This is a genomic window from Rothia endophytica (assembly GCF_039543885.1).
GTDB classification, from domain to species: domain Bacteria; phylum Actinomycetota; class Actinomycetes; order Actinomycetales; family Micrococcaceae; genus Rothia; species Rothia endophytica.
In genome coordinates this window covers 57672-104405 of record NZ_BAABKP010000006.1, presented here as the reverse complement: position 1 = coordinate 104405, position 46734 = coordinate 57672, and the positions used below count along the sequence as shown (strand labels likewise).

The 46734-nt window shown below is 55.4% G+C and carries 36 protein-coding genes (1 of these 36 cut by a window edge); 5 read left to right on the top strand and 31 right to left on the bottom strand.

All coding sequences use genetic code 11. The features are described from left to right. The first annotated feature begins 251 nt into the window (after nucleotides 1-251). Nucleotides 252-1058 (top strand): DUF4839 domain-containing protein, encoded by an 807-nt coding sequence (locus ABD982_RS10415; protein WP_345447290.1) that lies wholly within the window; start codon nucleotides 252-254, stop codon nucleotides 1056-1058. Between the two features lie 106 nt (nucleotides 1059-1164). On the opposite strand, the gene dnaE is transcribed toward ABD982_RS10415, so the two are convergent. The 23 genes from dnaE to dinB all read right to left on the bottom strand — a co-directional run bounded on the left by dnaE (nucleotide 1165) and on the right by dinB (nucleotide 29355). After that, the gene (gene dnaE, locus ABD982_RS10410; protein WP_345447287.1) at nucleotides 1165-4701 is read right to left on the bottom strand and encodes a DNA polymerase III subunit alpha; all 3537 of its coding nucleotides are present in this window, start codon (nucleotides 4699-4701) and stop codon (nucleotides 1165-1167) included. 41 nt (nucleotides 4702-4742) lie between these two features. Next, the gene (locus tag ABD982_RS10405) at nucleotides 4743-5645 is read right to left on the bottom strand and encodes an RluA family pseudouridine synthase (protein ID WP_345447301.1); all 903 of its coding nucleotides are present in this window, start codon (nucleotides 5643-5645) and stop codon (nucleotides 4743-4745) included. Between the two features lie 54 nt (nucleotides 5646-5699). Continuing rightward, nucleotides 5700-6269, bottom strand: coding sequence for a signal peptidase II (lspA, locus tag ABD982_RS10400; RefSeq protein WP_345447284.1), 570 nt, complete (start codon nucleotides 6267-6269; stop codon nucleotides 5700-5702). A gap of 184 nt (nucleotides 6270-6453) precedes the next feature. Then, nucleotides 6454-7059, bottom strand: coding sequence for a DivIVA domain-containing protein (locus ABD982_RS10395; protein ID WP_345447281.1), 606 nt, complete (start codon nucleotides 7057-7059; stop codon nucleotides 6454-6456). Between the two features lie 323 nt (nucleotides 7060-7382). Then, nucleotides 7383-7682 carry a YggT family protein gene (locus ABD982_RS10390; RefSeq protein WP_345447278.1) on the bottom strand — a complete coding sequence of 100 codons (300 nt, stop codon included), beginning with the start codon at nucleotides 7680-7682 and terminating at the stop codon, nucleotides 7383-7385. Nucleotides 7683-7697: 15 nt separating this feature from the next. Next, the gene (locus ABD982_RS10385; RefSeq protein WP_345447275.1) at nucleotides 7698-8390 is read right to left on the bottom strand and encodes a cell division protein SepF; all 693 of its coding nucleotides are present in this window, start codon (nucleotides 8388-8390) and stop codon (nucleotides 7698-7700) included. Between the two features lie 137 nt (nucleotides 8391-8527). Further along, complete coding sequence (locus ABD982_RS10380; RefSeq protein ID WP_345447272.1) at nucleotides 8528-9337, bottom strand: YggS family pyridoxal phosphate-dependent enzyme; 810 nt, start codon at nucleotides 9335-9337, stop codon at nucleotides 8528-8530. 12 nt (nucleotides 9338-9349) lie between these two features. Next, a complete protein-coding gene (locus ABD982_RS10375; protein ID WP_345447269.1) occupies nucleotides 9350-10150 on the bottom strand; it encodes a purine nucleoside phosphorylase YfiH/LACC1 family protein in 801 nt (266 codons plus the stop codon). Nucleotides 10151-10263: 113 nt separating this feature from the next. Further along, a complete protein-coding gene (gene ftsZ / locus ABD982_RS10370) occupies nucleotides 10264-11466 on the bottom strand; it encodes a cell division protein FtsZ (protein ID WP_251379790.1) in 1203 nt (400 codons plus the stop codon). Nucleotides 11467-11657: 191 nt separating this feature from the next. Next, on the bottom strand, nucleotides 11658-12611 hold the full coding sequence (locus tag ABD982_RS10365) for a cell division protein FtsQ/DivIB (RefSeq protein ID WP_345447265.1): 954 nt from the start codon (nucleotides 12609-12611) through the stop codon (nucleotides 11658-11660). Further along, a complete protein-coding gene (gene murC, locus ABD982_RS10360; RefSeq protein ID WP_345447262.1) occupies nucleotides 12608-14101 on the bottom strand; it encodes a UDP-N-acetylmuramate--L-alanine ligase in 1494 nt (497 codons plus the stop codon). Before murC ends, ABD982_RS10365 begins: the two co-directional genes overlap by 4 nt. Next, nucleotides 14101-15195, bottom strand: a complete 1095-nt coding sequence (murG, locus tag ABD982_RS10355) for an undecaprenyldiphospho-muramoylpentapeptide beta-N-acetylglucosaminyltransferase (protein WP_345447259.1) — start codon at nucleotides 15193-15195, stop codon at nucleotides 14101-14103. Before murG ends, murC begins: the two co-directional genes overlap by 1 nt. Before the next feature lie 62 nt (nucleotides 15196-15257). Further along, nucleotides 15258-17084, bottom strand: coding sequence for an FtsW/RodA/SpoVE family cell cycle protein (locus ABD982_RS10350; protein ID WP_345447256.1), 1827 nt, complete (start codon nucleotides 17082-17084; stop codon nucleotides 15258-15260). 96 nt (nucleotides 17085-17180) lie between these two features. Next, the gene (murD, locus tag ABD982_RS10345) at nucleotides 17181-18716 is read right to left on the bottom strand and encodes a UDP-N-acetylmuramoyl-L-alanine--D-glutamate ligase (protein ID WP_345447253.1); all 1536 of its coding nucleotides are present in this window, start codon (nucleotides 18714-18716) and stop codon (nucleotides 17181-17183) included. Then, nucleotides 18716-19834 (bottom strand): phospho-N-acetylmuramoyl-pentapeptide-transferase, encoded by a 1119-nt coding sequence (mraY, locus tag ABD982_RS10340; protein ID WP_345447251.1) that lies wholly within the window; start codon nucleotides 19832-19834, stop codon nucleotides 18716-18718. The genes murD and mraY overlap by 1 nt, the downstream gene beginning before the upstream one ends. Before the next feature lie 21 nt (nucleotides 19835-19855). Further along, a complete protein-coding gene (locus tag ABD982_RS10335) occupies nucleotides 19856-21445 on the bottom strand; it encodes a UDP-N-acetylmuramoyl-tripeptide--D-alanyl-D-alanine ligase (protein WP_345447249.1) in 1590 nt (529 codons plus the stop codon). A gap of 16 nt (nucleotides 21446-21461) precedes the next feature. Then, nucleotides 21462-23147 carry a Mur ligase family protein gene (locus tag ABD982_RS10330; protein WP_345447248.1) on the bottom strand — a complete coding sequence of 562 codons (1686 nt, stop codon included), beginning with the start codon at nucleotides 23145-23147 and terminating at the stop codon, nucleotides 21462-21464. Nucleotides 23148-23222: 75 nt separating this feature from the next. Beyond that, entirely contained in the window at nucleotides 23223-25073 is a 1851-nt protein-coding gene (locus ABD982_RS10325) for a peptidoglycan D,D-transpeptidase FtsI family protein (protein ID WP_251379781.1), read from the bottom strand. Between the two features lie 86 nt (nucleotides 25074-25159). Next, entirely contained in the window at nucleotides 25160-25840 is a 681-nt protein-coding gene (gene ftsL / locus ABD982_RS10320; RefSeq protein WP_345447247.1) for a cell division protein FtsL, read from the bottom strand. Beyond that, nucleotides 25837-26832 (bottom strand): 16S rRNA (cytosine(1402)-N(4))-methyltransferase RsmH, encoded by a 996-nt coding sequence (gene rsmH, locus ABD982_RS10315; RefSeq protein WP_345447245.1) that lies wholly within the window; start codon nucleotides 26830-26832, stop codon nucleotides 25837-25839. The genes ftsL and rsmH overlap by 4 nt, the downstream gene beginning before the upstream one ends. 41 nt (nucleotides 26833-26873) lie before the next feature. Next, entirely contained in the window at nucleotides 26874-27308 is a 435-nt protein-coding gene (gene mraZ, locus ABD982_RS10310) for a division/cell wall cluster transcriptional repressor MraZ (protein WP_345447299.1), read from the bottom strand. A 250-nt stretch (nucleotides 27309-27558) separates the two neighbouring features. Next, entirely contained in the window at nucleotides 27559-27954 is a 396-nt protein-coding gene (locus ABD982_RS10305; protein WP_345447242.1) for a DUF3040 domain-containing protein, read from the bottom strand. A gap of 147 nt (nucleotides 27955-28101) precedes the next feature. Further along, nucleotides 28102-29355, bottom strand: a complete 1254-nt coding sequence (gene dinB, locus ABD982_RS10300; protein WP_345447239.1) for a DNA polymerase IV — start codon at nucleotides 29353-29355, stop codon at nucleotides 28102-28104. Nucleotides 29356-29525: 170 nt separating this feature from the next. On the opposite strand from dinB, the gene ABD982_RS10295 reads away from it, so the two are divergent. Further along, on the top strand, nucleotides 29526-30638 hold the full coding sequence (locus tag ABD982_RS10295; RefSeq protein WP_345447237.1) for a polyprenyl synthetase family protein: 1113 nt from the start codon (nucleotides 29526-29528) through the stop codon (nucleotides 30636-30638). 58 nt (nucleotides 30639-30696) lie between these two features. On the opposite strand, the gene ABD982_RS10290 is transcribed toward ABD982_RS10295, so the two are convergent. Then, the gene (locus tag ABD982_RS10290) at nucleotides 30697-31038 is read right to left on the bottom strand and encodes an Rv2175c family DNA-binding protein (RefSeq protein ID WP_345447296.1); all 342 of its coding nucleotides are present in this window, start codon (nucleotides 31036-31038) and stop codon (nucleotides 30697-30699) included. Nucleotides 31039-31160: 122 nt separating this feature from the next. Between ABD982_RS10290 and ABD982_RS10285 the strand changes: the two genes are divergently transcribed. Then, a complete protein-coding gene (locus ABD982_RS10285; protein ID WP_345447235.1) occupies nucleotides 31161-32705 on the top strand; it encodes a serine/threonine protein kinase in 1545 nt (514 codons plus the stop codon). Nucleotides 32706-32715: 10 nt separating this feature from the next. On the opposite strand, the gene ABD982_RS10280 is transcribed toward ABD982_RS10285, so the two are convergent. Both ABD982_RS10280 and ABD982_RS10275 read right to left on the bottom strand, forming a co-directional pair. Beyond that, entirely contained in the window at nucleotides 32716-34077 is a 1362-nt protein-coding gene (locus ABD982_RS10280; RefSeq protein ID WP_251379774.1) for a class II 3-deoxy-7-phosphoheptulonate synthase, read from the bottom strand. A 128-nt stretch (nucleotides 34078-34205) separates the two neighbouring features. Continuing rightward, complete coding sequence (locus ABD982_RS10275; RefSeq protein WP_345447233.1) at nucleotides 34206-34961, bottom strand: lysophospholipid acyltransferase family protein; 756 nt, start codon at nucleotides 34959-34961, stop codon at nucleotides 34206-34208. Between the two features lie 227 nt (nucleotides 34962-35188). Between ABD982_RS10275 and ABD982_RS10270 the strand changes: the two genes are divergently transcribed. Continuing rightward, entirely contained in the window at nucleotides 35189-37285 is a 2097-nt protein-coding gene (locus ABD982_RS10270) for an AMP-dependent synthetase/ligase (RefSeq protein ID WP_345447230.1), read from the top strand. Nucleotides 37286-37432: 147 nt separating this feature from the next. Here the strand turns inward: ABD982_RS10270 and ABD982_RS10265 are convergent, their stop codons facing one another. The 4 genes from ABD982_RS10265 to ABD982_RS10250 all read right to left on the bottom strand — a co-directional run bounded on the left by ABD982_RS10265 (nucleotide 37433) and on the right by ABD982_RS10250 (nucleotide 45055). After that, the gene (locus ABD982_RS10265) at nucleotides 37433-39538 is read right to left on the bottom strand and encodes a PhoX family protein (RefSeq protein ID WP_345447227.1); all 2106 of its coding nucleotides are present in this window, start codon (nucleotides 39536-39538) and stop codon (nucleotides 37433-37435) included. A 180-nt stretch (nucleotides 39539-39718) separates the two neighbouring features. Then, nucleotides 39719-41125, bottom strand: coding sequence for a mycothione reductase (locus tag ABD982_RS10260; protein ID WP_345447224.1), 1407 nt, complete (start codon nucleotides 41123-41125; stop codon nucleotides 39719-39721). A 110-nt stretch (nucleotides 41126-41235) separates the two neighbouring features. Then, nucleotides 41236-41454, bottom strand: a complete 219-nt coding sequence (locus ABD982_RS10255) for a hypothetical protein (protein WP_251379769.1) — start codon at nucleotides 41452-41454, stop codon at nucleotides 41236-41238. Nucleotides 41455-41605: 151 nt separating this feature from the next. Further along, on the bottom strand, nucleotides 41606-45055 hold the full coding sequence (locus ABD982_RS10250; RefSeq protein ID WP_345447222.1) for a pyruvate carboxylase: 3450 nt from the start codon (nucleotides 45053-45055) through the stop codon (nucleotides 41606-41608). 288 nt (nucleotides 45056-45343) lie between these two features. Between ABD982_RS10250 and ABD982_RS10245 the strand changes: the two genes are divergently transcribed. Next, nucleotides 45344-46156, top strand: a complete 813-nt coding sequence (locus ABD982_RS10245) for a ParA family protein (RefSeq protein ID WP_251379767.1) — start codon at nucleotides 45344-45346, stop codon at nucleotides 46154-46156. A 92-nt stretch (nucleotides 46157-46248) separates the two neighbouring features. On the opposite strand, the gene ABD982_RS10240 is transcribed toward ABD982_RS10245, so the two are convergent. Then, a protein-coding gene (locus ABD982_RS10240; RefSeq protein WP_345447219.1) for a MerR family transcriptional regulator crosses the window boundary here: on the bottom strand, nucleotides 46249-46734 show its 3' portion. The gene runs 105 nt beyond the window's last position; the window shows 486 of its 591 coding nt (coding positions 106-591); its start codon lies beyond the right edge, outside the window; the stop codon is at nucleotides 46249-46251.

The window sequence follows — 46734 nt, the reverse complement described above, 5'->3', positions numbered from 1 at the left end:
TCACATCAAGACTTGGCGGATTCTTCATACGGGGTTTAGGCGGCCGTTGGGGTTGTATGGGCGGGTGTTTGCGGTGGTGCGGGGGTTGGTGTTTTTGGCTGGGGGTGGGACTTTTGAATAAGCCTCAGTAAATGCCAACGTATTATTATGAAGAATCATGTAGTTGCAGAGTGTTAGCCTGAACCGAGAAGTCGATACTAGGCAATGCTCCTAATTTGTTGAAGTCTGGTTTCCTTAATAAAGGCACAAATATGAAAAATAACGCTACAACTAAATACCGTAGTCAGAAGCTAACAACCCTAAAACTCAAAAAAGAGTCTACTATCAGAAAAATGGAGGCAGACGGTTGGGAGCTAACAGAGGTCGTTGACGGGAAACTTCAAACAACGTTGCACTTCCGTAAACCTGTAAAACCCATCAACATGAAGATTGCCATTCCAGCGGCAATAGCCACAGTAGCTTTACTCGCTACGGCCGGAATCCAATCAGTACTAGAAGAACGACCCGACGAAGAAGAATCCGTTGCGGCGCCACACTCCCAAAGCAGCACACCTTCACCTTCCAATACACGCGCTTTCACCGCTCCAGATTCAATGGCTCCAGCCAGTACAATTCCTTCAGAGCGTTCAGAAGCTAGTGCCTTTCCCACTCCATCGCCAAGCAGTCTGGGAATCATCACCGCGGAAAATAATCCTGAATTCGCAGAAATTTTAAATGAAAAATCTGAGTGCAGTCCACTTATCAAGGATTTTGCATCAACATATGATGGGGGAACAGTTAGCTTTGATGGATTTATCGTGAACATCTTAAAACTTGAGGGATACAGGACGGTTGTGGACGTGCTTATCTCACCTGGCAACTTTAGTGAAACATCACAAAAAGGACCATATTTTAAGTTCGAAGAAGTTCAACCCGCTGTCTCTATGCATTTTCCAGCGGATGACCCTGCAGAGAGTATTTATGTGGGGCAAAATTTACATTTTGAAGCAGAAATTGAATCCTTTGATCAAAATTCCTGCCTGTTTTATCTTGACCCCATCAAGACAACATCACGCTGAATCATCGTTTGACCTATATAATCCAGCTGATTTTTAGTCTCCGGTTGTAAAGCCCTTTATGGCTTTACAACCGAAGCTCTACCCTACTTTGCTCCTACGACTATGGCTAGCTATCGAGGCAGGCTGGGCCCAGTAGCACCTTGAGGTCGCCAAAAAGTGCGGGGTTGGGGGTGACGCGCAGGTCAGGTGCCAGGCGCAGCAGCAATTTCTTGGTGCGAGTGGTCATGGCAATGCGTACCTCTGATTCACCGCGGTGATTCTTCAGAATATCGCGTAGCTGCCCCAAGGTTTCCTCGGTCGCCTTGTACTCGGGAATAACAATGGTGACCGGCCCACCCGTGCCATCTGCCGAAATTTCGGGGATGTGTAGCTCCTGAGCGCTGAGGGTCACCGAACCGTCATCGCGGCGCTGCAGACGGCCCTTGATGGTACAGATAAGATCCTCAGAGAGGACGCCGGCAATCGGCTCATAGGCGCGGCCAAAGAACATGACCTCAATGGAGCCGGTGCGATCTTCTAGCTCCAGTCGGGCATAGGGGTTACCGGACTGCTTGGCGATGCGGCGAGAGACCGAAGTAATCATGCCGGCAACGGTCACGATAGCCCCATCGGGCTTGACCGAATCCTCTGAGAGTAGTCCTTGGATTGTCGAGTCTGAGAGAGCATCGAGCGCCTCTTCTAGCCCGCGCAGGGGGTGATCTGAAACGTAGAGGCCCAGCATTTCGCGTTCAAAGTTGAGTTTGTCGCGCTTTTCCCATTCGGGTACGTCCGGGATGGCGACGGTGAAGTCGCCTACCGGGTTATCGTCTTCACCGCCCAGACCCCCGAAGAGGTCAAACTGGCCGGCTGCCTCCTGACGCTTGACCGAAACGGTGGCGTCAATGGCTTCTTCGTGAATCATGGACAGCGGGCGGCGGTCATGCCCCAGCGAGTCGAAGGCACCAGCTTTAATGAGGGAGTCCACGGTGCGCTTGTTGCAGACCACCACGGGCACCTTGCTGAGGAAGTCGTGGAAGGACTCATAACGGCCCTTCTCTTCGCGAGTGGATACCATAGCTGAGACCACGTTGGCACCCACGTTGCGAATAGCGCCCATACCGAAACGGATGTCCTTCCCAACAGGGGTGAAGTTCAAGGCCGATTCGTTGACATCGGGCGGGAGCACCGTGATTTTCATGTGACGACACTCGTTGAGGTAGAGCGCTAATTTATCCTTATCATCGCCCACGCTGGTCAGCAGTGCTGCCATGTATTCTTGCGGGAAGTGAGCTTTGAGGTAGGCAGTCCAGTAGGAGACCAGACCGTAAGCTGCAGTGTGCGCCTTGTTAAAGGCGTAGTCAGAGAAGGGCAGCAGAATATCCCAGAGAGCTTTCACAGCGCCTTCGGAATAGCCGTTATCTAGCATGCCCTGATGGAAGGTAGCGTACTGCTTATCCAGCTCTTCCTTCTTCTTCTTACCCATGGCTCGGCGCAGAATATCCGCTTCGCCCAGCGAGTAGCCCGCTACCTTCTGTGCGATCGCCATAACCTGCTCCTGGTAGACAATCAGGCCGTAGGTGGTATCCAAGATTTCAGCCAGGGGCTCTTCGAGCTCAGGGTGAATGGGGGTAACGTCCTGCAAACCGTTCTTACGCAGGGCGTAGTTGGTGTGGGAGTTAGCGCCCATAGGGCCGGGGCGGTAGAGTGCGAGCACCGCGGAAATGTGCTCGAAGTGATCCGGCTGCATGAGCTTGAGTAGCTGACGCATAGGTCCGCCATCGAGCTGGAAGACACCCAGGGTGTCCCCTCGTGCCAGCAGCTTGTAGGATTCCGCGTCGTCGATTTCCAAGGTTTCCAGATCAATCTCTTGATCGCGGTTCATTTTGATGTTCTCAAGGGCATCAGAAATGATAGTCAGGTTACGCAGACCCAAGAAGTCCATCTTAATCAGCCCCAGGCCCTCACAGGTGGGGTAATCAAACTGAGTGATAACCTGCCCGTCCTGCTCACGGCGCATAATGGGGATAACGTCGATGAGGTTGTGGCTGGACATAATGACGCCCGCCGCGTGCACGCCCCACTGGCGCTTTAGCCCCTCAAGGCCCTTAGCGGTTTCAAAGACCTTGGCTGAGTCGGGGTCGGTTTCGATGAGTTCACGCAGATCTCCGGCATCCTGGTAGCGCTTATCCTCGGGGTTGTACACATTGGCGAGAGCGATGTTCTTACCCATGACGTCATCCGGCATGGCCTTAGTCAGGCGCTCACCGGTAGAGAAGGGGTAGCCCAGGACGCGGGAAGAGTCTTTCAGCGCCTGTTTCGCCTTGATGGTGCCGTAGGTGACGATCATTGCCACCTTGTCTTCACCGTACTTCTCGGTCACGTAGTGAATCACCTCGGAGCGGCGGCGATCATCGAAGTCCACATCGAAGTCGGGCATGGAAACGCGGTCGGGGTTGAGGAATCGTTCGAAGATCAGATCATGTTCAAGGGGGTTGAGGTCGGTGATACGCATGGCGTAAGCAACCATCGAACCTGCACCCGAGCCTCGACCCGGGCCTACGCGGATGCCCTGTTCTTTCGCCCAGTTGATGAAGTCGGCAACCACCAGGAAGTAGCCGGGAAAGCCCATCTGCGAGATGATGCCGACTTCGTATTCAGCCTGTTTGCGGACGTCATCGGGGATGCCTTTGGGGAAGCGGTAGTGCAGGCCCCGTTCAACTTCTTTGACGAACCAGGATTCCTCGTTCTCTCCTGCGGGGACGGGGAAGTTGGGCATGTAGTTGGCTTTGGTATTGAATTCAACGTGGCAGCGCTCAGCGATTTCCATGGTGTTATCGCAGGCATCAGGGAAGTCGCGGAAGAGCTCACGCATCTCAGCCGGGGATTTGAGGTAGAAGTCATCGGCATCGAATTTGAAGCGCTTGGGGTCCTGCAGGGTTGAACCGGACTGGACGCAGAGCAAGGCGGCGTGGGCCTTGGCGTCCTCTGCATGAGTGTAGTGCAGATCGTTGGTAGCAACCAGGGGTAGCTCTAGCTCCTTGGAGAGCTTGATGAGATCGGTCATGACCTGCTTTTCGATGGACAGCCCGTGGTCCATAATTTCGCAGTAGAAGTTCTCTTTGCCAAAGATATCCCGGAAGTCGCTGGCAGCCTGCACGGCCTCCTTGTACTGCCCCAGACGCAGGCGGGTCTGCACTTCACCCGAGGGGCAACCGGTGGTTGCAATAATGCCCTTGCCGTAGGTCTGCAACAGGTCACGGTCCATACGAGGCTTATAGAGCTGACCTTCCAAGGAGGCCAGAGAGGATGCACGGAACATATTGTGCATGCCCTCGGTGGTCTCTGCCCACATCGTCATATGGGTATAAGCACCGCCACCGGAGACATCATCGCGTCCGCCATCTGCAAACTTGACGCGGGTGCGGTCCTGACGCGCGGTACCGGGGGTCAGGTAGGCCTCAACTCCGATAATGGGCTTGACCCCAGCCTGGGTGGCCTTGTTCCAGAAGTCAAAGGCACCAAAGAGGAAGCCGTGGTCGGTAGTTGCCAGGGCGTTCATGCCCAGCTCTTTGGAGTGGCTAAAGAGGTCTCCTAGTCGGGCAGCACCATCTAGCATGGAGTACTCGGTATGAACGTGCAGGTGGGTGAAGTCGTTATTAGCCACGAGGGTTTCCTGTTCGGTGCAAGGTGCCGGTTGGGTGTGCTTTAGAAGTTGCCGTCTGCCAGAGAGTCTAGAGCGAACTGCAGGTCAGCTGGGTAGGGGCTCTCAAATTCAACGTAGTCGCCGGTGCTGGGATGGTCAAAGCCCAGCTTGTGGGCGTGTAGCCACTGTCGAGTCAGACCCAGGTTGGCTGAAATCATGGGGTCAGCCCCGTAGGTCAGGTCACCGGCGCAGGGGTGGCGCAGGGCCGAGAAGTGAACACGGATCTGGTGGGTGCGCCCGGTTTCAAGGTGCACTTCAACCAGGGACGCCGGGCCAAAGGCTTCAATCAGCTCGTAGTGGGTAACGGCGGGCTTACCGTCCTCGTTCACCGCGAACTTCCATTCGCTGCCGGGGTGGCGACCGATGGGGGCATCAATGGTGCCCTTGACCGGGTCTGGTAGCCCCTGAATCAGGGTGTGATAAACCTTGGTGACGGTGCGGTCCTTGAAGGCATTCTTCATGACCGTGTAAGCCTTTTCGTTCTTAGTCACCACCATAAGACCGGAGGTGCCTACGTCCAAGCGATGCACAATGCCCTTACGTTCGGCAGCACCGCTGGTGGCAATCTCAACCCCGGCATGTTTGAGTGCTCCGACCACAGTAGGGCCGTGCCAACCCATGGAGGGGTGGGCTGCTACACCGGTTGGCTTATCAACCACCACAATGTCATCATCCTCGTAGACAATGCTAAAACCATCTACCTGTTCGGCTTCAATCTGGGTCAAGTCCCTGGGCGGGGTGCCGTCCACCGAAACCTTATCGCCCTCGGAAACCTTAGATGAAGCTTTCGTTTTAAGGGGACGCCCGTTAGCAGCAACAGCGGTGACCTCACCGTTCTTGATCCAGCCGCTCACCGTGGTGCGGGCATGGCCAGAGATTTCGGCCAGCAGTGCATCCAGTCGCATGGCTCCCTGAGTGGTCTCAACGGTATGTTCGATAATGATGCGTTCACTCACGACTTACTCCTCCTCTTTAACAGCAATTTTTTTGGCGCTCACTTCACGGTTGCCGTCCATTCTGATCCCCCAAAAGGTCAGTAGGACAATGACGCCCATAGAAACGCAAATGGCTGAATCAGCTAGATTAAAGATGGCAAAGTTGGGAACTGAGATGTAGTCCACTACGTGCCCAATTCCAAAGCCAGGTGCGCGGAAGAGACGGTCATGGAGGTTACCCACGATGCCGCCCATCAAAACTGCCAACCATACCGTCCACGCCAAAGAACGCGCACGTGCAATCAGTACCGCGCAGACGAGAGCGCCCAGGGTAGAAATAATGGTGAAAATCCAGGTGGTGCTCTCCCCCATGGAGAAAGCCGCTCCGGGGTTGAGGTAGTAGCGCCACCACAGCAAACCATCAATCACAGGGATGGACTGGCCCACATACATAGTGGTTTCAACAACATGTTTAATGATTTGATCAGCGCCATAGACCAGAAGGAAGAGAAAAGCAGCGAGCACGAACTTTTTGACTCCGCTCACTCGTCTAACCGGAGTCAAAGCGGTAATTTTTTGCTGGACCTCTGTCACGGCACCCTTTCGTCATCCTTTGATTCTTAATCAGCCTCTAGCTTATCGCTTATCGATCGCAGGTCGCACGAGGTGCAGTATCTTAGTATCTTAAACATCTCAGGCAGCAACCTTAGTTGGTTGCCGCCTGAGCAGGAATTGAGAACAGCACTAATTTACAACTGACTCTTGAGCCGGGAAAGCCTTATTGCTCTTGGTCTGATTCCAAATCCAGAGCCTGCTGGTCTGTTAGAGGAGAAGGAGTATCCAGGGGTTCAAGGTGAGGGCTCTGTTCCAAAGCCGACAGCTGGTCAGCAATATAGGTGCGCAGTGAAGAACGGTAGTTGCTCTCAAAGCTACGCAGCTGATCTACAGACTGCTCAAGTTCAACCCTAGCCTGCTCGAGCTCGCCCAGAACCTGGTCTGACTCATCGCGAGCGGTAGATACCAAGATGGTAGCCTCTTCGCGGCCCTCTACAATAAGGCGTTCGCGCTCTCGCTTACCTTCGATGACATAATCATCGTGAACCTTCTGAGCCAGGGCTAAAAGACCAGCAGCGTCGGAAGAAGTAGCGTGCGATACCCCTGTCTCGGGAGCAGTTTCAGGAACATCACTTGATGCAGGAGCTGTGGAGGCTGGAGATTCTACTTCTTCAAGCTGATCCTTAAGGCTACTATTTTCAGCGTTCAAACGGCGTAACTCGATTACAATTTCATCGAGAAAATCGTCAACCTCTTCGGGGTTGTATCCCTCTTTAAACTTGGTTGGCTGAAACCTTTTGTTGATAACTTCCTCAGGCGTAAGTGCCACGGTAGTTCACCTCTAATTCTATGTTTTCGCACTTCTCATTCATCTCACCACCAAACTATTGGTAGGTGAACTTCATCGAATTCTCAAATTTTTATAAATTTTTGAACCATGAATATTGATGAAAGTGAAGCTAGCTCTACTTGGTACGAGTCAGTAAAGCCGGTAGTTCCCCTTACTACAACAATAAACTACATGCTGTGTGGAACGGTTGCAAGAATAGAGACTGGCACCCCCCATGAGCTAATCATCACGCTTAGATCCTTGACTTTGAAAGTAATCTCGTGTTCTTATCACCTTTCAAAAGGGCAGAAAAGCGCTGTGCCTTATGAGGTACGAACAGTCAAGGACATAAGTACGGTTTGCAGAATAAACAGACCGATAAGCAAAATCATAAAACCTAAGTCAAGTGATACACCACCCAAACGAAGTGGCTTGATATAGCGCCTCGCAAGGTTCATAGGAGGGTCCGTCACACCGTAGACAAAGGACACAAGAATCAGCATAACCCCTTGAGGGCGCCAGTATCTTGCAAACATCTGAATCCAGTCAAGCACTAAGCGTGCCATAAATACCACAATCAGCAAATAAACTGCGATTGTTAGAAAAGCAAAAATATAACCCACGAAAAACTACTTCAATTAAACCTGATTGAAGAGGTTGCTGTCATCACTGTCCAAAGCAACCGGAATCTCAGTACCTTCGGCACCCAGGACCTCTAGGTTCGCCGGAGTCAGCAAGAAGACCTTATCGGTAACCCTCTCAATTGAACCGTGCAAGGCGAAAGCCAAGCCAGCTGAAAAATCAACCAGACGCTTAGCGTCGGTATCTCCCATATCGGTCACATTCATAATGACAGGAATGTTCTCGCGGAAGGATTCACCGATGATTTTGGCATCGTTGTAAGAACGAGGGTGGATGGTGGTGATACGGCGCAATTCTTCGTCGCTTTCGTTGGGGGTATAACGGTTGGCAGGTCGCTCGACAGGAGCAGAATGAGCAGAGGACTGGTCTTGGCCGCGGTAGTTATCCGCGGAGAGTGAGGACGCGGCAGAGCTTTGGAACGGCGCATGCAGGTCATCTGACTCTGAGGGCCTCCCCGATCGAGAGTTACCGAGGGTTCCCAGCAAAACATCGCGGTCATCTGTCACCGAGGTTTCTGCCTGGGGCTCCTCGTAGACAACCTCGTCGTCGAAGGGCTGGTAGGTATCATCTGCTTCGAATACGGTCTCTTCATAGACAGGTTCTAACCTTCTAGAAGCCTGTTGAGACCGTTCGGTCTCATTCTCTGCTAGCCCTAGGTAAGCCATTGCCTGATGCAAGGTACGAGCCATATTTATCTCCTTCAACAGGCAACCACCACTGGGTAGTTACACCGTTACCTCTTCAATCCTTAGGTTTTCACGCTATCAAAACGCACCCCCATTTCAGGGGAGGCCAGCAGTTTAAGTTTACCGGGTTAGCCCTCACTTCACAGCATTGGTCTTTTCCCCATGATGTGAGAACCTACTCTCACATTGGTGGACCCCCACCGAATAGCTGCCTCAAGGTCGCTACTCATGCCCGCTGAAATAGTTCTTGCCTCGGGGAAATCGCCCCATAGCTTTTCAGCGGTTTTATACAAACGCTCAAAAGCTACATCTGCGCTCTGATCCAGTGGCGGTACCGCCATCACTCCGCCTAAGACGAGTCCGGGTAAACGAGAGATCTGATGGGCCAGTTCCAGGGTATCTTCTGGAGATGCTCCACCTCTGGCGCCCAAAGAGGCTTGGCCCGCAGTCGAGGGAGCCTGGGGGTTCAGACCCACCTGGATAAGACACTTTAGCCCACCGTTTGCCAGGGAGGCAGGTGCCGGTCCTTCCCCTGCCTCATATCGCTTGAGCTGGTTAAGGTAAGCCTTGGACAAGGACTCCGCTAACGATAGGCGATCAACCGACTGAACCTCATGCGCATATTTGACAACAGACTTGGCTTTATTGGTTTGCAGTTGTCCGATAAAAGACCAGCGCAGGGGGTCATCGGAATGAGCGTGCAGTGATAGCTGGGTAGCCTTACCGCCGGCCTCCTGGTCACGGTTCTCTCCTACCGACCGTACACCCATGTCATAAAGGGCAGCTACATCCTCCGCTGGAAAAAATTTAGTGACCACCGTAAGTTCTGGCAGCGCAGAAGTTCGAGCACGCACCGCGCTCAAATCCTGGGAGGCTACAGCAATTTGTGCCTGCACCTCCTGAAGATGATGTGATAACTCCTTGGCACGTGCCTCTGAATACATCAACATGATGACCCCGATCTATCCTTTCTCAACCCATACAAGTCCAGCTATTCTGCCTGCTTCCCTGCCGTGTGCTACGGCTCGGTGGGAAAACAGTTGCTCTGTTTCAAGCGTACAAGCGCTGAACTCATCTGACACTTCAGTGACAGCAGGCAGTTTCTGCAGGACGGCGTGGGCACCCGCAGGGAGGTCAAGAGCCGGTGTTCCCCAACTGGTGGTAGAAGCAACCTCCGGTAGCAAGCGGCTTGATTCTCGGTGCATATCGGCGGGCACTTCATAACAGCGTCCGCAGATTGAAGGGCCAATCCACACTCGAATATTCTCTGCACTCCGCGCAAGGAGCTCCTGAACGGTGGCTTCAATCACGCCATCTAGTAATCCCCGACGCCCCGCGTGCGCTACCCCCAGAATCGGTGAGCCGGTTACCCGATGCTCCCCTACAAAAACCAGAGGGATACAGTCTGCCACCATAACGGACAGCGCACGGGAGTCACACGAGACAGCGGCATCGGCCACCGGCGCAGCGGACCTCAGCTGACGGGCTGCATCTTCACCCCCGGTTCTGGTGTGTCGCTCTGCTACCACCTGATCAGCGTCGCACACCACCGTTCCATGAACCTGCTCTAGATAGATAAAGCCAACGGCAGTGCTGGACCCCAGCAAAGCATCTTCAAGATCCGCTCTGTGTTCTACTGCCTCAGCGGGGCTATCGCCCACGTGGAGGCCTAGATTACCGGCCGCGCGGGAGGTAAATCCCAGGTGGACTGTACTGCCATCAGCTGTGCTAACGGCGTGGCGGGAGTACAAAACATCGTGCATTGACTTGCTTTCTGAGACCAAGGGTATGTGCTAAAAACTCTACCGTGCAAAAGTGGGGGTGAAGGCACATCTTGCCTTCACCCCCACCGCATCAAATTGTGATGGTCGATGCCCTACTTCAGGAAGTCGGGAACATCCAGAGTGTCGCGTCGGTTAGCGGGCGTCTCTTCAACAACGGGGGGCAAATCAACGTCAAAGCCAGCGTTGGTGGGAACATCATTGTTGTTTGATTCCCAGGTGTTAGCAGCCGGGGCGCTGAAACCGCGTGAAGCTGAAGAGGGAGCGGATGCGCCTCCGAAGCTCTGCTGAGTGCGTGCTGCCTGGTTGGCTGCTGCGTTAGTGTTATTGGAGTTAGTTTCGGGGTTAACCGAATCAAAACCAGCGGCAATCACGGTAACGCGTGCTTCATCGCCCAGGGCATCGTCGATGACGGCGCCAAAGATGATGTTGGCGTCGGGGTGGGCAACTTCCTGAACCAGGCGTGCTGCCTCGTTGATTTCGAAGAGACCCAGGTCTGAACCACCCTGGATGGACAGCAGAACGCCGTGAGCGCCGTCGATGGATGCCTCGAGCAGAGGGGATGCAATCGCCAGTTCGGCTGCCTTAACGGCACGGTCTTCACCGGAAGCTGAGCCAATGCCCATGAGAGCTGAACCAGCACCTTGCATGACGGACTTGACGTCTGCAAAGTCAAGGTTAATCAGCCCGGGGGTGGTGATGAGGTCGGTGATGCCCTGAACGCCCGAGAGAAGAACCTGGTCAGCTGACTTGAAGGCGTCGAGCATGGAAACGTTGCGATCCGAGATGGAGAGCAGACGGTCGTTGGGGATGACGATGAGGGTATCAACTTCATCGCGTAGAGCAGCGATACCGGTCTCTGCCTGGTTTGAACGACGGCGGCCTTCAAAGGTGAAGGGGCGGGTCACAACACCAATGGTCAGTGCGCCCAGTGAACGGGCAATGCGGGCGACGACGGGTGCGCCACCGGTACCGGTGCCACCACCTTCACCAGCGGTTACAAATACCATATCGGCGCCCTTAAGCACCTCTTCAATTTCCTGCTCGTGGTCTTCAGCGGCCTGTCGTCCAACATCGGGGTTAGCACCAGCACCAAGGCCGCGGGTCAGTTCACGGCCCACGTCAAGCTTTACATCCGCATCTGACATAAGCAGTGCCTGAGCATCAGTGTTGATAGCGATGAACTCAACACCGCGCAGACCGACCTCAATCATACGGTTAACGGCGTTTACGCCACCGCCACCGATACCGACTACTTTGATAACTGCCAGGTAGTTCTGGGGAGCTGATGTATCCATGGATTCCCTACTGTTTTTACTCTAAGACACAAATCTAAACCTTTACTTTAAAGGTTAGATTGGAACATTTTATTTACTCAATCAATGAAAGATTATCAACTTCATAGGCAGGTTGTCGCCTCAGTGTCGGCCCAAGCATTACTTTTTCAGAAAATACGAAGATTGAAATCTAATCTAAGCTTTAGGTTTAACTATTTGACGGTGGGAACAAGCGGGCTTGAAACGTCATAGACGGTCACGGCGCCCTCAGCGCCCACCGATTCCATCAGGGTCATCAAAACCTTAGCCTTAAGTTCACTTTCATCGGGTGCCCCCCAAATAACTTGGGTGCCATCAGCCATCTGCAAATTGATGGTTGACGTTGAATCAGCAGTCGCTTCAGAAACCTGAGACAAAATAGACGTTGGTAAAGCTGCCAGAACCCCCGTTACTGTTGCAAATTCCGGCGTACCCAGGATGTCCGTTCCTCCATCAACTAGAGGAACCCCAGCGCTCTCTAAGGTTTCGGTAGTTTGCAGCTGATTACCTTCGTCATCAACGAGCACATAAGCATCATCACTTTTGACCACGGCAACCGGTACGCGCTCATGAAGCTTGACGACCAGCTCGTGAGGTGGTCTCGCTTCAAGGCTGACACCGCGGAGCACCTCCTGGTTGCCCACTAAATCAGCGACTTGATCTTCAGTAACTCTGGTCAACGGTACGCCCTCTAGGGGCACCAGCTGATCCTTAACATAGGAGGAGTCAAGCAAGGACGCCCCCTGCACCGTGATGGTGCGAGTAGCGAGGAGGGGGGAGAAAAAAACCACGCCTACGAACAGGGCAGCTACAGCTATCACCGTTGCAAGTCCGTAGACCCAACCTTTCCATCGGCGAATAGTGCGAGAGGTTTTTGCCGGTTGAGGTTGGCTTTGCTGATCGGTAAGTTGGCTCTCTTTATCAGCATCTTCCAGGTGGACCTGTTCGGCGTAATCACGCCTCCACTGCGCAAACCGGCTATTGGTGGAGATATCAACGAGATTGTCTGTCTCACTGTTCAGCTGCTCAACCTTTGAAGAGTTGAGACGGACCCATGGCGTCCGCTGGCGTCCACTTTTCTTTGAGTCGGTGTGCTGATCCGGTGAGCTTTTTTTTGGGTGGCTCACTGGGCTACAGAACTTTCCCGTGCACGCAGTTGGTTGACTAGCTCTTGGCCGTAGGCGGTAATATCACCGGCGCCAACCGTCATTATGATGTCACCGGGTAGAGCCGCAGCAACCATTGACCGGACAGCCTCGTGGGCATCTGGTGCATAGTGCACCTCTGAGTACCCGGAATCTGTAATGAGGTGGCTGGTGACGCCCTCTATGGGTTGCTCACGAGCTGGATATATATCTAGCACATAGGACCGGTCTGCCTGTGAAAGAGAGCGGGCAAACTCAGTTGAAAACTCTTTGGTACGGGAGAATAGGTGGGGCTGGAACAGCACGTAAAGGTTGTGCCCGGCTGCAACGGTCCTGCCCGTCTCCAGAGCACGCTGAACTTCAGTGGGATGGTGGGCATAATCATCAAAGACCTTCACACCGGCTGCTTCCCCGCGCAAAGTAAACCGGCGGTCAGTTCCGGTAAAGGTGCCGAGCGCTTGAACCGCATCCGAAGGCGAGGCTCCCGCAATGAGTGCACAGATAAATCCTGCGGTAGCGTTGAGCTGGTTGTGGACGCCCGGAACCGGCAGAGTGAGGGTGATATGCCCGGTGAAATTCTGCTGCCCCACAGTGAAGTCCCAGACCAGATTTGATGAGCATTCAGTACCGTGTGAGGTGATTCCAGTGAGCTGTACCTGGGCCTCGGAGGCTTCGCCGTAGGTGACGACGTCTACTCCTGCTGAGCGTGCACGCTGTGCTAACTGGGAGGCACCGGCGTCATCGGCGCAGGTGACAAGTACACCACCCGGTGCCATTGAGCCAATGAACCGGTTGAAGGCTTCTGTTACCCGTTCGGCGGTACCGTAGAAATCCAGGTGGTCGGGTTCAGCGTTAGTAACCACCGCAATTTCTGGGCGGTAACGCACGAAGGAGCCGTCAGACTCATCTGCCTCAGCCACAAACCAACTCTCCGGCCCTGCAGCCCCTAGGTGGGCGTTGCTACCGAAGCCAGCGATAGTTGAGCCAACCGCAAATGAGGGTGAAAGCTCAAGACTTGACATCATCACCGAAATCATAGAACTGGTGGTGGTTTTACCGTGGGTGCCAGCAACAGCGATGACCTTTGAGTCCCGCATCGTAGCCGCAAGCGCCTCTGACCGGTGGAGCACCAGCAGACCGGAAGCGCGCGCGGCAGCTAGCTCTGGGTTATCTTCACGAATAGCAGTAGAGATGACGACCGTCTGAGCACCGGTAATGTTCTGGGCTGCCTGCGGGGTGTAAATGGTGGCGCCTAGCTGCCTCAGGGATTCAAGGGCTGCTCCGTCTACCCTATCTGAACCGCTGACCGTCATGCCCGCCTGCAGCATCAGCCGGGCAACAGCACTCATGCCGGCACCACCGATGCCGATGAAGTGAACGTGTCCCAGCTGTTCCATCACAGGACGCTCGGGGAAGGGAGGGGTCAGCGGAGCGGGAAGGTCAATAGAAAGATTGATGAGTGAGCCATTCATTAGTGAGCTACCTCCAGTATTTTACGGGCCATCACAGCAGCAGCATCACGAATACCGTGCTGGTACGAGGTGCTAGCCATGTCTTTAAGTTTCTTGTGGTCGGTGAGCAAAGCCGGTACATGCTGGCGGAACCAGTCTACGGTGAAGTCAGCGTCGGCAACGAGCAGCCCTCCCCCGGCATCGACCAGGCTCTTAGCGTTCAACGCCTGCTCTCCGTTGCCGATGGGTAGGGGCACAAAGATAGCAGGAACGCCCACAGCAGCTACTTCGCTGACGGTGGCAGCTCCTGAGCGCACAATCAACAGATCAGCAGCGGCATAGACATCTTCCATGGAAGTAATGAATTCAACCTGATGGTAGGCAGGCGCTTCACGAATCTCACCCTGCGAGGTGCGCAGTGCTTTATCTCGGCCCGTGATGTGGAGAACCTGAAAGCCCCACCCGGCGATATCATCGACGATCTCTTCAATGGTTTTATTAAGGCTGAGCGCGCCGAGCGAACCACCGGTCACTACCAGGGTTGGCAGGTGAGGGTCTAACCCCAGCCGCTCGCGAGCCGCAGTTGCTTCGGTGACTCGATCTAGCTCTGCAATGTTCTGGCGCATTGGCATACCCACCAGCTGAGCGTTCTTAATGGGGGTATCAGGAAAGGCAGTGGCTACTACAGCAGCTTTTTTGGCACCAACCTTATTAGCCAAACCCGGCTTAGCGTTGGCTTCGTGGATCACCACCGGTAGGCCAAGCTTGTGTGCAGCCAAGTACATAGGGGTGCATACGTAACCGCCGACTCCAACCACAACGGATGCTGAATTGTCGGTCAGTATCGTCTCCGCCGCATGCAGTGATTGCTTAAACTTGAGGGGAAATTTGAGCGCATCCAAGGTTGGACGTCGTGGAAAGGGAACCTTGGGGATGAAGCTTATCTCAAAGCCAGCAGCAGGGACCATGGTTGCTTCCATGCTTCCTTCGGTACCTACTGTCATGATGCTGACGCTGGGTTCTTGGTCCTTGAGCGCACGTGCTATAGCAAGCATCGGGTTAATGTGCCCGGCGGTTCCGCCCCCTGCAAGCACTACGGTTGGTGCCTTGGTCATTCATTCGCTCCCTGAAAAAGGTTGTTTACGCCTTACAGTTTACGCATTCAGCGCCCGGCGCACTATTCGCGGGGTGTCTTACCGCCCGATAGACCGCCCTCAGAATCCCTTGCTGGAACCTCACGAGCTTTTTTGATAGTACGCAAGCCAGCAGGAATTTTGGGTTCTGATTCTCGCTGCGCCTTAGGCGGGTTAGGCGCTGAGGGGGTTACATTCGAGACCCGAGTGTTCTGCTCCCCTTCACTACCCTGCTTAGCGTGCTGGATGCGAGCAGAGGGGTGGGCTGGTGCAGTACCGGCTGGCCGTGGAGCGCGTGAGTTTTTCATGCTTTCGGGTAGTAGACGTTCATCAGAGCGGTGCGCAGTCTTCGGTGACAGGCGTGCACCGGCGTCGGCTGAACCGCCGTGTTGCTGACGCGAGTTGACCTGCCGAGACTGGTGCTCATTTGCCCCAGATGGCGTAGTACTACCGGCGAGGGCTGAGGCGAACCTATCAAGGTTGAACCGCTGTATGAACTTTTCAAGAGTCCAACCCGAGTTGGAGGGGTCAGCTGAGATTTTCTCCTGTTCAGCTGCCACTAACCGCCCAAGTTTTACCCGGCGAGCGGCGTCCTTTTGCACGGAGCTTCCGTTACCAACTCTAGACTCTTCCCCCATGATGGGTTGAAGCGGGGTTTGGCGCGCGAAAGCAATCAAAATACCCGCACCTATCAAGGAGGAGATTAGTGAAGACCCACCATAGGAAACGAAGGGAAGTGGTACACCGATCACCGGCATCATCCCGACGACCATAGCGATGTTCATCATGGCCTGCCCTACCAGCCAGGTTATTAGCCCAATGGTGGCAAAGCGAATGAACAGGTCTGAGGATCGAAGAATAATGCGCATGGCACAGTAGATCAGCGCTCCGTAGAGCACCAGAACCGACAGACTGCCCAGCAGCCCTAGCTCTTCACCAATGACGGCGAAAATGTAGTCATTATGAGCTTCGGGCAGGTAGTTGTATTTCTGACGTGACTGCCCCAGCCCGACTCCCCAGAAGCCACCGGTGGCTAAAGCCGCTAAACCAGAATTCGCCTGGTCACAGGATGCCTCCACACACTCTCTCCAGAAAGCGAAGGTATTGAGAATTCGTTCGATACGGTTAGGGCTTATCACTACCAGAGCCAAAGCTGCGAACCCTAGAATGCTGAAGGCCGATACGACCGTAATACGCGAAGGTTTAGCCGCCAATAGCATGGTGGAAAAGAACAGACCGTAAATCAGCGCTGTCCCCAAATCATGGCCTGCCAGAATCAGACCCCCGATAGTAATGAGCCCTAAGGCGGCAGGGAAGAGCGCCTTAAAGATGGTTTGAGCAGGGCGCCCTCGGTCAATCTGTCCCTGCCGTGAAAAGACCAGCGCCAGCCATAGGATCATCACCGGCTTGGCAATTTCTGAAGGCTGAATTCTAATACCCCCCAGGGAAATCCAGTTCTTATTACCACCGACCTCGACGCCCACGAAGATAACCGCCAGCAGCAGCACAGCGCATGCCCCGAGGGCTAAGTTCAGCGTCAAACGGTTACGGTAAAGACGCACGGGAATGAAGTAGCCTATCACCACCATAACCAGCAGACCCAGCACGGCGTAGAAGCCCTGAGAACGCGCCTGAGCGTAGGGCTGCAGACCTGCTGAAATCTGCTCCACGCTCGATGCCGAGAGCACCATGATGATGCCGAATGCGGTGAGCACTACCACCGTTCCGATAAGGACCAGAGGCACATCGCTCAGAACCATTGAGCTCAGGCGCAGCTGAACTTGCTCCCACTGCTCTTTGAGCCAGTGGGCTGTGCGGCGTACCCGCCCACCGTTCGATGGTCCCGGCGTAGGTGTAGCAGTGGGGCTCACGGTGTCATCACTTCTTTCAGGAAGAGGCTCTCTGGTTGCGGTCTTAAAATGCAGGGGGCGGGCCTCAAGGTGTGAAGCCCTCCCCGTGAGCACAAGCTATGAGTTGATCTGATTGACCAGGTCTGTCACTGCATCGATGAAAGCGTTACCGCGATCAGCGTAGGATGCAAACTGATCCATAGAAGCCGCGGCAGGAGCCATCAGCACGGTATCATTCTGTTCAGAAATCTCGTGGGCTTTGGCGACCGCCAACTGCATGACGGCTGCACCGTCTGTCTGGTTGGATAGCAGGACACTCTGCGTCATGTTGTGGACGGGCACCTCGGGTGCGTGGCGGTCCAGTGCGGACTGCAGGGCATCGGTATCGGTGCCTATCATCACTACCGCTTTGAGGCGGTCCTTATGGTTTTGAACTAGCTCATCGTAGGTCACGCCTTTTGATAGGCCTCCGGCAACCCAGATGACCGGGCTAAAGGACGACAGTGAGGCGTTGGCAGCGTGGGGGTTGGTCGCTTTGGAGTCATTGACCCACAGCACCCCGTGAGTGTTAGCAACCAGCTGAATGCGGTGAGCTCCGGGCTCATAGTTTTGCAGGCCGGCTTTTACCTGTTCAGGGCTGATGCCGGCGGCTCGAGTGAGCGCGGCAGCAGCCAGAGCATTCTCAACGGTGTGCTTGGTGGGTAGCTGACCGGTATCAGAAACAGCTGCGATTTCAAGGGCCTGATGGCGGCGGTCATCCAAAAAAGCCCGGTCGACCAGCAGGCGATCAACCACACCGAACATTGATAACGCGGGGGTGTCGGCCCAAAAACCGATAGCTCGGCAGCCCTCAACCACATCAGCTTCTTCAACCATGCGCACGATTTCGTCCTGGTTGGCGTTGAAGATGCAGGCAACCTGTGTGTTCTCGTACACGCGGGCTTTGTCGGCCAGGTAGTTTGCGTAGCCCTCGTGCCAGTCCACATGATCCTCAGCTACATTCAGCACCACCGAGGCAAGGGGTGAGAGAGAGTAGGTCCAGTGCAGCTGAAAGCTGGAGAGTTCAACGGCAAAGAAGTCATATTCCACCGGGTCACGGAGGGCATCAAGAATGGGAGTGCCTACATTACCCACGGCGATGGCCTTGTGGCCAGCGGTCTGGAGGATGGATTCAGTCATCCCCACGGTGGTGGTTTTGCCATTGGTTCCGGTGATGCAGAGCCACTGGGCAGTCTTGCGTCCTTCGCGTTCGCGTACGCGCCAGGCCAGCTCAACGTCGCCCCAAATTTGAATCTTTTGGTCCCGGGCGTCGGCCAGGATGCCCAGCGCCGGTGGTAGGCCTGGGGAGGTCACCACTAGCTCGGCGGGCTGACCTTCAACCAGAGGCAGAGAGTCCATGGAACCTGCACCCAGCAGGGTCTTTGCTGCACCCACAATGCTCAAGGTGGTGGCTTTGGTCTGGTTGGCTTCGGTGTCGTTACCATCCACCACCACAACGCGAGCGCCCAGTTCGATGAGGGTATCAGCAGCAGCGAAACCTGATACGCCTAGACCAGCTACAACGACGCGTAGCCCGGCCCAGTCTGAATCCCAGCTGGTCAACTGCTCAAGGCGGTCATAGGCATAGACCGGGTTTTCGTTATTAGCCTTCATTAGAAGGAGCCTCCATTACTCATGAGCCAGTCACCGTAGAAGATGCCCAGGGATACGGCAACAAAAAGACCGGCAAGAATCCAGAAGCGAACGACCACGTTAACTTCTGCCCAGCCCTTTAGTTCGAAGTGGTGTTGCAGGGGCGCCATGCGGAAGATTCGCTTGCCGCCGCTTATTTTGAAGTAGCCAACCTGCAGGATGACCGAGATAGCGATGATGACGAAAAGCCCTGCGATAATGGGCAGAAGCAGTTGGGTGCGGGTGATGATGGCAAAAGCAGCTAGGGCGCCGCCGAGGCCCAGCGAACCGGTGTCCCCCATGAAGATGGTTGCCGGTGAGGTGTTCCACCAGAGGAAGCCGATGAGAGCACCGATGAGGGATGCCGCTAGCATGGCCATCTGTCCGGAGGCAGGAACCTCGTAGCAGACGGTGTCCATGGGGGTAGGGGTGCAGAGGTGCTGCTGTTGCCACATAGAGATCAGCAGGTAGCCGCTAAAGACCAGAATTGCAGCTCCCGTAGCCAAGCCGTCGAGGCCGTCAGTGAGGTTTACAGCGTTGGTGGTTGCGGTGGCAATGAGGTTAGCCCAAATAATGAAGAGAAGCAGTAGAACAATGGGGCCGGCAAAACTTAGATCTAACCAGGAGATATCCCTGGTGAATGAAATTTTGCTGGAGGCAGGAGCCCAGCCGCGGTCGTCCTTGAAGAAGAGAGCGCCGGCCGCGAAGAGGGTGCCGATCAGCCCCTGTAAGAGAATCTTGCCCTTGGGGGTCAGACCTTCGCTCTGCTTCTTCCAGATTTTCTTAAAATCATCGATGAAGCCAACACCGGCCATGCCCAGCATGAGGAACATGGCGAGCAAAACTGAAGCGGACGCTGCCCAGGAAGTACCAAAAATCGCTGCTGATAACCAGAGGGAAAAGAAGAAACCTAGCACCGTTGCCAGCATCATCATGACACCGCCCATGGTGGGGGTGCCTCGCTTGGTCTGATGGGAGGTAGGGCCATCTTCGCGGATGAACTGGCCAAACTGCTGTTTCACCAGCCATTTGGTGTAAATCGGTGTTCCGACGATCGAGATGATCAAGCCGAAAGCTGCAGCCAACAGAATGGAAATCATACGGAGTCTGTTTCTTCCCGGTTATGAGTGTGTAGAAGTTGAAGGTGATGAGTCAGTTTCTTCACCATTGAATGAGTCTAGCGTGCCCACAAAGTCACCTGCGCTCAACCAAGATGCGGCGGTTGTCTCATCGGTGAGGGTTAGGTCGCCTTCGAAGTCAGCGACACGCTGGCCCAGCGCCCCTAAGCCAGCACCGTTTGATGACTTGAAGAGGACGATATCCCCAGGCTGAACCTCACCGTGAAGCAGTGAGAAAGCCTCTTCGGGGGTAGCTACCCAGGTTGCCTCATTACCCCATGAACCTTCAAGGTGAGCCGTGTTGTAGATGGGTTTAGCAACATCACCTACAGCGATAAGCTTTGAAATATTCATACGAACCGCGAGCTGACCAATACGATCATGCTCAAAGAGGGAACGCTCCCCCAGCTCTAGCATGGCACCCAAAACAGCCCAGGTGCGGTTGGTCGAGGGCAGTCGCCCTAGTTGGGCTAGAGTTTGCAGAGCAGCGGTCATGGACTCCGGGTTTGCGTTATAGGCATCGTTGATGATGGTAACGCCGTCTGAACGGTCAGTACGCTGCATGCGCCATTTGGAGGTAGCTTGCGCACTGTTCATTGCCTTAGCAATCTCCTCGGGTAAAACGCCGCAGTTATAGGCCACGGTTGCTGCAGCAAGGAGGTTGTAGACATGGTGCTCACCGATCAGCTTTGACTGAATCTCGGCACGTTCACCGTAGGGAAAGACTAGGGTAAAGAGCGGGCAGCCGGCATCATCGGTAGTGAGATTTTCAGCCACAATGCGTTTTTCTTCGACACCCGGGTTGACGCTGGTAGTCACCTCGGCTTCCTGCCCCTCTACACCGAAGTAGGTCACGGGTACGGACGCGCGGTTAATCATGCGGCGCACGCGGTAGTCGTCGATATTAAGTCCTAGGCCAGAAAGGACACCTTCTGCCATTTCGCCCTTAGTTGCTTCGATATTATCGACGCCGCCAAACTCCCCAGCGTGGGCTGTGCCCACTTTAAGCACTACGCCGTAGTCAGGTTGGATCATATCGGTGAGGTATTTGATGTTCCCCACATGATCGGCACCCATCTCGATGACTAGGTAACGGGTATCTTCCTCAGCCCTGAAGACGGTTAGGGGCACGCCCACTTCTCCGTTGAAGGACCCCACGGGAGCGACGGTCTTACCTTTGGCGCCAAAAATGCTGGCTAGTAGATCTTTGGTTGTGGTTTTACCTGCTGAACCGGTAATACCCACCACGGTGATTTCTCCGCGAGCGCGCAGCCGCTTCACGATGTAAGCAGCGAGGCGTCCCATGGCTAAGACTACGTCGTCTACTAAGACCGAGGGGTAAAGCTCCCCGCTGTCAGCGGTCACTTCACGTTCAACTAAAGCCAGCGTAGCTCCAGCGGTGAAAGCTTGTTGCAGGTAATGGTGCCCGTCGGTTACTTCACCGGGCTTGGCCAAGAAGAGAGTCTTGGCGCTCGCCTCTCGCGAGTCGGTCGTGGCCGAGGTGCAGGTAATGGTGTCCGCAGCTACAGTAGCAGCACCGAGTAGGGTACCTGCAACTGCCTCAGAAATCTCTTGGGCTGAAAGTTCAATCATAGGTTTACCTTTAGCTTTACTTTCGCTCGGTTGAGTAGGCTTCAAGCACGACAAAACCGGCTTCTTCTAGTGCTTTTGCAGTCTCAACCCTGTCATCAAGTTCAATATCAGTGCCTGCTACATCCTGGGCCACTTCGTGCCCTCGCCCTGCAATCAGAATGGAATCGGCAGGGCCTGCCAGGTTGATCGCTTCGGCAATTGCATGAGAGCGAGGCTCAAGGTTAAGAACCTGGCGAGCCCTGGCCCCGCCTTCAACTGCTGCTAGGGCGCCAGCCACTATAGCTTCGCGGATGGGGGCTGCCGCCTCACCGTGTGGGTCATCATCGGTAACCACCACAATATCTGCGTAGCTGGCTGCAATCTCACCCATGATGGGGCGCTTGGTCTGATCCCTTTCACCGGTGGCTCCAAAGACGATAATAATTTTGCCTTCAGAGCTAGCAGGTTCAATGGCCTCCAAAGCCCGCTTGAGAGCGTCGGGATTATGGGCGAAATCGACCAGAGCAGTGGGCGCCGTGGAAATTAGCTGCATGCGACCGGGGACTACGGGAGTGACTGTTGCTGGGTCAGCCAAAACTTTTTTGATGAGTTCGCGCTCTGCACCATCACTGGCACTCTCATAAACCATGACTGCTGCCAGGGCAGCGTTGGAGACGTTGAAGTCAGCTGGTAGCTGGGTTGATGTGGTCAGCATAGTGCCATCACCGCGCTGCACCGTGAAGGTATGCCCGATACCATGCCGGGCGACGTCCACCAGTGCCCAGTCCCCTGCCCCGCAATGAGCAGGCAGAGCAGTCAGACCGGCTCCGTGAGCTGTTGTCAGGCGGACAACATTTTCTGCCCCCATCGCATCAGCGGCACCCCGCGCCATTTTTTCGCCCCATTCATCGTCAACGGTAATGACGGCGCGGCGGGAGCGCTGAGGAGTGAAGAGCTCTGCCTTAGACTCAAAGTAGCTCTGCATGGTTCCGTGCTGATCAAGGTGATCCTGCGTCAAATTGGTAAAACCTGAAATGTCATAGCGGATCCCATCAACCCTGCGGTAATCCAGCGCATGCGAGGAAACCTCCATCGCGGCTGCGGTGATGTTTTGCTCACGCATGAGTGCAATCAGGGAGTGGACGTGGGGCGATTCGGGGGTGGTGAGTTTTGAGGGAATAGCTTGCCCACCGGCGAGAATCTCGATGGTACCGATCAGACCGGTCGTGTGGTCCAGCGCCTTCATGATGGAATTAATCATGTAGGTGGAGGTTGTTTTACCGTTGGTGCCTGTCATGGCAAAGAGCCGGGGCGCGCTACCGTCATCAGGCTGAGAATTATAGATGCACGCTGACAGAGGCCCCACTGCCCGGCGCAGGTCTTCACAGATGATAATGCCGAAGTCATCGGGTATATCAGTGCTGGCTTGCGCGATTTCTAGCCCTTCAGCATCCGTCAGCAGCGCCGAGGCGCCCAGCTTCAGGGCAGCTTCAACAAAGGAAGCTCCGTGTGCTTTCGCCCCACCCAGTGCAACGTAGAGATCGCCCTCTTGAACTTCTCGGGAGTCCATAGTGAGGCCGGTTATGACGCGAGTGCCTTGTAGTTCGCGGGCGGTGAGATCTTGCTCTGCCAACCACTGCACCACCTGTGCAGGGGTGCAACCAGCGACCTGCGCAGGGCGCAGGGTTTGAGCATTACCTACGAGGTTCTTCTTCTCGGTCATTGGTTCACCCTCCGTTAGCAGTAAGAGCGGAAGTGCCCGCCTGGCGTTCAAAACTGTTCTTCAACACGGTCTACTTTAGCCGGTTTCATCGTGACCCTCAGCAAACTTGGGAGTTTCAGTAGGTTCACTGGTCGATCGAGGCACCTTATAGGTATGCAACACTTTCTCCATGATTTGGGAGAACTGTGCCGTTGTGCCGGCAAGACCAACTGCAGAAGCCGTAGTTTTAGGTCGATGCATGGTAACAGACACCAAGAAGCGAGGGTTTTCGGTGGGGGCAACACCAACAAAGGATGTGGTCCACCCGTCATAGACTGCAGAGCCTTCCCCTACGTTTTCAGCGGTACCGGTCTTACCTGCCACCCTGTAGCCTTCAACCTGGGCTGCTTCAGCACCGCCCTGATAGACCACAGCTTCCATGACCTGTAGGGTCTTGCGCGCCGTCTCTTCACTAATTACCCGCTGCCCTTCAGCTACAGGAAGCACTTCTTCGGTGCCGTCGGTATCAATGATGGCATCAATAATTCGGGGCTTAAGTTTGATGCCTTTGTTAGCGACCGTCTGGAAAATGAGGGAGGTTTGAAGCGCACTTTGTGCCAAGCCCTGACCAAAGAGAACCGTGTACTGCTGGCGGATATCCCATTCTCGCCAGTCAGCAACGAGCCCCTGCGACTCACCGGTTAGTTCAACGCCGGTGTACTCACCCATACCAAATTTTTTGAGCCAATTATATCGCTGCTCGCGGCTGAGTTCGCTACCCATCATGACTGTTCCGGTATTCATCGAGTTAGCGATGATACCTGCAACGGTGCGCTTCTGGGCGGGGTGGGTAAAGGCGTCAGTGATGGTCTGCCCTTCGATTTCTAGCTGAGCTGGCACGTCATAAACCGTTTCAGGCTCAGCTAGCCCCTCTTCGAAGACCGCGGCGGTGGTCAGAATTTTCTCAGTGGAACCGGGTTCAAAGACCTGGCTCAGAGCGCGGGAATTCATATCAGCCAACTCAAAACGCTCGGCACCTGGGTCCATGGTTGAGGAATCTGCTAGAGCCAGCAAGGAGCCATCGCGCACGTCCATGACGATAGCTGTTCCCCACTCAGCCTTCAGCTCTTTGGCACGCGCTTTGACAACCTGCTGGGCAAAATACTGAATGTCCTGATTAATCGTCAGTCGAACGTTCTTGCCGTCTACCGCTGGGGTCATCTGCTCATCACCGATAGGGATGCGAACACCGTCGGCTGAAATCTCATAGATACGCTTACCATCGCTACCCGCCAGGTGCTCGTGCATGGTGCGTTCGATACCCACCGAGTTGTTACGGGTGCGGGTTTCGGTGCTATCGGGGGCAACCGGCTCTTCAATGATGCTGAATCGGCCAACGACCGACCCCGCGACCTCACCATTGGGGTACTTACGGTCAGAGAGAATCTCACCGTAGATAAAGGGCGCGCCCAGAGCCTGGACCTTGTTGTAGACAGCCGGAGTTACGTTTTGCTTGATAATCCGGTACTTAAGATCACCATCGAGAGCGTTCTTAACGTCGGTATCACTCATTTGAAGGATGTCGGCAAGCTCGTACACTAGCTCGGTGGGGCTCATCTCCACTGCTTCGTCGCTACCCTCTTGGTAGCGACGAAAAGGGCCGACGGCACTTTGGTCAACCGTGATGTTATAGCGCTGTACGCTGCGGGCCATAACATGCCCGTTGATATCAAGAATCTCACCGCGTAGAGCGGGGACCGTGAGCTCACGCATGCGCTTCTCGCGAGCCTCATCAGCCAAGCCATTCGGATCAAGCCCTTGCAGATAAGCCAACCTCACTCCTAAAAGAGCAAGACCTCCGGTTGCCACAGTCCCGGTGAGAAACCCACGTCTACCCACGGTACGCTTGATAGACCCGATGGGGTCTTGGCTGTTTTTACCGCTCATAGGTTCCCCTTCATGCTCGTGCGGTGGTTGAAGCGCTGGAACGGAACGCTCCAAGCAGACTTAAGGCAAAAAAGTGCCTTACCTTCTTAGCGGTCGGCGGGTGCCTGTGTTGGCTGAGCCGATGATGTAGGAGCTGCAGAGGCGCTAGCCGTGGCACTCGCTGAAGCCTTAGCTTCAGCCTCCTTAGCTTCTGCTTCCTTAGCTTCTGCTTCCTTAGCTTCTGCTTCCTTCTTTTTACGCTCTTCCTCAGCACGAATACTGGCTTCTTCGTAAGCCTGCGTGTCAGCAAGTGCCGGAGGTGCAATAAGGTTATCGGTTGCCTCTGAAGGCTCCTGTGCAGCCATAGGAACACCGGAAATCTCACCGGTTGAAAGGTTAATAGTTGCTCTGCTAGGTGAAGTAACCATGCCCAGCTGACTTGCGCGAATGGCCAGGTCCTGGGGTGCCTGATGAAACTCAATTTCTTGAGCTAAGGCTTCATTCTGCTGTGAAAGAGCCTGCTCGGTAGCACGCAATTCAACGAGGTCATACTGGCGAGAGGCCATGGTGATGCTCAACCCCAATACAATCAGCAAAGCTAAGAGCATAGCTCCCAAGCCCAGAAAAACCCTCCATCGGTTGGACTGGCTACGGGTAGCCAGGGCACGCGAAAGCGGCCTGCGCTGTTCTTTGCCTGGCTCAGGTCGCTGATCAGGGACGACGGACAGGTGTGGTCTGCTAGCCCTAGCATCGTCTGCTGTGGTGGGGAATCTGGGTTCGGCGCTCATCGGGGTGCCTTTGTCACTTTAATTTTCTCAACTGCACGTAGCTTGGCAGAAGCTGCACGCGAGTTCTCTTCAATTTCGCTCTCTGTAGGTGGTTCAGCACCGCGAGTAATAATTTTGAGCTCCGGCTTATGCTCTTCAAGTTCTACCGGGAAACCCTTAGGAGCACTTGAGGTGGCTCTTGCGGTAAAGGCTCTCTTAACGATTTTATCTTCGAGGCTGTGGTAGCTCATAGCCACACACCGCCCGCCCAGGTTGAGGGCCAAAATAGCTTCGGGAATAGCCCGTTCGAGGGCATCCAGCTCATGGTTTACCTCGATACGCAGAGCCTGAAAGGTGCGTTTAGCCGGGTGCCCACCCTTACGCTGGGCAGCCACAGGAACAGCCTGCTGTATCACTTTGACCAGTTCACCGGTCGTCTCAAAGGGCTTAGTTACTCGCGCGGCCACAATTTTCTGCGCAATGCGAGAAGCGAATTTTTCTTCACCCCACTGGCGAATGATGCGGCGAAGCTCAAATTCTTCGTACTCGTTAACTACAGCAGCCGCAGTGAGTTCTTCTGTGCTGTCCATACGCATATCAAGGGGGGCATCGTAAGAGTAGGCGAAGCCTCTTTCACGCTCGTCCAATTGCATGGAGGACACCCCTAGGTCAAACAAAACGCCGTCTACCTCGGTCACACCGGCTTCTGCCATCGCCCGAGGGATCTCATCATAGACAGCGTGGACCGGGATAAAACGGTCACCAAAACGCTGGAGGCGCTCGCCTGCCAGCTGATGTGCCATCAAATCACGGTCAATACCGATGAGGGTCAGGTCGGGGAAGCGATCTAACATAGCTTCAGAGTGGCCCCCCATACCCAGGGTTCCATCAATCACCACAGCCTGAGGGCGAGAAATAGCCGGCGCCAACAAATCAAGGCATCGGTCCAGCATGACCGGTACGTGCCTGTCCTTGGCGTCTTTGCCAGTCTGAGGGTAATGCGCCTCGGTCACTGTCTCACTCCTTAGCTGTTTCTAGGTTCATAGTTTTTTTGCTACAGCAAAATGCCAGGTAGCAGGTCATCATCTGTTTCCGAGAAGGACTGTTCCTGTGCTTCTAGGTATGCTGCCCAGGCAGCTGAATCCCAAATTTCAGCTCGCGATCCTGCGCCGATAACGGTCAGCTCGCGATTCAAACCCGCGTACTCTCTAAGATTCTGAGGGATTGTAACGCGGCCTTGCTTGTCCAGCGCTTCATCAGAAGCGCCGGAAAGAAAGACACGAATATAATCCCTGGCCTGCTTAGAGGACAGCGGTGCGCTGCGTAATTGCTCATGAATACGCTCAAATTCAGCAACGGTAAAAACATAGATGCAACGTTCTTGCCCACGAGTCAAAATGACACCCGGCTCAAGCTGTTCACGGAATTTCGCCGGCAAAATGACCCTGCCCTTAACGTCCAAGCGCGGCGTGTGCGTCCCAAGAAACACATACACCACCACCTTTACTTGCCGAGTTCAGTTACTACAGCCCACACGAAACTACACTCATGTTGTTCTATTCCCTCCACTTTACTCCACTCCACTCCACACATATGCCTAAAAGGGCAATTTCGTGAGCATTTTGAGAGTTTTCACAAGGAAGACGTAAAAGAGCGGTGGCGATCTAACCTAAGTTAGATCGCCACCGCTGAGAAAAATTGCTCACGAACAGGCGTCAGCTGCTATTTCCCGCCCCTTTTTAGATACGGGGCCCTTCCTGGCGTTCATCCCATTTATTTTCAAGGTTTTGCATAAAACCGCTCTTAGGAGATTTCTGTGACGAAGGGCTTTTCTGTCCAGCGGCAGCAGGTGTCTTTGGTTTGAGCGTTGCGAAATAAACCCCACCAGCGGCCATCAGAAAACCTAGTACCCCAACAATAATGAGTTTGGTCGCCACACCTGCAATGATGACCCCTAGCCCGATTACCGCAATGAGAGCACCCAAGGCTAGGTTCCGAGGCGAGGAAACCTGCGAACCAGCCCTAAAGACCTGCGGCTCAGATTCAACAGGAATTGATGAGGTGAAAGCGGGGTCATCGCTGAGTTGCTTCTCAAGCTGAGAAAGCAGTTCCTGTTCACGTTCTGAAAGCGCCATGAGGGTCTCCTTGTTTGCGGGCAACTAGCCGTTAAACCAAGTATGCAAGAAGCATAAGGTCAATACCGGATTTGCTGAGTGTGACTTTATTTTAGCGGGTGAGCCTGAGTAGACACTAGGAAACAGGCTAAGTTACGTAACCGACGGTCATTGCTCTGGGGGTGGGTGCAACAAGCGGGCAGGCAATAGCCCCCTAGAGCCAAACTTAGCATGAATCCGATCCATAGTTTCTTCAGCTTCAAGCCAGTGTGCACTTGCTTCAGGCACCGACTGCGTGAGGCTTGTTTCAAGGAGCGCAAGTTGCACTCCCGCACCGCTATCTTCTAATTTCTCGGCACGGACTCCTAAGAGCCTAAATGCCCTGGGTGCGTCACCTGCTGGATCAAGGAAATCTAGTTGGTGAAGCTGCTTCATCACCGCCTCGTACATCGCTTTGCCGGAAGACGTTGGGGCGTCGAGCGGGCAGGCTCGTGCCAGGGTTTCAAAATCAGAGAACCTGATTTTCAAACTGAGGGTGCGGGTTTGCCGGTGAGCCGTTCGCAGTCTGCGAGCCACTTTAAGGCATAGGTGATAGACCGCTTGAGAGATATGTTCAGACTCGGTGACATCGACGGAGAAGGTGTGCTCAGCGCCCATGGATTTTTCTTCCCGGTGTGTCACCACCGGGCGGGGGTCCACGCCACGTGCCATGGCGTGCAGATGTGCCCCTGCCGATTGGCCAAATTTTAACTGCAACCAGGGAAGTTCGTATTCCCTGAGTTGCTGTACGGTGTGAATGCCAAGACTCTCCAGTGCCGCTTCACTTTTCTTGCCCACGCCCCATAGATTGCCCACGGGGAGGGGATCTAAGAACTCTTGCACCCTGGACGGTGGAACCACCCAGAGACCGTTAGGCTTGCTACCGGTTGACGCCATCTTGGCAATAAATTTACTGGAAGAAATACCCACTGAGCTGGGTAAGTTAAGTTCCCCAGCTATTCGATCCCTGGCTTTTTGCGCAATGAAGGCAGGGCTCCCCTGCGTGCGGACGGCGCCGGTCAAATCAACAAAGGCTTCATCAACACTCACCTGCTCCACACGGTCTGTGATGTCCCGCAGAATATCCATGACCCTGGCTGAGTAGTCCCTGTAGTGGGCTGACGGCTCAACAATGGTGGCGCCGGGGCACATCTGTTTAGCTCGCGCCAGAGGCATGGCTGAGCCTACCCCGTAGCGTCTTGCCTCATAGGAAGCCGAAAGCACGACCGACCGCGGGGAATCGTGAGCCACAATGATTTTCTGTCCCCGCAATTCCGGTCTACTCAGAAGCTCGACGTTGACGAAAAAGGCATCCATATCAAGATGCATGATGATGGGGTGAGGGGGGCGTGCGGTGGTATCGCCACGATGGTGTACTGCCACTAACTCCCCTCACTTCATTCGAATATATATTCTATTCAATCACATCTCCTTCACCCCTGTAAACCTCTTACATTTCTTCTCACTGGCGCCCTTCCGCTATGCGGTAGGAGGTTGGTGCGCTATCTAATAAACTGGGTGTCAAACCCCGTATTCCAAAGCAAGGGATTGTAATGACCACCCACACCTCCCTATCCACCATTGAGCAAGAACAGCGCGCCTATCTTGAGGCTCTTGAAGCCGAAATGCAATTGTTCTTTGACGAACAGGGTGAGCTAATGGCTGAGGTTTCGGCAGAGACTCTGCCCATTCTTGACGCCATTAAGAAGCTATCGACCGGCGGCAAAAGACTGCGAGCGCTCCTCGCTTACTGGGGCTTCCGAGGTGCCGGCGGGCAAGCTGATGACCCCATCATTATCAAGGCGGGTCTGGCCATTGAGCTCTTCCAGTCAGCTGCCCTTATTCACGATGACATCATTGATGCTTCCGATACGCGCCGCGGTGCTCCCAGTGTCCACCGGCAATTTGAGTCTATGCACCGGCAACAGGGCTTTAAAACATCACCTGAAGCTTACGGCGTCTCAAGCGCTATCCTAACCGGGGATATGTGTCTTTCTTGGTCTGAGATGGCCTTCTCATCTATCCCCCAGGCCGGCGCTCATTCTGAGGCTCGCCATATTTTTAACCTGATGCGCACTGAAGTTATGGCAGGGCAGTACCTGGATATTGTGAGTGAAGTGGTTCATGTTGAGAGCCCGCAGGTGGCGCTGGAGCGCGCTCTCAATGTCATCCGCTATAAGGCTGCTAAGTACACCTGTGAGCAGCCCCTGGCCTTAGGCGGCGCCCTTGGTTTAGGTACCGCCCACGGAGAGCCCTCCCCCCTGATTGACCATTACCGAACCTTCGCCTTGCCACTGGGTGAAGGATTCCAGATGCGTGATGATGAGTTGGGAGTGTTCGGGGAACCTGAAGTGACGGGTAAGCCCGCTGGCGATGATCTTCGAGAGGGTAAGCGCACGGTTCTCACCGCTTACACAGCCATGCTAGCCAACAGTGCTGACCACGATTTTTTAGAATCCTCTTTGGGCAATCAGCAGCTGACGCTCACAGATATAGCCCGGCTACAGGAGCTTATCCGAGTTTCTGGCGCTCTGGACGCCGTGGAACAACTGATTGAAGAAAAAAGCCAACAGGCGTTGGGGGCACTGGCGACCTTGCAGGTCAGTGAGCATGTGCGAACAGCCCTGGAGGCCATCGCTGCTAAAGCGCTGAAGCGCTCAGCCTAAGGTAGCCCAGCCATTAAGAATCCCGCTTGCACGTTCGTGCAAGCGGGATGTGATCTATTTACCAGGCGAGGGCTGATGCGCGGCGTCTAATTTCGGTTTTGCGTCCATTAATCAGAGCGTCGATGGGGCGACCGGGCAACGAATCGTCCTCGGTGTAAAGCCAGACGATGGCTTCTTCATCGGTGAAGCCAGAATCATCAAGGACAGTCAGGGTGCCCTTGAGGGACTCAAGCACGCTGTTCTCTCGCATGAACAGGGCAGGAACCTTACGTACGCTGGTTTCCGGGTCGCGCACAGCGAGGAGGCTGCGCTCAGAAATCAGGGTGTGCACTCGGGTCACTTTAAGATCGAGCATCTCGGCGATATCGGGGATGGTTAGCCAGTCCCCCACGAGAGCCATTACTTCAGGTGTTGTCTTTTCTTCACTCACCCCTCCATTTTGCACCAAAGCTGCGCACAAAGCGAGACAGCTCTGATCCAGATTCCCCGCCAGTACCCAGAATTCACCCGTAAAATGAGTGGGTGATATCTGAGAACTCTAACAGTGCCCCCTGGTTGACCGGCACCGTCTTTGCCGGTCGATATGAAGTCGGCCAGCTCATTGCCCGCGGCGGGATGGCTGAGGTTTACCATGCGGTAGATTTATGGTCCAACAACCCGGTAGCCGTTAAGGTACTGCTGCCACACCTATCCTCCGACACTGCACAGCGGCAAAAATTCTTTAGAGAGGGTAATGCCCTCGGCAAGATTCACCATGAGCACGTGGTGGGGGTGGTTCAGGACGGCACCCAGCAGGTCCACGGTCAAGAGATCATGTTCCTGGTCTTAGAGTATGTGCACGGCTGCACCCTCGCCCAACTACTCACCCTGCGCCCTGTGCTGAGCGTAGGTGAGATGCTTGAGATTATGATGCCTACCGTTGAAGGGCTGTCAGAAGTTCACGCACACCGCCTGATCCACCGTGATATCAAACCTGCCAACGTACTTCTTGAAGATAGCAACAGGGGCATCAAGTTATCAGACTTTGGGCTGACACGGCGCACCGACCAGCAGTGGACCGGTGAGCTCATGGGTACCCCAGCCTATGTTGCTCCCGAGATTATGGACCCGGTGGCTGCTGTGGGTGCTCCTGCCGATATTTTCGCGGTGGGAGTCATGATGTACCGTATGCTGACCGGCAGACTCCCCTTCCCCGGTCTGGGCAACGATCAGCAGGTTCTCTATCACAACATTAATTCTGAGATTCCTTCAGTCTCGGTGATAGCGCCGGGTATTAGTTCAGATATTACGGGGGTGGTGAGCTGGTGCACCCGCAGAGCTGTTAAAGACCGCCCTCAGGACGCCGCGGAGCTCTTCCGCGCCCTGCGCGATATTTCCGCCCGCATGGGTGCAGCCGAGAGAAGCTACCGCGCCGAGCTGGTAGAACCTCCCATCACCGAGCTGTGGCAGGACGTCACCGATATAGCCGAGAAATCGGGAATGACCAAGGCCTACAGGTCAACCCCTATTACAGGTTTTGGTAACGCCGATGATTTGCTCCATGACGATATCGAGGGCCATCTTTCAGATCATGAACAGGGGGTAATAGCTGCTGCTCAGGAAGAAAGCCAGGTCTATAAGCCCACCCGGATCTCAGGCGTGGGGCCACTGACTCAAAGCCAAGCTGCCGGTGAGGCAACTGAGTATGATGACGCCTCTCACTCCCCTGATGAGACTCTCTTCTGGGACGTTGCTCAAGACCCTGATGCCACGACGACTTTTTCTGCTGCACGAGCGCGAGCAGAGAAGGAGGCAGAAGAGAGGGCTCAGCAGCAGCGAGAGGGTTTTAGCCCTATCAGTGGTAGCTATAACCCGCGCAGACACCCTGCACCGCAACCTCAGCACCAGCACTCGGACGCTTCGCGGGTGCAGCCGCCAATTATCAATGAAGCTGAACGGCGCCGTGCGCAGACCCCATGGAGAACCCCACTCAGCCCGATTGCACTCATTATCATCATGGTCACCGGGCTGGTGGGGTTTACAGTGGCTGGTTTTGCCGGCTGGTGGCTAGCAGGCCTTCTTTACTAGCACTTGGATACTAGCGTTTAGCCAGGTACTCTGCGACCTGGAACGCAATTTCCAGGGACTGCTGGTGGTTCAGGCGCGGGTCACAGAGAGTTTCGTAGCGGTCAGCGAAGGAAGATTCCTCGATGGGGTCAGAGCCGCCCAAGCACTCTGCAACGTCATCACCGGTCATTTCGACGTGGATGCCGCCGGGGAAGGTTCCCAGTGCCTCGTGCACCTCAAAGAAGCCGCGGATCTCGTCGATGACGTCGTCGTAGCGGCGGGTTTTGAAGCCTGAAGGAACAGAGATGGTGTTGCCGTGCATGGGATCGGCTACCCACACCACCTTGGCCCCTTCGCGCTGAACTCCCTCAACGATAGCGGGCAGGTTCTCGCGAATCTTATCCGCACCCATGCGGGTGATGAAGGTCAGACGGCCGGGTTCGCGGTTGGGGTCAAGCTTGTCAATCAGCGCCAAGGCGTCATCAGCGGTGGTGGTGGGGCCAAGCTTCACACCGATGGGGTTGCGCACCTTGGAGAGGAAGTTGACGTGGGCATCCTCCAGGCCGCGGGTGCGTTCACCGATCCACAAGAAGTGGGCGGAGGTGTCGTAGGGCTGGTAGGTGCGGGAGTCAATGCGGGTCAGTGCACGCTCAAAGTCAAGAAGCAGGGCCTCGTGCCCGGTGTACACATCGGTGTCTTTGAAGGGTGCAAAGTCAGCGCCGCAGGCTTCCATGAATTTGATGGCACGGTCGATTTCAGCAGCCAACGATTCGTAGCGAGCGTGAGCCGGGTTAGCTGTAAAGCCTTTGTTCCAGGAGTTCACCGAACGCAAATCGGCAAAGCCACCCTTGGTGAAAGCCCTAATCAGATTCAGGGTTGAGGCGCTGGTGTGGTAGCCAGTGAGCATACGGTTGGGGTCATGGATGCGCGAGTTCTCATCGAAGTCAAACCCGTTCACCATTTCGCCGCGGAAAGACGGCAGGGTGATGCCCTCACGCGTCTCATCGTTGGATGAACGTGGCTTGGAGAACTGGCCAGCCATACGCCCCATCTTGACGACCGGCATAGAAGCACCGTAGGTAAGAACTACAGCCATCTGCAGCAGAGTTTTGACGCGCCCAGAAATCTTATCTGCAGTGGCACCAGCGAAAGTTTCAGCGCAGTCACCACCCTGCAACAAGAAGGCTTCACCGTTAGCCACACGAGCTAGGTCAGAGCGCATCTGATCCACTTCACCAGCGAAGACGAGCGGTGGAACAGCACTGAGTTCATTTATTACGGAAGTAAAGTCTTTGTGCTCAGCCCACTGCGGGTGCTGATGAATAGTGAGTGAGCGCCACTCTTCGAGCTCTGGGAAGTCGTTGGTGGTGGGTACAGCGCCGGGTAGGGTCACGGTGCGCTCCTTGTCAGCTGAGAGGGCGTCTGCCCGCGGATATAAGGGTGTCTCTAAGTTTAGGCGGTCTGAGGTGCGAACCAAGAATCGTCCGTTATGTAGGACATGTTGCGTTCATCCCAAGAGGACTATTCCCCGGGCTGTTGCCGGCTCACTAGCTGATCTGACGCTTGAAGGGCCGTCAGTCCCTGGCTTTCCATCAGTTTCTTAACATCACCTGCATACACCGGCACGATGGCTCGCCCGGTCATTTCGCTGATACGCTGCATGACGATGTCTGCCAGCTCCCTAGCGGCCGCCCAGTCGTCTTCCTTGCCTAAGTATGTAGAGGTATCGATGGGTTCACCGATGATGGTCTTGATACGAATGGGCTGACCTTTAGTATTTTTGAGGCGCAATTTATTGGAACCTGGCGCCTGCACCTCTTCGTTACCGAACTGGGCAACGGGAACAATGGGTACGCCTGCTGCGATGGCAAGCCGCGCAACACCCACCTTGGCGCGGTAGAGACGGGCATCAGGGCTTCGAGTGCCTTCGGGGTAGATTCCCACCAGTTTGCCCTCCTTCAGCGCATCGATAGCGCGCTGCAAGGACGCGGTGGACGCTGCTCCTCCGGTTCGGTCCATGGGTAGCTGACCCACTTCCGTAAAGAACCACTTCATCATACGACCTTTGAGGCCGGGGGTGGTGAAGTAGTCGTTTTTAGCGAGAAAGAAAACCTGACGAGGTGCAGCCAGCGGAAGGAAAATGGAGTCGATGAAGGAGACGTGATTACTGGCTAGAATGGCCCCGGAATCAGCAGGGATGTTATGAGCTCCCACTACCTCGTGATGGTAGAGCTTGGTCAGCAGGGGTTTGAGCACGGTATGTAGCTGGTTGTACATGGAGTTTCCTCGAAGGGGTCAGTTGTATTTGCTGTCTATTCTAAGACTGTTGCTCATCTATTGAGAGCCAGCTATTTTCAGCTGTCGGCACGCGTAATGAGTTCATCAGCTCCTTGCTGGTAAAGGTAAAATTTATTGAAGTATCATCCTACTCACACCCCGGGCAACGCTCGGGCACAACCTCAGCCCGCAGTTGCGGGTGCTATGTTTTAAGGCAGGGCTCCATTGTGAAAGAAATTCACTCACCTCCAGCTGTTGTGATTGACCCTTCGGTTAACCTCACCGATATGGTTGAGCGGCGTGCCCAAGACACCCGCAACCCCGTGGTCTACCGCGTACAGAAGTCTACGGGTAACTGGGTGAATGTCACTGCCCAGCAGTTCAGGGCACAGATCCTTGAGCTTGCCAAAGGCCTAGTTGCTGCAGGCATCGGTGAAGGGGATGTCGTGGGCATTATGAGCCGTACCCGCTATGAGTGGACGCTGATTGACTTCGCCTGCTGGTATGCCGGCGCTGTGGTGGTTCCCGTCTATGAAACGTCTTCACCGGCACAGGCCGCATGGGCGCTGTCGCACTCGAAGGCAAAGGCAGTGTTTGTCGAAAGCGATAAACTTGCAGGGGTTATTGACCAGGCCAGGAACCTCACCGATGAAGAGCTTGAGCTCTCAGCGCTGAGCCATGTGTGGGTCATCGACCGTCAAGCCATTGCTGATCTGGTACGTCAGGGAGCTTCGATTAGCGATGATGAAATTGAGCAACGCCGTTCCACCGCTAGCTGTGAAGACATTGCCACAATTGTCTACACCTCAGGCACGACGGGGCGCCCCAAAGCCTGCCCTATCACCCACGGTAACTTTGTTCGGCTAAGTGCCAATTGCAAAGCCACCATTCCTGAAATCGCTAACGAGACCAATTCGACTCTCCTCTTCCTGCCGCTAGCACACGTACTGGGCCGTATTATCCAGGTGCTCGCTTTTGATGCGGGCATGGTGGTAGGCCATGCGCCTGATATTAAGAACCTTTCCACTGATTTGGCGTCCTTCCAGCCCACCATGTTGCTGGTGGTCCCGCGTGTTTTTGAGAAGGTCTATGAGGGCGCGGTCAAGAAGGCTGAGAAGGGCGGAACGGTCAACGCTAAGCTCTTCCACCGTTCAGTTGATGTAGCCGTTAAGTGGTCCCAGGCAAAAATTGCCGGTGAAATGACTAAAAAGCTGGCGCTACAACACCGCTTCTACGACAAGCTGGTTTACTCCAAACTGCGCGCTGCCATGGGAGGAAAAGTTAGGTTTGCCGTATCAGGCGGCAGCCGGCTAGCACCTCACTACGGCCATTTTTACCATGCTGTTGGCATTGAAGTAGTGGAGGGCTACGGTCTCACCGAGACCACCGCCCCTTTGGCTGTAGGACGAATCCGAGATTTCGAGGTGGGTAACGTGGGTACCCTCATTCCCGGTGGTTCGGCACGCCTGGCAGATGATGGAGAACTGGAATTCAAAGGCGTCGGCCTGATTTCTGGCTATCTGGATAACCCTGAGGAAAACGCCCTCGCCTTTACCGAGGACGGCTGGTTCCGCACCGGCGATCTTGCTCAAATTTCACAGGACGGTAAGATCACCATCACCGGGCGTAAGAAGGAAATTATTGTGACTGCCGGTGGCAAGAACGTCATGCCGGTCCCAGCCGAGGACAGGCTAAGGCTGGCACCTTTCGTATCACAGGCCATGCTGGTCGGCGACGAAAAACCCTTCATCGCGGCTCTTATCACTCTTGACCCTGATGTGCTGCCCGATGAGCTAGAACGTATTGGTCTGCCGCGAACGCTGACCCCCAAAGAAGCATCCATCCACCCCCGCGTTCGCGAGTCCATCCAAAAGTTCATTGATGAAGCCAACGCTTTGGTTTCTAAGGCTGAATCGATCCGTGAATTCCGCATTATCGACAAGGACTTCACCGAAGCAGAAGGTCATCTGACACCTTCCATGAAGGTACGCCGCAAGCAGATTTTGGCTGATTTCAGCTCCTATGTGGAGGACATCTATAACCGCACCAAGAGCACTGTCACCGAAACCGCCTCACAGACCGCTGAACGCATGCAGGAGTTGCGTGCTGAGCAGAGCGAGAAATGGGATGAGTTCAAGGCAGACCAGGGGCAGAAGATCCAGGAGTTCACCGAGTCCCAGGGGCAGAAGCTACACGAGCTGGCCGATAAACTGCAGCAAGCCCGTGGCCCGAAGACCGATGAAAATGCTCTGGATCCCCAGAACCCAGCGGAGGCTCCAGATAACGAACTAAAGCCGGGGAGCGACGGGGAAACCTCCCAGTAGCGTCCTTTAGAGCAACCTTAACTGACCCAAACTACCGATGGGCCCCACTCTCGTGAGTGGGGCCCATCGGTGGCTCCAGGAAGGTTTCAGGGCTGCCTAGCTACTGCTGAGCTAGAGAGAGCTCTTCGCTATGTGGAACTCGTCGACTTAGCCGTGCTTGTAGACCTGAACAATGGAGGGCCGGGGCAGAGCTACCGTGCCGTGGTGACGAGCCACGGTGCTCTTCTTGCCTCGGTTGCCGCTGGGCACGTAGTCCGGGAAGTAGGAGTGCGGCTGATCAAAGCTGCCGTCCTCACCGGGGTGCTGAACCGCCACGTAGACCATATTTTCGTGGTCAGCGATAACAGGACCGCAGGTTTCAGCCTCAATTGGCACTGATAGAAACTGCTCCACGTTACCGCGGTTGGTGCCGTCCAGACCGACGCGGAAAAGGCCGTCGTTCTTCTGGATTTTGTCAGGTGCCCCATCGGTTGAAATCCAGAGGTTGCCCTTGGAATCAAAGGCAACGTTATCGGGGCAGGAAATCGGAGAAACCTTAGCGGGGTCAAAGCCCGAGAAGTAGACCGGCTCATCGCCCTGGGGGTCACCGCAGAGGAGCAAGAGGTTCCAGGTGAAGCTGGTGGCTTCCACATCGTTGCCGTCTTCAATCATTTCAATGACGTGGCCTGAACGGTTATTGTTGCGGGGGTTAGCTTCGTCAGCTGCTGCCGAGCCAGATACCCCGCGCTGGTTGTTGTTAGTGAGAGCTGCATAGATTTTACCGGTGATGGGAGAAGGCTCCACGTCCTCGGGGCGGTCCATCTTGGTGGCGCCCATGAGGTCAGCTGCCTGGCGGGTGAAGACCAGAACCTCTTCGATACTCATGCCGGGCACCAGTGAGCGGTTACCGTCGGTAAGCTGCACCCAGCGCCCTGCCCCGTCATAGTTACCATCAGCGGGAACCGTGCCGTTACCGTCAATCTCTGCTTCTGAATTACCGGTGAAAACAGCCACATAGAGTGAACCGTTTTCTAGCAGGGTCATGTTGTGCGCCTTATTGCCCTCGATGTAGCGGTCGCGGGAGACGAACTTGTAGATATACTCAAACCGAGCGTCATCACCCATGTAGGCTGCGACGCGGCCGGTGACGGGGTCAACGTGGATGTTGGCGCCCTCGTGCTTGAAGCGGCCCAGGGCAGTGTGCTTGCGGGGAGCCGCCGTGGGATTCTGCGGGTCTAGCTCAACGATGTAACCAAAGCGGTGAGCTTCATTTTCGTAACCGGGATTGTTGGTATTGAAGCGGGGGTCAACCTCTTCCCAACCGTGAGGTGAGCGCTGGTTCTTGATGGTGTAGCGCTTGAAACGCTCGGTGTTCTGGCCCACGAAGTAGCTATCGAAATTCTCTTCACCTGACAGTACGGTACCCCAGGGGGTGTAGCCGCCGGAGCAGTTATTGTTGGTGCCCAAGACAACGGTACCGGTGGGGTCATCCACCGTTTTGAGCAGGTCAGAACCGGCAGCGGGACCAACCAGGGTGAAGGGGGTGTCGGTGGTGATGCGGCGGTTGCGAGCGCCGTCCACCACGTAGGTCCAGGGTGAGCCTACCTTCTTGCGGGTCAATTCAACCACAGACAGACCCTGCGCCATCATGGAAATGCGGGCGATGGCGTAAGGATCAACCGAGAAAAGATCAGCCGGGTACATAGCTTGTTCGTTGATGTACTCGTGGTTGCAGACCAGAACACCATGAAGGGGGTTGTGAGTATCAGGGATAATGGCCAGATAGTCGTTGTTGTAGCCAAACTGTAAGGCTTGGGCCTCTTCGGTTTGGTGGTAGGGGTCAAAAGCGGGTGCGTGAGAGAAAAGTGGGTCACCCCAGCGGATAACGGGTTCCCACTTGAAACCCTTGGGCACGGTGAACTCATCGACGTCTGAGGAGACGGGGGCGATGGGCTTAAAGTTGAAATGGGCACCGGAGGTACCGCGCCCCCAGGAGTTGGGGTTCTGAGAAGCGGCTTCAGCAGACTGGGGAGATAGACCCTCCGTGCCGATGACAATAGCGGCGCCAGCGGTGACGCCTAGGGCGGCTCGGCGCGAGATGGTGCTCTCAAGAATGTCTTTGAAGTAGCTGTTATTTGAGCAGTTGGCATCCGGCTCAAGGCAGGCATTGTTGCATTTGAGGGCGCAGGTGACAGCTGAACGTTTGCCCTTGACATGATTCCACATGGGTAGGAAACGACGGGTGGGGTTGGGCAGCAAAGTTTTTTCAGACAAGGCGTTCTTCCTTCAAACAGTGTGTGGGATGTGGCTGGTGGGAACAGCCTCACTGACTATGTCAAAGCAAGGTGACGATTAGGGAGCAACCTAGTAAACAGAAGGTTATAGAACATTAAACACGGCCCCACTAGCCTCAACGGATGTGGGCTAGTGGGGCCGTGTTAGGTGTGATCGGTTTTAGTCGAGTTCCAAACCGAGGAGGGCGTTTTCAACGACCTCAGTAAGTGCGGGGTGAATCCAGTATTGACCGCGCGCCATGTCCTGGGCGCTTAGCCCAAAACTCATGGCCTGAATCAGGGGCTGAATCAGGTTCGCGGAATCCTCACCGATCAGGTGAGCGCCCAAGATTTCGCCGGTGTACTTGCGGGCGATGATCTTGCAGAGCCCCACAGCGTCATCCATCGCCCAGCCGTAGGCGACATCTCCCATGTTCTGCACCTTGACGGTGATCTCAAACCCTTCAAACTCAGCCTGCTGGCGAGCCTGGGTTTCGGTTAGCCCTACGGTGGCGATCTGGGGGTGGGTGAAAACGGCCGACGGGACGTAGCGGTGGTCGGTAGATTTCAAGTGATCTGGGTTTAACAGGTTGTGCTGGACCGTACGCATCTCGGCATTCGCCACGTGCTTGAGCTGGTAGGGTGACGCTACATCGCCCAGCGCCCAGACACCCTTGACGGGGCTGCCGCCCGAGAGCACCCGTTGGTGCTGGTCTACGGTAATCAGGCCGCGGTCATCCATATCAAAGAAAGGGGCCGCATTGACGGTATCAGAGTTGGGGGTGCGGCCGGTGGCCACCAGAACCAGGTCAGCTTCCACTTCGACACGCTGCCCTCGGCGGTCAAAGGTAACCGTCACCGCGCCGTTCCCGGTCTCCTCGATGCTTTGTAAGCCGTGGTTCAGTCGCAGGTCCCAGTGGTTGGGGGCCTCCTGTGCAAACCGTTCTGCAATGGTGTCATCATGGGCGCGCAGCACACGGTCCGAACGTACAGCCTGAGTTACTTGAGCACCCAGACCGCTAAAGACGTGAGCGAACTCGGCTGCGATAAACCCGCCGCCAATCACCACGACACGGTCCGGTAGCTCATCAATGCGCATCACGGTGTCGGACGTATGAACCTGGGGCAGATTAATACCTGGCACCTGGGGCAGGGTCACCCGTGAGCCGGTGGCGACTACAATCTGGGGAGCGGTCAGCAGCACGCCGCTATCGGTCATCAGGGTGTGGGAATCGGTAAAGCGGGCGTACTCCTCGTAGACATCGACGGAGGGTTGACGCTTGCGCCAGTCCAAACCGCCCTCGCTGATAGCGTCAATGCGGGAGAAGATACGGTCGCGTATTTGCCGCCAGGCAGTGTTCTTGTGCTCAACCTCGATACCGAGTTTGGTGGCGTCCTTCGCTCGGGCAATCACTGAGGCAGGGTACACATACATCTTGGTGGGGATGCAGCCAAAGTTAAGGCAGGTTCCACCAAAGCGCCCGCCGTCAATCATGGCGACCTTTTTGCCGTCCCAGTCCTCGTTGATCAGCGAATTACCTGAGCCCGAGCCAATAATAATGAGATCGTATTCTTTTACCGCGGTCATAGTGCCCTTTCAGTGGCTTTACCTGCGTCTGGACGTTCGTATCAGATAACGCGCAGGAGGCAGCTTTCATTCCCGGCTCCCTCTACCATGGTAGCTTCGTCAGCTGCAGGCTAGAGCTGTTCTTTACGTTCTGCTAGGCGGGCGTCAGCATCAGCCATGTTCTGGTCAAAGTTACGCTTCATCTGCCGGAAGACCAATATGTTGCCGACCAGTACGTGCAGTACACCCAGGCCAATGACGTAGATGTTCCAGCCGGCTTGCGGCAATACGGCTGCCACAATAATTAGCAGGGCGCCAAAACCAATAATCATCAAATGTGTAGGGTTCATAGCCACTACCCTACCTTTCCTTCCCCCGCCTCACGGTAATCGCAGCTTCCTGGCGTGGGTCCTCGGAACACGGGAAACGGGAACCTAAAGCAAAAGCCCTGCTCCTACCTTCATCAGAAGGTAGGAGCAGGGCTTTGGCAAAGGGCCGGTGTTACTTGACGTTGACCACGATCAACAGGTCACCGCCAGCTACCTGGGCTACATCGTTGTAGACAATGCGCTCAACGGTGCCAGCTACCGGTGAGGTGATAGACGCTTCCATCTTCATCGCCTCAATGGTTGCAACCTGGTCGCCCACAGCAATCTTATCCCCTGGCTTAGCGGTGATGGTGACGCCACCGGCGAAGGGTGCTGCGATATGGCCGGAGTTTGACGCATCCGCTTTCTCGGCTTCCTTAACGTTAGATTCAATCGAGTTATCACGCACTTTGACGGTGCGCTGCTGGCCGTTGAGGGTGCACATCACCTCGCGCATCCCCTTTTCGTCAGCCTCAGAAATCGCTTGCAGGGTAGCAATCAGACGAACGCCCTTGCCCAGCGAAATCACGTGCTCACGCTTGAGCATCATGCCGTACAGGAAGTCGCGGGTGTGCAGAATAGACACATCGCCGAACTCCTCACGGCTCTTCTCAAACTCGCGGGTGGGAGCTGGGAAGAGCAGACGGTTAAGGGTTGACCGGCGGCTTTCAGAGTCACCCTCAAGAGCCGCCAGGTCTTCAGCTGAAAGCTCGTTGACCGAAGGCTTGGACAGCTTGCGACCTTCCAGGGCGCGGGTACGGAAGGGCTCAGGCCAGCCTGCGGGCGGAGTGCCCAGCTCGCCGTTCAAGAAGCCGATGACCGAGTCAGGCACATCGAACTTCTGTGGGTCCTTCTCAAAGTCCTCGGGTGAGACGCCCATACCTACCAGTTGCAGGGCAAGGTCGCCCACTACCTTGGATGAGGGGGTTACCTTGACGATATGACCCAGCATGCGGTCAGCGGCAGCGTACATATCTTCGATATCTTCGAAGCGCTCCCCCAGCCCCAGTGCAGTTGCCTGGGCACGCAGGTTAGAGAGCTGCCCGCCGGGAATCTCATGGGTGTATACACGTCCGGTTGGTGAGCTCAGACCCATCTCGAAGGGCTTGTAGATAGCGCGCAAGGCTTCCCAGTAGGGTTCCAGAGCGCAGGCTGCTTCCAGCGAAATACCGGTGTCACGGTCGGTGTACTGAAGTGCACCAACGAGAGCTGAGAAAGAGGGCTGGGAGGTGGTACCAGCCATGGAGGCACTTGCCACGTCCACGACGTCCACACCGGCTTCAACCGCTGCGAGCAGCGTGCCCACCTGGCCACCGGCGGTGTCATGGGTGTGCAGGTGAACCGGCAGGTCAAAACGCTCACGCAGGGCGGTCACCAGGCGGCGGGCTGCTTCAGGACGCAGAAGACCGGCCATGTCCTTGATAGCAAGGATGTGGGCACCTGCTTCAACTACCTGGTCAGCAAGGTCGAGGTAGTAATCCAGGGTGTAGGTCTTCTCATCGGGTGAGAGCATGTCACCGGTGTAGCAGATAGCTACTTCAGCCACCGCGGTGCCGGTAGCACGCACAGCCTTAATCGCCGGGGTCATCTGTGAGACATCATTGAGCGAGTCAAAGATGCGGAAAATATCGACGCCGGTTTCTGCTGCTTCCTTGACGAAAGCGTCGGTGACCTCGGTGGGGTACGGGGTGTAGCCCACTGTATTGCGGCCGCGCAGCAGCATCTGGATGGGCAGGTTGGGCATAGCCTCACGCAGGTGAGCCAGGCGCTCCCAGGGGTCCTCTGAGAGGAAGCGCAGAGCAACGTCATAGGTTGCACCGCCCCAGGCTTCAACCGAGAAGAGCTGCGGGATGGTGTGGGCTACCGCGGGTGCCGCTGCCAGCAGGTCGCGGGTACGCACACGGGTTGCCAGCAGGGACTGGTGGGCATCGCGGAAGGTGGTATCGGTCACCAGCACTTCCTGGGTGTCACGAACAGCCTTGGCAAAGCCCTCAGGGCCCAGCTCTAGAAGCTTCTGACGCCAGCCTGCAGGGGGCTGGTGATCAGAGGCGTCAAAGGGTGAGCGGAAGGGCTCTTCAACTTTATCGCCGGGGAAACGGGGCAGCTTTTTACGGGGGTCGATACCCTCAATACGCTCACCGTGGGGCTTATTAATCGTGATGTTGGCCAGGTACTGTAGAGCCTTGGTGCCGCGGTCAGCCGAGGGCTTCTTGATCAACAACTCAGGGTGCTCATCAATGAAGGGGGTGGAGACATCGCCGGCACGGAAGGTGGGGTCCTGCAACACTGCCTGGATGAAGGGAATGTTGGTGGAGATACCGCGAATACGGAACTCTGCCAGTGCACGGGAGGCTCGCTGGACGGCTGCCTCAAAGGTACGCCCGCGGCAGGTGAGCTTCACCAGCATAGAGTCGAAGTGGGGTGAGATTTCAGCACCGGTGTAGATGGTACCGCCGTCTAGACGGATGCCGGAGCCACCTGCTGAGCGGTAGTAGGTCACCTTGCCCACGTCCGGGCGGAAGCCGTTGGCGGGGTCCTCGGTGGTGATGCGAGACTGCAGTGCAAAGCCGCGGACGCGTAGCTCATCCTGGTGGATGTTCAAATCTTCGAGGGTTTCTCCCGCTGCGATACGCATCTGGGACTGCACCAGGTCAACGTCGGTGACTTCTTCAGTCACGGTGTGCTCCACCTGAATACGGGGGTTCATCTCAATAAAGACGTGCTGGCCAGCGCGCTCACCGGCGGTGTCCACCAGGAACTCCACGGTGCCAGCGTTGACATAGCCCAGCTCCTTAGCAAATTTTACCGCGTCGCGGAAGAGGGCCTGTCGGATCTCATCGTCCAGGTTAGGCGCAGGTGCAATCTCAACGACCTTCTGGTGGCGGCGCTGCAGGGAGCAGTCACGCTCGAAGAGGTGCACGATATTGCCTTCGCCATCAGCCAGGATCTGAACCTCAATATGGCGAGGGCGCAACACAGCCTGCTCAAGGAAGACGGTGGGGTCACCGAAGGCAGTTTCAGCCTCGCGCATAGCGGCTTCCATGGAAGCCCGCAAGTCTTCACGCTTTTCTACGCGGCGCATACCGCGGCCACCACCACCAGCGACAGCCTTGACGAAGATGGGGAAGCCAATTTCTTCAGCTTCAACTAGTAGCTTTTCAACATCAGCGCTGGGCTCGGTTGACTTCAGGACCGGGATGCCGGCGCGGCGAGCAGCCCTGAGTGCTTCAACCTTATTGCCGGCAAGTTCCAGCACCTCCGGGGGCGGGCCGATAAAGGTAATGCCGTTAGCGGCAGCGGCACGAGCTAAATCCGGGTTCTCCGAGAGAAAACCGTAACCGGGGTAGATAGCATCCGCGCCGGCATCTTTGGCAACACGAATTATCTCATCAATATCCAGGTAAGCCCGAACGGGATGCCCTTCTTCGCCAATGGGGTAGGCTTCATCTGCCTGCTGGCGGTGAATGGAGTGGCGGTCTTCGTAGGGGAAGACGCCAACGGTCTTAGCGCCGAGCTCGTAAGCCGCACGGTAGGCGCGGATTGCGATTTCGCCGCGGTTTGCGACCAAAACTTTTGAAAACATATTTTTCCGTTCCGTTCCGTTGCCTGGGGTCCCAGCGGAACTTTAGCCACGACTGTGTGTGTGAACACCTCAAATATATAGCTCAGAGCAAGCTCTACCCGAGTTTTGTCTCATTTTTGGTCATGTTGGGCGTAATGAAACTGTTTATTGTGAAACTGATAACATGCTTAAATATAGAACACATCTGTGGTCTGACCATCAGCTTTGCTCTTGTCCTCAGGCAGGATGCGGTTATTAGGTAGCATAGAGCTAAGACCTAATAACCATTTGTGAGAGGCAGACACCAATTTGGCAAGCATAGTCAGTATCAGTAGCCTCAAGGGCGGGGTGGGTAAAACATCCGTCACCCTGGGGCTAGCATCTGCAGCTCAGGCTTCTGGTTTTAGGGTGCTGGTGATTGATCTTGATCCCCACGGTGATGCCTCTACCGGCCTTGGCGTGAGCAGCCAGCAGGGCCGCGATATCGCTTCGTTACTGCTGGAGCCCAGAGAGACCGGGATCGATGATGAGCTGGTAGCCTCTAGCTGGGTTTCACTGGGCAGTCTGGGTAACGCCTCGAGCACTGGTTTGGACGCCGGAGTGTGGGTTATTCGAGGTTCCGCCCGCTCAACAGCACTGGAATCCCTCGATTCTCAGGTAACGCTCCCCCTGCTCAGCAACCTGCTAGGGGGCGTCAGCGATAGCTTTGACCTGATCCTCATCGACTGCCCACCCACCCTAGGTCGGCTCACCGAAATGGCATGGGCTGCCAGCGATAGAGTTATTTCAGTAGCTGAACCCTCGCTCTTTTCCGTTGCCGGTTCAGAGCGCACCCTTCGAGCGATTGCCAGGTTTGAAGCCAACACCGAATACGCAGTGAACTCAGCTTCTATTGTGGTCAACAAGGTGCGCGACTCAGACCCCGAGCACGATTATCGCACCGAAGAAATGCGTACCCTCTTTGGGGACCTGGTTGCTTCAACCACCCTGCCCGATGCCCCCATACTGCAAAGAATTCAGGGGGCGGCCTACCCGGTGCACTACTGGCCTGAAGCAGAAGCCCAGCCACTCGCGTCCGCTTTTACTCACCTTCTGCAGGGCCTCTTCCCTCAGCAAGCATGAACCATAACGGCAGAATAGGCTCAGCGCCCACCCAACACCGAGGGCCCCTCTTTTTATAGAGGGGCCCTCGACCTTTTTAAGCTGAGAAAAGTTTATGCGCCAGCCTTGCGGGCTCGCCGCGCGGAAAGTTCATCATGAATCTCGGTGCTGGCCTCTTCAACGGCAGTGTTCTCACCCGGTAGCTCGCTAAGCGATATTTCAAGCTCACGCCAGACCCGGCCAATAGCAATACCGAAAACGCCCTGCCCTGCCTGGACTAGGTCAATAACTTCCGAGGCTGAAGTGCACTCATAAACGCTGGCACCGTCTGACATCAGAGTAATGCCGGCAAGATCCTCTACCCCGCGAGTGCGCAGGTGCTCTACCGAGGTGCGAATCTGCTGAAGGGAAACACCGGTGTCTAGTAGGCGCTTAACAATCTTGAGCACCAAAACATCGCGAAAAGAATAAAGACGCTGAGAGCCCGAGCCCTTAGCCGACCGGACGGTAGGTTCCACCAGCTGGGTGCGTGCCCAGTAGTCCAACTGACGATAGGTGATACCGGCAGCCTTGCAAGCAGTAGGCCCGCGGTAACCCAG

Coding starts and splice junctions, on each gene's coding strand:
- ABD982_RS10335 (WP_345447249.1), bottom strand. CDS start 21,445: ATGATTGAACTTTCAGCCCAAGAGATTTCTGAGGCAGTTGCAGGTACC.
- ABD982_RS10250 (WP_345447222.1), bottom strand. CDS start 45,055: ATGTTTTCAAAAGTTTTGGTCGCAAACCGCGGCGAAATCGCAATCCGC.
- ftsL (WP_345447247.1), bottom strand. CDS start 25,840: ATGAGCGCCGAACCCAGATTCCCCACCACAGCAGACGATGCTAGGGCT.
- murG (WP_345447259.1), bottom strand. CDS start 15,195: ATGACCAAGGCACCAACCGTAGTGCTTGCAGGGGGCGGAACCGCCGGG.
- ABD982_RS10305 (WP_345447242.1), bottom strand. CDS start 27,954: ATGGCGCTTTCAGAACGTGAACAGGAACTGCTTTCTCAGCTTGAGAAG.
- murC (WP_345447262.1), bottom strand. CDS start 14,101: ATGAATGGCTCACTCATCAATCTTTCTATTGACCTTCCCGCTCCGCTG.
- ABD982_RS10260 (WP_345447224.1), bottom strand. CDS start 41,125: ATGACCGCGGTAAAAGAATACGATCTCATTATTATTGGCTCGGGCTCA.
- ftsZ (WP_251379790.1), bottom strand. CDS start 11,466: ATGGATACATCAGCTCCCCAGAACTACCTGGCAGTTATCAAAGTAGTC.
- ABD982_RS10405 (WP_345447301.1), bottom strand. CDS start 5,645: ATGCGACTGGATGCACTGCTGGCCGAAATCTCTGGCCATGCCCGCACC.
- ABD982_RS10290 (WP_345447296.1), bottom strand. CDS start 31,038: ATGGCTCTCGTGGGGGACTGGCTAACCATCCCCGATATCGCCGAGATG.
- mraY (WP_345447251.1), bottom strand. CDS start 19,834: ATGATTTCCATTCTGTTGGCTGCAGCTTTCGGCTTGATCATCTCGATC.
- ABD982_RS10415 (WP_345447290.1), top strand. CDS start 252: ATGAAAAATAACGCTACAACTAAATACCGTAGTCAGAAGCTAACAACC.
- ABD982_RS10380 (WP_345447272.1), bottom strand. CDS start 9,337: ATGTTGATGTATTCAGAGGCACGTGCCAAGGAGTTATCACATCATCTT.
- ABD982_RS10375 (WP_345447269.1), bottom strand. CDS start 10,150: ATGCACGATGTTTTGTACTCCCGCCACGCCGTTAGCACAGCTGATGGC.
- ABD982_RS10275 (WP_345447233.1), bottom strand. CDS start 34,961: ATGTACAACCAGCTACATACCGTGCTCAAACCCCTGCTGACCAAGCTC.
- ABD982_RS10330 (WP_345447248.1), bottom strand. CDS start 23,147: ATGACCGAGAAGAAGAACCTCGTAGGTAATGCTCAAACCCTGCGCCCT.
- ABD982_RS10385 (WP_345447275.1), bottom strand. CDS start 8,390: ATGGCTCGTACCTTGCATCAGGCAATGGCTTACCTAGGGCTAGCAGAG.
- murD (WP_345447253.1), bottom strand. CDS start 18,716: ATGAAGGCTAATAACGAAAACCCGGTCTATGCCTATGACCGCCTTGAG.
- ABD982_RS10295 (WP_345447237.1), top strand. CDS start 29,526: ATGACCACCCACACCTCCCTATCCACCATTGAGCAAGAACAGCGCGCC.
- ABD982_RS10255 (WP_251379769.1), bottom strand. CDS start 41,454: ATGAACCCTACACATTTGATGATTATTGGTTTTGGCGCCCTGCTAATT.
- ABD982_RS10325 (WP_251379781.1), bottom strand. CDS start 25,073: ATGAGCGGTAAAAACAGCCAAGACCCCATCGGGTCTATCAAGCGTACC.